The following is a 57,671-nucleotide window of genomic DNA, read 5'->3' on the forward strand; positions in this document are numbered from 1 at the left end:
AGTTCCAGCGGGTACTTCCGCTTCCCCATGATCGAGACCTTTCCCATGATCCGTGGACCATGATCCAAAGCCTCCGGAAAAACGGGGGAAGCTCACTCACATGGTGTTCCCACACACCGTCATAGCCACCATGCAGATGATGGCCGTGGGATGAGCCGTTTCCCGCCGGGCGTCACCTGCCGCTTTGCGGCCAGGCAGAAGCAAAGGAAGCACCCGCTGGAACGACTCCCACAGCCCCTCGTGCAGCAGTTGTTGAAGGAACGCATCCACGAGTGATCTGATGACCGACCGCCAAAGGTGGCCACGGTCTCAGAGTTGCGCTGGCCCTGAGAGCGAAATCTATAAATGAAATAACGTTTCTCGTCATTCTTAACCATGGTCGCGGAATATTGACCGGTCAAGAATCGGGAGGTCGAGGACATCGGCATACGCCTGTGATTGGAGATCGCGTGCGTAGAATCGTTTCACTGCTCACCGTCACCCTGATGGCTCTCATGACGTTGTCCCCCCTTATGCCCGCCGAGGCCACGCCTGCGGCTCCAGCGGCGCCGGTCGCGACGATCACCTGGACACCGTGCCCGCGAAACCCCTCCGCCGAGTGCGGCAAACTCGCCGTACCGGTGGACTGGAACGACCCTGGCGGGCCGACCATCGACCTGGCCGTGGCCAGGCTCAAGGCCACCGACCCTGCGGCCAGGATCGGCTCGCTGCTGCTGCATCCCGGCGGCCCAGGTTCCTCCGGGGTCAGCTACGCGATTTCCCTGAACAACTTCAGCCCGGAGCTCAAGCGCCGGTTCGACATCGTAGGGTTCGACCCCCGCGGCGTAGAGGACAGCGGGCGCATCGCATGCTCGGCCCAGCTGCTGTCCCAGTTCCCCGACCCGCTCATCAAAAGTCAGGCGGAGTTCGACGCCTGGCTCGACTACGGCAAGCGGTTGCGCGCCGACTGCCGCGCCCGGACAGGGCCGGTCTTCGACCATGTCGACAGCGTGAGCGCGGCCCGCGACATCGACGCGATCCGCGAAGCGCTCGGCGAGGAGAAGGTCACCTACTACGGCCTCTCCTACGGCACGCTGGTCGGCCAGATGTACGCGGAATTGTTTCCCCACCGGATCCGCGCCCTCGCCCTGGACAGCAACCTGGACCACAGCCTGAGCACCGGCCCCTACCTCTACAGCTGGGCCACGTTCGCCCAGGACAGTTTCGACGAGTTCGTCAAGTGGTGCGACGGGGAGACCCGATGCGCGCTGCACGGCACGAACGTGCGCGCGTTCTGGGCTCGCCTGCTGGAGCGTGCCGACCGCGGCGAGATCCGCGCCCCCGGCACCCCTGCCAGGTCGCTCACCAGACAGGACGTGATCCGCTACGTCTTCCGGGCGGGCTACGTACCCACGTGGTACGAACTGGCCGAACTGCTCGTCGCCCTGGATGCGGGCGCCCAGGAGCCGCCCGCCTCCGCAGGCTGGCTGCTGAGTGAGACGGCGGACTCGCGGCAGGCTCCTGCGGCCGCCGAGCTGGAGGTGTCCTACCCCCTCCAGATCTTCTGTGAGGATTTTCGCTGGCCGATCCGCGACTACCGCGAGTACACCAAACACCTCCGCCGCGCCAAGGCCATCGCACCGGACATGGGGATCGTCCCGACCAGCCTGACGCTCACCGCCCTGTGCCTGAGTGAACCGGATCCGATCCCGAACCCGCAGCATCGCCTGCGGGTGAAGGGCGGCCCGCCGCTGCTGATCGTCAACGGGCTGCACGACCCGGCCACCGGCTACGCCTGGGCGCTCAACGTCGCCGCCCAGATCGGAAAGAAGGCGCGGCTGCTCACCTATGAAGGGTGGGGGCACGGCGCCTATGGCCGTGGCGACTGTGTCACGGCCGCCGTCGACGCCTACCTGATCTCGCTGAGGCTGCCCGCGCGAGGAACCCGGTGCCCGGCTGTACCGGTGGCGCCGCCCGATGCGGCTGACCGGCCCGCGCCGTTCGCCCCACTGCCGGACTGGCTGGCACCCCGTCACTGACCCATCGAACCGGTGACATCACCGGAACCTGAGGCGAGCCGGGGGTTGCTGTGATGGCTCACAGCTGCTTTCCCCGGCCCGCCAGACCTGGCGCGTGTGCCTCCACGCACCGGGCGCTTCATGTACTTTGCCTACCAGTCAGTCGATTGAGGCGGGCTGCCGTTTTCGCAGGCCGGAAGGCCGCTTTGCCGTCACCGTAACGGTAGCGCTCCAGGGTAAAGGCGACGCCTTGACGAGCGCTCCTCCAGTCTCTGTCGCGGAAACAACACGTGAGCCCGGTCATTCCGAGGCGGACTTTGCCCGCGTATTTCCCGTCTGATCAACCGTGCCTCAGTGCGGACATCGATCACGCTGGAGATCTCCTTGACACTCCATCCCGGAAGCAGGCCGTTCACCCGCATGGCATCCGGTTCAAGCGGAGAATCAGCTCGGCCAGGTCCTGATTGGGGGCCCTGCCTCTGCTCGCGCCGATGCGTGCGCCATCCGGACCGGCTGACCGTCTTCGCCTGATGGCAGCAACCGAAAAGCCGGAGAAAGGCTGCGGTGTTTGGTGCTTGATGGTCGTTGCACCGGACACCGCAGACCTCGCGGTTGTCGATCACGCGGCAGCCGCACTGGCCTGCCGCCGTGTGAGGCGTGCGTTCTAAAAGTGGAAGGTGTCGGGATATGACGAGCATCGGAATGAAAAGTCCCGTTAGCGGAGCATGGTTGAACGGCTTACCGTGACTTTTCGCTCATAGCCTCTCGTCAGCCTGTTTCCGCACGTGGAAGCTTCGGAACAGAGCGTCGGCGACCGTGACATACGGCGGAGGCCATGGGGCTTGCCGGATTTTCCAGGGTCAGGCGCTGGGTGCCGGACGAGACAGGGCGGCCCGCAACTCCTGCAGGTCGGGGATGTGGTTGTACAGCGTCCCCACGCTGACACCCAGCAGCTTGGCGATCGAGATGACCGACCGCTGCGGGTCGGGCAGCAGATCACGGGCTGCTTTCAACAACTCGGCGCCGACGACGGTGGGGCGGCCACCGGTGCGACCGCGGGCTCGGGCAGCGGCCAGACCCTCGTGAGTGCCGACTCTGCTCGCGTGCCGCCGTCCTCATCGGCTGTCTCGCTGGTGCTGGAGTCGGTTTCCGGAGCCTGTTGCTGCTCTCCGCCGGCCTCGTCCCCGTGCGCACTGGGCGGTTCCACGTCGGTGTTGTCTCGCTGGAGCAGTCCAGAACCGTCTTCTTGCCGAACGGCGCGTAGTACAGGTCCAGGTCAGACAGCAAGATGGTTACCGTCTCCGGCCTGATCACGGCCGCGGTTTCTCGCGGGATGTCGTCAGTGGCAGGTCTCTTGATAGGCCGGTTCCGGGATGTGTTGTTGCCACTCGGTCGGGGACAGGCCGCCGTCCCGGCGGCAGATCATGGCGGTGGCGGTGTCGGGATCGACGGTGATCTCACGTAGGGTCCCGTCGGCGGATGAGACGAGGAGAGCTGCCCGGTTGAATGCCACGGCCGGTACGGACCGGGTGTTGAAGCTGATCGGTGCGGCGATCCGCTGATATCCCCGCCGGTCACACGATCTGGATGACGTGCTTTCCGCGGACGCCGCCGGCCTCCAGGGCGCGATGCGCGGCGGCGATGGAAGCGAGGGGGTGAACAGTGTCCACGACCGGATGGATATCGCCGTTCTGTGCGTACCGGGTCAGTTCGGCGAACAACTCGTGCCGTGGGTTGCCGCTGAAGAAACGCACCCGTCGGGAGCCGTGGACGGTGGAGCCGAGCAGATAGGAGACGCTTGTGAGGAGGTTCTCGACATCGAAGGCGATGGCTACCATGCGTCCCCCCGGAGCCAGCAGCCGACGGTAGGCGGGGTGCTGAGTGCCGACGGTGTCCATGACGACGTCGAACACGCCCAGTCCGGACGGATGGGTCGTCGTGTGGTCGAGGACCTCATCTGCGCCCAGGCCGCGAACGAAGTCGAGGTTCTTCGGGCTCGCGAGGGCGGTGACGTGAGCGCCGAAGAGCTTGCCGATCTGGACCGCGACGCTGCCGACACCGCCACTGCCCCCGCGCACCAGGAGACGCTCGCCGGGCCTGAGACGCGCCTTGTCACGCAGAGCGGTGATCGAGGTCGTTCCGCCCCCCAGCAAGGAGACAGCCTGCACCGCACTGAGATTGCCCGGGGCAGGAGCCATCTGCCGGGGGCGGACGGCCACGTACTCCGCCGCGCTGCCGAAGGTCGTCCGCCCCAGAAACCCCCACACCCGCTCCCCCTCCCGGATACCGGGCACCGAGGAGCCGACCTCGACGATCTCACCGACGAAGTCGATCCCGGCGCGCTGCGGGAAGCGGCGCCCCGTCACCAGGCGCAGCTTCCCGGCCCGGCCTGCCAGTTCGCCGCCGTTGACGCTGGCCGCGTGGACGCGGACCAGCACCTCACCAGGCCGGACTTCCGGCACCGGAACCCTGCCCTCGTACAGCACCTCCGGAGGGCCGTACCTGTCGTAGAGGGCTGCGCGCATCTCATTCACGGCGTCGTCCTGTCTCTGTCTCGGGAGCCGTGAGCGGAAGGGATCTGTCCGCTCGCACGCCCACGCTAACGCCGTAAACGGGCGACACCTTCCACTTGAGTTAAACTGAGAGACATGCCTGCTCAGCCCTCTCGGAAACCAGGCCGACCACCTGCTTCCACCGATGATCCCCGGCCGCCCGCCGCCGGTGCAGGGCTGCGCGCCGACGCCCGGCACAATCGCAGGCGCATCCTCGAAGCCGCCCGCGAGGCATTCACGACCCAGGGAATCGACGTACCCCTCACCACGATCGCCCGCCGCGCCGGAGTCGGCGCCGCCACCCTCTACCGGCGCTTCCCCACCCGCGCCTCTCTCGTCACCGAAGCCTTCGCCGAACAGTTCGCCCGCTGCGCCGCCGTCCTCGACGAGGCACTGGAAGACCCCGACCCCTGGCACGGGTTCTGCTCGTTCATTGAGAAGGTGTGCACCATGCAGGCCACCGACCGCGGCTTCACGGCCGCGTTCCTCTCCCGGTTCCCCGACGCCGTCGACTACGAACGCGCACGTGCCCGCGTCGAGAACGACCTCGCCCGGCTGGTGCGGCGCGCCAAAGACGTGGGGCGACTGCGAGAGGACTTCGACCGCACCGACATCACGCTCCTGCTCCTGGCCAACGGCGGCGTCGTCGGAGAGTCGCAGCAGGTCTCGCTGGCCGCGTCCCGGCGTCTGGTCGCCTACCTCCTGCACTCCTTCCGGGCCGACCAGACCGAACCCCTGCCCCCGCCTGCACCGCTGGGACTGCACCACATCCACCGGTCGCCGCTCCCGCCGCCCAGTGGCTCGGCTGGTTCTCAGAAATGAGTAATTCCGCGAGCCGCGATCACACCGGCGATCGGCGCCGCGGCGAAGCCGACCAGGGTGGGTTACGCCCGCTGCTCCACCGCCCAGCAGGAGCTCCAGAGCCAGCTCAACGCATTGGACGAGGCGGGCTGCGACCCGGTCTTCTCTGAGAAGATCAGCACCCGCGTCAAAGTGCGGCCGCAGTTCACCAAGGCGATGGGCCACGCCCGCACGATCAAGACGGCGGTGCCGTACCAGCGGGTGATCCTCACCGTGCACGAGTTGAAACGCCTCGGCTGCGGCGCCGCCGAACTGCTCACCATCGCCGAGCAGCTGCGCCATCACGACATCGAACTCGAAACCGGCCCGCTCCAGGGCCTCTACGACCCCTTCGGGCACGGCGTCGCGCTGTTCGCGTTTCGTCGGCATGGTCGAATCCGAACGTGAGCACATCCGCGAGAAGTCACTGGAGGGCCAGGACTCGGCGAGTGAACGCGGCCGCCGCGGCGGCCCAAGGTGTTCGACGACGACATGATCGCCTACGCGCGCGCACTGCGGGAACGCGGTGGGCGGTGCCCGAGATCGCGGCCAAGCCGGTCATCCCCACCGGCAAGAACAGCGGCATGGACCCGAGCGGTGGGCCGAGAAGCCCGAGCAGAGCACCAAAAGCTGCATAACGGGCGAAAGAACCGCCGCGCTGAATGTTGATCGTTAAAGTGGTCGCGGTGTTGAGGAGGCCGTATGCGGCGGCGTTGATCAATGCGAGCGTGTCAGCCGCAGGAGGTCGTCATGGTACTCGGCCGACAGGTCTCCACAGCGTGATACCGGAGACCATCCGTGCACGCGGGGCAGACCTGCTGGGAAGGGCGAGGGGGAGCGACGTGGCCGAAGAGCCCCGGGACGGCGAGGCGATCATTGGGAGAGAACGCGAACAGGGCCGGCTGGCGGGCCTGCTGACCCTGGACGGCGGGCCCCGGGCGGTGGTCGTGCTGGGGGCGGCGGGTGTCGGCAAGAGCGCGTTGCTGCGGGCGGTCGGTGGTGAGGCGGTGCGGGCCGGTCGGCGGGTGCTGTACGCGGCCGGGGACCGCAGTGAGAGCGATCTGCCGTTCGCGGGCCTGCACCAGGTGCTGCATCCGGTGCTGGATGCCGCCCGTGATCTCGGCGGCGGGACGGCGGCCGTGCTGGACGCCGTGTTCTCCCCCCTCGCGCGGCCGGAGCGGCCGCGGCGGTTCGCCGTGGCCATGGCGGTGCTGAACCTGCTGTCGGAGGTCGCCGCGCGCACGCCGCTGCTGGTGGTGGCGGATGACGCGCACTGGCTGGACCGGGCGTCGCTGACGGTGCTGGGTTTCGTGGCCCGCCGCCTTGCCGGTGAACCGATCGCCGTCGTGGGCGCGGCTCGCGGTGAGGTGCCGCCGCCCGGGTGGGAGCGCGGGCTGGAGGTGGTCGAGGTCGGGCCGCTGGTGCCGCAGGCGGCGCGGCGGTTGCTGGCCCGTCAGCCGGGCGCCCCTGGGGTGCATCTGCGCGAGCGCGTTCTGGCCGAGGCCGCGGGCAACCCACTGGCGATCATCGAGCTGGCCAAGGCAGCGGGCGAGGCCGCCGATCCGGCATCGTGGCCGATGCGGACACTGCCGGCGGGTGAGCGGCTCGGACGTTTGTACGCCTCCCAGCTGGCGGCGCTGCCGCGCGAGAGCATGCGCCTGCTGCTGCTGGCGGCGCTGGCCGGCAATGTGAACGTCCAGGTCCTCCTGGATGCCGGCAATGGGCTCGGCTTGGAGGCTCTGACGCCCGCCGAGCAGCAGGGCCTGATCCGGGTGGAGAGCACCGGGGACGGGGCCAGGATCGTCTTCCGGCATCCGCTGCTGCGCTCGGCGGTCGGCCAGGCCGCCTCGTTCGCTGACCGGCGGGCCGCTCACCTGGCGCTGGCCGCCGTCACCGCCGATCCCGACCGGCGCGTCTGGCACCGCGCGGCCGCGGCTGTCACCCCCGACGGGGAGCTGGCCGATGAGCTGCTGGCGACCGCTGAGCGGGCGCTTGCGCGCGGGGCCACGGTGGAGGCGCTGGCGGCCATGGAGCGCTCGGCGGGCAACACCCCCGATCCCGCGCTCAAGGCGCAGCGATTACTGATCGCCGCCCAGCACGCATGGCTGAACGATCTGATCGAGCACATGCTCAATCTGAGTGAGCAAGCGATCTGTCTCAGTGACGACCCGGCGGTGCGGGCGTCGGCGCTCTTGGTCAAGAGCTGCGCGCTGACGGATCAAGGACGGCAGAGCGCAGCCCTGGACATATTGATCCCGCTGGCCGATCAGCTGGCAGGTGGTCGTTCGGTGAGCGAGCGATGGGCGCTGATCACGGCGGCCAGTGCGCTGCTGTCATCGGGCACGGCCGAGCACCGCCGGCGGGTGCTGCGCCTGACCGCCGTCCTGCCCACGCCGACGGACCCCGCCGACGTGCAGGAGGTCTGGGCGCGGATCCTGCCCGATCCGCTCACTCAGCAAGACCTCGCCGAGGCGGTCATCGCGCACACCGTCCGGCACTTCGACCGGGACCTGATGCGGCGGATGATGGCCGGGACGCTCGCGCTGTTCACCGACCGGACCGACCAGGCGCTGCGCCTGCTCGCCGAACCTCCCGCCCCAGCGGGCGGCGGTGCGCCGCGCCGCCTCGGCATCGTCATCTTCTACCACACCTGCGCGTGCCTGGACGCGGGCCTGTGGGATCAGGCGCGAGAAGCCGCCGACCTGGCGGCCGAGCTGGCCACGGAACTGGATCCAGGGCTGAACCTCGCACTGAGCCGCGTCCTGCTGGGCACCCTCGCCGCCCTGCGCGGACAGGCGGCGGCCCGGCCCCTGCTGGCCGCCGCGCTGGAGGCGGGCTACGCAGAGGTCGGGGTGTTGAGCGTGCGGGCGCACCGTGCACTGGCCATGGTGGAGGCGGACGCCGGCGATCCGGCCGCCGCCTATGAGCACCTGCGCCAGGTGTTCGACGCCGACGGCGAGCCGGTCCACTTCCTGCTGTCGCCGTACGCGGTGGCCGACCTGGCCGCCGCCGCGGTGCGCACCGGCCAGGACAGCCACCGCGAGCACGCCGCCAGGTCGGCCAAGACCGTGGCCGCCATCGTGGACAACGGCGGCACCCCCCGCCTGCGGATGCTGCTCCACCACGCGCGCGCCCTGCTCGCGGCGGAGCCGGCGGAGGCCGAGGAGCACTTCCGCAGCGCGCTGGAGGATCTGGCGTGCGGGCGGTGGCCGTTCGAGCGGGCCATGGTCTGCTTGGACTACGGGCGGTGGCTGCGCCGCCGACGCCGGCCCGTGCACGCCCGGCCGCATCTGATCGGCGCGTTGGAGGTCTTCGAACGGCTGTCCGCCGCGCGGTGGGCCGAGCGGGCCCGCGACGAGCTGCGGGCGGCCGGGGTGCAGCGCGCCGACCCCGCCCCCTCCACCCTGGCGGAGCTGAGCGGTCAGGAGATGCGCATCGCCCGGCTGGCCGCCCAGGGACTGAGCAACCGCCAGATCGCCGAGCACATGTTCCTGTCCCCGCGCACGATCGGCGCCCACCTGTATCGGATCTTCCCCAAGCTGGGCATCACCTCCCGCGCCCAGATCCGCGACGCGCTGGATGACCCCGGCACCGCAGGCGAGCCGACTTAATCGGCCGGATTAAGTCGACCGACAGAAGCACCCCCCTCGCGCAGGCTCCTACCGTGGCGGTACTCGCCCGCTCTTCGAGCGAGGACAACCACGAGCACCGCACGCAAAAGGTAGTAGACGTTTCCACTACCTGAGCCCGCGACAACAAAAGGGGAAATGCATGAAAAAAATCACCAAGCAGGTATTCCTGACGGCACTGACGTCCGTTCTGGCGACGTCCGTACTCGCCGTCACCGCACCGGCCGCACACGCGATCACTCCACTCGCCTGCGGCAACCGGACCGACCTGTTGAAGGTCACGTACCACACTTCGACCCATGGCAAGCGTGACCTATGTTTTGCGAACGCCGGAACTGCCACTTTCGGTGGCGACACCTGGCTTCACGAGATCAAGACGGGCAACAATCGCGTTCAGTGGTTCGGGGACGGCAAGTGGCAGCCCGCCTACATAATCGACAAGTGGACGACCTACAGCTTCCCGAACCACCCCGGCGGGGTGAGGATGGACAAAATTTGGATCGAGTAAGCCGTCGGCGATAGCGGGGGCGCCGATCTTGCAGGCCACCCCGGATAGCCGCGGCGACTGCAGAACGTCCCGGACACTTGGACGCTCTGCAGTCGCCGCAGGCGACGCTCCCGAGCGGTGGCGCGCCTGTGCTGAAGGCCACCTGCAGTCAGGTTGATGCATAGGACTGGCTACCGCTGGCCTCACGACCGGCCGACATCGGCCTTCGCAGCGTGCTGCGGGGGCGCTCCCTGTGCGGGTGCGGCCGGAATACGGCAGAAAGGTGCCGCGCCCGCCTGAAACCGCAGGTCAGGCGGCAGGGCTGACTGCGGGGTTTCGGCGGCGGTCCGCAGTACGACGGATGGGGCCGGAATGCTGAACAAACCGTCGTTAGTGCGTTGGCCTGCGGTGATGAGGTTGCGCTGACCAGACGGAGTTCAGGTTCTGTCCGGTCAGCCGCCCGGCGCGGTGTCTTTCTGCCGTATTCCGGCGGCTCCCCCTCCTGCGTAACGTGAGCCGTCAGGCTCGGAGGTCGAACGCGATTCCCGTGGCGTCCTCCGCCTGACGCCAGAACTCTTCTCCGAACTCCTCGTTCGCGCTGGGGGCCGTGGCCTCGATCCGGACCGCCGGGCCGGCGACGCGGCGTCGCGGGCCGTAGTAATCGCCGCCGGTGGCATTCGGATCGGTCGCGGCGCGCACCGCGGGCCACGCGCCGCGGTCCTTGCCCTGGGCGTAGAGCGCCGTGATGTAGTCGGAGGGGCGGCCTCTGTCGATGATGCCGGGCCGGCGAGGCGACTTCAGGTCGATCGCGATCCCCGGGTGCGCGAGCAGCGACTCGACCGTGCTGTCCGCGGCCGTCAGCCGGCGCTGCAGCTCGAACGCGAACGCGAGCACGGCGTGCTTGGAGTACCCGTAGGCGCGGAAGAAGCTGAACGTCCCGTGCTCGCTCTGCAGGTTCCCGGGATCGAGCTTGACCACCTGCGTCGCCTGACTGGTCTGGCTGATGACCCGGCCGTGCGGGGCGAGCGCCTGCAGCGCGAGCGCGGTCAGTGCGAACGGGCCGAACGCGTTCGCGCCGATGATGAGTTCCAGCCCGTCCTGGGTGACCTTCCGCTCGCGTCCCCCGGTGGTGATGCCCGCGTTGTTGATGAGCCCGTCGATCGGGCCGAGCTTCTGGATTGCTCCGGCCGCGTCCCGGATCGACGCCAAGGACGTGAGGTCCAGGCGCACGAAGTCGACCGTCGCGCCGGGCGCGTACTTGCGGATCGATGCCGCAGCGACCTCCGCCTTCTGTTCGGAGCGAGAGGCGAGGATGATCCTCGCGCCGGCTCCGGCGAGTTGCTCGCTGATGAAGTAGCCGATGCCGGCGTTTCCGCCGGTGACGACGAAGGTCTTTCCCGCTTGCGAGGGCAGGTTCTCCGGGTCCCAGTGGTCATTGGTCACGGGTGGTCCTCTCGGGTTGGGGTGTCTTGCGCTGAGCCGGGGCGCGGCGGTGCGGTCATCCGGTGCACCCCGAAGGCGCGGCGGACCAGGGAGTCGAACGCCCGGTCGGGAAGCAGCCATCTCAGGAACACCATGGGCGTGGCCCCGAGCCCGACGCGGTAGCGCGTGCGCGGACGTCTCGTCTGCGCGATTCGTGCGATCGCCAGGCCGACGACGTCGGGGTCGGACGCGGTGCGCGCGGTGGGCTCTGAACTGGCGGCCAGGTTCATCGCCACCTGGTCGGCCATGCCCTCGTACGGGGTCGAGCGGGCGGAGCTCCGCACATGATCGGCCGCGATGGTGCCCCACTGCGTGCGGATCGATCCGGGCTCGACGATGACGACGCGGATGCCGAACGGTGCCGTCTCCATGCGCAGCGCGTCGCTGAGGGCCTCGACCGCGTACTTGCTCGCGTGGTACCAGCCGCCCAGCGGCGAGACGAGCTTGCCGCCCATCGAGCTCACGTTGATGATCGTGCCGCCGCCCTGCTCCCGCATCAGCGGAAGCAGCAGTTGTGTGAGCCGGGCCAGGCCGAAGAGATTGACCTCGAACTGGTTGCGGGCCTCGTCGAGCGGCGTGCACTCGATCGCGCCATACGATCCGTAGCCGGCGTTGTTGACGAGGACGTCGAGGCGGCCAGACCTCTCGGCAATCGTCTTTACCGCGGCCGAGACGGACGCCTCGTCGGTCACATCGAGGCTCAGGACCTCGATGCCCGTCTCCTTGAGTGACGACATGCGATCCACGCGGCGTGCGGCGGCGTAGACCACGAAGCCCGCATCCTTCAGCCGCCGGGCGGCTGCTGCCCCGATGCCGGAGGAGGCCCCGGTCACGAGTGCGACTCTCTGCATGACGTCATCCCTTGTCCAAAATGTCACTGCGTGCCAAAGCTAACAGCTAGCGCCAAATGTGTGCAACCAGTACGCTGGACTCATGACCGATCGCAGCCCTGGCCTCCGAGAGCGCACACGCAACGCCGTGCAGTGGGAGATCGCAGAGTCCGCCGGCTCCCTCTTCGCCGAGCAGGGCTACGACGAGACGACGATCGACGACGTCGCGGCCGCCATCGGCATGTCGAAGCGGAGCGTGTTCCGCTACTTCGAGACCAAGGAGGATCTCGTCCTCGGCAAGTTCGACGCGCTCGCTGGCGCAATGCTGGCCGGACTGCGAGCCCGTCCTGCCGGCGAGTCGACCTGGGAGTCGCTGCGGGCGATGCTCGCCTTCCTGGTGCCGCACATCGATTCGCAGGGGAGGGACGCCGTGACCGCGCCGCTGCAGCGGCTGATCTTCGAGACGCCCGTGCTCCTCGCGGGCTACCTGAAGCGTCAGCACCAGGTGCAGAAGTCTGTCGTGTCGATTCTTCGAGAGCGTGCCGTGGAGGCCGGCCGGCCCTTTGCGGTGGACGATCCCGCGCCCTGCGTGCTGACGGCCGCCGCGTTCGGGTGCCTGATGGTTGCGCAGCAGGCGTGGCTGGAGAATGACGCAGATTCGTTCGCGGAGGTCCTGGACCGAGCACTGTCCGTACTCGACTGATCCCATCGACCTGCTGTACTGGCGCGCCAGCCCGGGCCAGTCAGATGAGGTCGGCCTGCACGAACGCGAACTTGTCGCCGGCGAAGGTGATGTCGAAGATCCCGCCGGTCCGGCCTCCGGGGAAGCTGCCGGTGAAGTCGACGACGACGTGGAAACCGCCCTCCTGCGGGGTGATGCTGACGAGCCGGGTCGTGGTGTCGTAGCCGATGAAGTAGGCGTCGAAGTACTTCTTGATGCCCGCATGGCGTCGGAACTGGCTGCCCATGGAGGGGTCGTCGAGGACGGCGTCCTCGGTGAAGAACGCGAGGTAGCTGTCGGCGCCATCGCGCCGCGTCCGTACTGGCCCTCCGCTCCCGAACGTGGCCCCAGCCCAAAGACATCCCAGGGCTTTGGGTGTCAAGCGGCGGCTTCGTTGCGATGTGGCCAGGCGGTGGTCTCGTCGTAGAGGGTGCCGGTTTTGAGGCACCCGTGCAGGATGCCAACGAGCCGGTTGGCGACCTGGCGCAGTGCTGCTCGGTGCCCCACCTCGCGGGCGCGGAGCCGGTCGTAGCAGGCGCGCGCACCGGGTGAGACGGTCAAGGCGGTGAAGGCTTGGGAATCGAGGGCGTCGATGAGCCGGTCATTGTGCACATAGCGGGCGAGCATCACCTTCTTCTTACCGGATGCCCGGGTGATCGGGCTGGTGCCGGCGTAGTTCTTGCGTGATTTGGCGCTGACGTAGCGGCCTTCGGCGTCGCCGAACTCTGCGAGCACCCGAGCGCCGAGACCAGTCCCAGCCCCGGTTGTGACAGGAGGACCTCAGCGTCCGGGTGCTGACCAAAATGCTCCTCTCACCTGCGCTTATGCAGAGGTCTCAGGCTGATAGGCCAGACCTGAGCCCTGTTGTCCATGCAGGCCAGAGGCATATCCGTTGGACTTCCGGCCGAAACCACGGGGACCCCGGTCTGCGGTGTCGGGCAGGAGGTAGTACTCCTCCAGCAGGGCGCGTGCGGCGTCGTTGTCGCTGACGGCGCAGTCCCAGATCACCTGCTCGCCGTCGCTGGTGACGTGGAAGGCGAAGAACGCCTTTTCGCGGGCGGCAGTGGCGGCTTCTACCCGTGACCGCGGTGGACGCAGAAGAGCTGGTCTTCGGTGCCGTCGGGGTCGCGGTAGGAGACGATGGCGGGGCCTTGGGCGCTCATGTGGCCGGGCAGCCGGGTGTCGGGGCTCCAGCTGGTGCCGCCGAAGCGGGTCCACCACAGGTTCTGGTCGTTGCCGCCACCGCGGTGCACGCAGTACAGGAAGTTGTTGTAAACGGCCAGGGCGGGGCCCTCCGCGCTCCTGTGGCTGGGCAGCTGGGTGCCGGGGCTCCAGTGGTTGCCGTCGAAGCGGGTCCACCACAGGCTGTCGTCGTTGCCGCCACCGCGGTGCATGCAGTACAAGGAGCCGTTGTAGACGGCCAGGGCGGGGTTGGAGCGGGTGCCGTGGGCAGGGAAGGCGGTGTCGCGGCTCCAGCTGGCGCCGTCGAAGCGGGTCCACCACATCCAATCGCTATTGGAGTCCCTGTAAACGCAGTACAGCATGCCGTTGAAGGTCGCCAGGGCCGGGCCTCGGCTGGTCAAGCCGTTCATAGGGGTGTCGGGGCTCCAGCGGTTGCCGTCGAAGCGGGTCCACCACAGGCGCCTGTCGTTGCCGCCACCGCGGTGCACGCAGTACAGGAAGTTGTTGTAAACGGCCAGGGCAGGGCCGTCGGCGCTGCGATGGGCGGGGAAGGCGATATTGTCGCTCCAGCCCTCATTGCTGCCGGGGTCGTAGACGGTCCACCAGAGCGATTCGTCCCGGTCCCCGCGGTGCACGGCGTACAGGTTGCCGCGGAACTCCGCCAGCGCCGGATTGGACCTGGACAGGTGGCCGGGGAACCTCTCGTTCTCGCTCCAGTTGTGGAAGGTGTTCATGGCCGTCCACCACAGCGAGGTGTCCTGCCTGGGGGCCAGAGAGATGGGGAGGAGCATCCCCGGGGCGAACCAGGGCGACACCAGCCGACAACCGTGGTCCCTGCCGACTCGCTGGATGATAAGAGAACGGATCTGGAAGGAGAGCTCGATCAACCGGCCGAGCGCCCTGGGCCGGATGGCCCTGGCCACGATCTCCCCTACCAGCTCCGAGATCTCGGCGGCGGCTTGGGCGGCTGCGGCGTTGAGGACGATCTCAAAGCCCCACCATCTCGCGTTGGCGTACACCTGCATGCCGTTGGCGTTCAGCTGCGTCTCGAGCTGGCGAGCCCTGTCCTGGTCGGCTTGGGGGAGCTGGCTGGCCTGCTCCTCGAATTCCTTGCGGGCCTTGTCCAGATACTCCCGGGAGATCCGCTGCGCCTCCTCGTGGGAGACGGAGTACGGAATGGCCTGCCAAGCGGCGAGGGCGTCGGCCTCGGCTCTGGCTTGGTCCTGGCTGGTGCTTTCATCGGGCATGCGATCACGTCCCATTCCGTAGGAGGATCCGCCGTGAAGATCGTCAGCGGCCTTGAGTATCCGGCCGTGCCCCACTACCGGCAAGGGCGTGCGGGTGGCCGGATGCGGCCACGGGCACAACGGACCGTCTCGGGCCGGTTGGATACGTGGTCGCAGGCCACTGGGCCTCCGCCGTCCGGTCCGACGTCGGCAGCGGCTCCTAGACGCAGCGGCTTGTCTGTGTCGTGACGGGGCCGGGTGGTGGTCCTGAGCATCCGGCCGAATTGGTGCGGAAACCAGGGCCGATGCGCTGAACTGCGGCTATGCCGTTCCAAGGACCGGACAGAACCATGCTTCTGTCCGGTCAGCCCTCTGCCGTATCCGCCCGATATTTCCCGAGTACTACGGCAACCCGCCTATGTCAGGAGCAAGATAGTGATCAGACGTCTGTTCGCCTGTCCGGCCAGGTCGGCCCGCCGCACCTGATCGCCGAGACCATCCTGGCCGATTTGCGCGAGCAGCAGCGTCCGTCCGCGCTTGAGCGCAGTGTCCTGGCCCGGCAGTTGCTGGTGCTGTCACGCCGGTTGAACGCGGCGATCGGCGCTGTCGGCCGGCTCACCGCCCGTACCGATCCGTCCCCGATCCCGCCGGCGCAGCAGCAGACGACGCTGCGGGCCCTGGAGGAGGCCGCCGCCCGGGTGCGGCAGGTCCTGGCCGAGCTGGAGGTGCGGTGAACAACAAGGCCGGCAAACGTGGCAAGGACATCGCCGGGCTGGTGGCCTACCTGTTCGGGCCGGGGCGCGCCAACGAACACCGCGACCAGCGGGTGATCGCGGCCGATGAGATGCTGGAGGTCGCCGACGGCGCCCGCATGGAATGGGTCCGCGACCGGGCCCGGATCCGCGAGCTCGGCTACGCGCTGGACGACCACCGGGTGCTGGCCCGCGTCGCCCCGGACAGGGGGTGGGTGTGGCATTGTGCGATCGCGTTGCCGCCCGGCGAGGTCCTGGCGGATGAGCAGTGGGCGATCGTCGCCCGCACCGCCGTGGACCGGCTCGGCTTCACCGAAGACGAGCAGACCGGCCGGGCGCCGTGCCGGTGGATCGCGGTACACCACGGCCCCTCGGGGCCCGCACAGGGCGGTAACGACCACATCCACCTGGCGGTCAACCTCGTGCGCGAGGACTCCAGCGTCGCCGCGCCAGGCCGGGACTGGCGGGTCATGTCGAAGCTCTGCGCCGACATGGAGCGCGCCTTCGGCCTGCACGTGGTGGCGGGCCGTCCCGGCCGGGGCCGCCCCGGCTACAGCCGCGCCCAGATCGAACGCGCCCGCCGCACCGGGACCGACGTCGAGCGGCTCCGGGAACACCTGGAGCAAGCTGTGCGCGCCGCCGCGGCGGCCGCGGTGAGCGAGGCGGCCTTCGTCCAGGCGCTCACGCAGGCGGGGGTGTGGGTGCGGCCCCGCTACGCCGACGCCGCCCACACTCACGTCAGCGGCTACGCCGTGGCGCTGGCTCCCGCAGGCGGGGCGAAGACGGACGCGGTGTGGTTCGGCGGCGGCACCCTCGCCGCCGACCTGACGCTGCCGAAACTGCGCCGCCACACCCTGGCCCGCCACGGCGAGGCGGGCACCACTGCGGCCGACGCGCCGGTCCAGTGGGCACACCCCGCTCCGGCCACGCTCATCCCGGCGGGCTGAGGCGGCTCGGCTGCGCAGCCCCGGCGCCGAACCCGTCAAGCCCTCCCCCGCAGCGCGTACGGCGGCCGCACGGCCCGCCCAGCCACACCGCCGAGGCCGGGGCCGGTAAGCGACTTTTCGGAGTTTCCGGAGTGCCTTACGCGCACGCGCGAAGAGCTTCGGCGGGGAGGGTTTCGAGCGAGTTTTGAGCGTTTCGGGGCCGCCTTACGTGCGCGTGCGCGCGAGGCCGGGAGTCGGCAACGGTCCTTGACCGCGGTCCTGCTGACGCGGGGAACTCCTCAAGGATGCGGCGCTCCCCGGCCGGTGCACAAGCATCGAGCACGACAGTCTGCTCGACACCACGCCACGCCGGTCGACGTCGGCCAGGAGCACGCCGCGATGCGCGGCACGGCGGTGTTTTCGGGAGTTTCGGGACGCACGTTCTTCCCGGCCTTCGGAGAGGGTGCGGACCAGTGAGGCCCACCCACCTCCCCGATGGCCGGAAGCGATCTCAGGCGAGGTTGAGCGAATGCCTGGAGGTGTCCTGCGTCGCCACGGCGGCCGCGGGGACCAGGAAGCGGGACACGCTGTGCAGCTTTTCGCAGGTCTCCTCGAGTTCACGTTCGGGGGTGGACTGATGGACCACGCCGGCGCCCGCGCGCAGCCAGGTACGGCCTTCGCGGCGGAAGACGCTGCGCAGGACGAGGGCCGCGTCGATGGTGCCGTCGGCGTCGGCCGTCAGGACGGCGCCGCTGTACAGGCCGCGGGCCTCGTTCTCGGTGCGGCGGATCAGGTCACAGGCGGGGGCCTTGGGGACGCCGGAGGCGGTCACCGCGGGGAACAGGGCGGCGAGCCCGTGCCAGCCCGTACGGCCGGGCTCCAGACGTCCGGACACCTGGGAGGCCAGGTGCTGGACGCTGCCACGTTCCTTGATCGACATGAAGTCGTCGACCCGGACGTTCTCGGGCGCGCAGACGTGTGCCAGTTCCTCGACGGCCAGCCGTACGGAGATGGCGTGTTCGTAGACCTCCTTGGCGTCGCGGTAGAGCTCCTGGCGGCGGGCGCGGTCCAGGTCGTAGCGGCCGTCCAGGGCGCGGGTGCCGGCCAGTGGCTGGGTCAGCACGACACCGTCGGCGTCGACCCTGGCGACGATCTCGGGGCTGAATCCGGCGACCTCCCAGCCGCCGAGGCGCAACAGGAAGGACCGGGCGGGCTGGTTGCCGCGGCGACCGGCGAGGTAGGTGGCGGGCAGGTCGATCTCCTCGGGCACGGGCACCACCCGTGACAGGATGACCTTGTCGAGCCTGCGCCGCCCGATCTCGGTCACGGCGGTGGCGACGGCCCGCTGGTAGGCCAGGGCGCCGTAGGTGCTCACGTCCAGCGCCACGCGGTCGTGCCGGACCTGCTCGGCCTCCTGGCCGAGCAGGCGTTCCATCAGGTCCAGATCGGCCGGATCCAGGGCACGCAGAAGAGCCTTGCCCGGCCGCAGCCTGATCTCACGGGCCGGGACGAACAACTGGGCCAGAGGACCGTCCCCGGCGGGGCCGGCGGGCAGGTCGTGCAGGTGATAGGCGAGTTCGAACGCGGCCCAGCCGTACACGCGCCAGTCACGTACCGGAATCCGCCGCAGAGCCTCGGCCAGCGACTCCAGTGGGGGTCCCGCGGTCGTCGAGGCGGGGATCGCCCCCTGGCCGCTGACGGTGGTGCCCGCCGCTTCGACGCTGAGCGTGAAGTGATCGCCGTCGGCCCAGGCCACCTCTCCACGGCCTTCGTACACCAGATGAGCGCCAGGGGAGTTTCGGGCCAGACGGGTGGCGGTGGCGATGGGATCGGCGGTGAATGCGAGCTCTCGCTCCTGGTAGACGAGCTCGGGCATCTGCTTCCTCTCAAAGAGTTGATCTTGCAGTTTAGGTTAGGCAAACCTAATATAAATAAGGCTTACCTAAACTAGGAGAAGGGGTCGCGATGCAGGGCACGACCTGGAAGGCCGAAACGTACGTCACGGAAAATTCCGGTCAATACCAATCGGCGATGGAGGCGCTCGCGCTGGCGGCCGCCCACCTGCACGCCGGTGGGCGATTCGCCGACGTGGGATGTGGCGCCGGTGAAATCGCCGCCGCGATGGCCGAGCGCGAATTCGAGGTCACGGCGAACGACGCGTCGCCGTCCATGGTCGAGGCCACCAGGGCGCGCTGCGCCGGCCTGAAGGTGAGCGCCGAGGTTCAGGACGCGCACCGGCTCGACCTGCCGAGGGAACACTTCGACGTGGTCCACTCCTCGTGGATGCTGCACTGGCTGACCGACCCCGAGCACGCCGTCCGGACCATGGCCCGCGCGCTGCGGCCAGGCGGGCAGCTCATCCTGCAGTGGAGCTTCGGTCAGCCCGCCGCCGAAGGATTCCCGATGCGGGAGATCCTGGAGGGCGTGATCGCGCGCCCGGCCTGGCGTGAGCGGCTGGCGGCGACGCCGCTGGCGATGTTCCAGCACCCCGCCGATGTCGTGTGCGCGCTGCTGCGCGCCGAGGGCCTGGAGATCGAGCTGACCCAGCCGGACGTGGACGTGCCGGGCCCCAAGGATCCCCGGTCGCTGCGCCGGGTGACCAGGACGACCGCGTTCTCGGCACAGGCCGACGTCCTGGGTGAGGACGCGGACGCGTTCATCGACGAGGCGTTGCTGGCGCTGTTCGAGGCCGGGCAGATGAACGTGCACAACACCCGGGTGATCGCCCGCCGACCCGGCGGCGCGCCCGTGCCCGCCGCGCGCACACGCGCCTTCCCGCTGTCGGCCGGGCAGTTGCGGGTCGAGCAGGTCGAGGATCTGACGCCGCTGATGCGCCGCTTCGTCTTCACCGTGGAGAACCCCGACGAACTGCCGGTGGAGGAGCCCGGCGAGATCATCACCCTGATCTGGCCCGCGCCGGGCGCCACGGAGGCGGTCCTCCCCGAGATCGGCCGCTGGCGTTTCCCCGCCCACGCGGGCCGTCAGGTGACCCGCAACTACACCGTGCGCGCCTACGACCCGGACCGGCGCCTGGTCACGATCGACTTCTTCCTGCACGGCGACCACGGTCCGGCCTCCCGCTGGGCATCGGCCGCCGTCGCCGGGGACCGGATCGGGTACGGCGGCACCCGGGTGCACTGGGTGAGCGACCCGGCCGCCGAATGGACGTTGCTGGCCGGTGACGAGACCGCGCTGCCCGCCATCGACGCGATCGCCGAGACCAGACCCGCCGGGCATCCGGTGTTCGTCGTGGTCGAGGTCCGGGACGAGGCCGAGCGACCCGCCCTGGCCGCTCCCGGAGCACAGATCACCTGGCTGTATCGGGGTGACAACCCTCCCGGAGCGTCCCGCGCGATCGAGGCCGCGATCCGCGACCTGGACCTGCCGGCGGGCCGCGGGCAGATCTGGGCGGCGGGAGAGTCTCTGAGCATCCAGTCGTTGCGCCGCCACCTGCTGGAGGAGCGCGGTCTGAGCCGTGACCAGGTCAGTGCCCTGGGCTACTGGAACCACCCTCGTTCGGCCGCCGGACGGAGCTGACCGGGACGTGCCTGCCCGCCCGCCGACGGGTGGGCGGACAGGCACACCGGACATATCCGTGCGTGTCTCAGTACACATCTCAACGGACACGGCGCCCCCAGCGGAGCAGGGTCGCCAGGTAGAGGCCGCCGACCGCGGCGGTGACCACCCCGACGGGGAGGCGGCCTCCGGGAAACAACCACTGGGCGAGGGTGTCGGCGGCCAGGAGCAGCGCCGCCCCGCACAGCGCCGGTGACCACAGCGCGGTGGGTCCTCCTCCGCTCATCCGGGCCGCGATCTGCGGTGCGGCCAGTGCGACGAAGGGAACGGGCCCGGCGGCGGCGACCGCTCCCGCGGTCAGCCCGACACCGATGAGCATCGCCAGCAGGCGCGTCAGGTCGGGACGGACTCCCAGCGCTCTGGCGCTGTCCTCTCCCAGCTCCAGCGTTCGCAGCCGGGACAGCAGCGGGACCAGAGCGGGAAGCAGCACGACGGTCAGCACGGCGACCGGCAGGACCTGCTCCCAGGTCCTGCCGTTCAGCGAGCCGACCAGCCACTCCGCGGCGGCGCGCACGTCGGTCTGCTCGGCCCTGGACAGCAGGTAGGAGGTGACCGCGGTCAGCATCGCGGCCAGGCCGATGCCGACGATCACCATGCGCTGCCCGTGCAGCCCCGACCGGTAGGCCAGCAGGAACACCGCGGCCCCGGTGACCAGGCCGCCCGCTACGGCGCCGCCCGCCACCGCCGCGGCGCCCGCGTCGAACACCAGGATCTGCAGGACCGCTCCCGCGGAGGCCCCCGCGGTGAAGCCGATCACGTCGGGGCTGGCCAGCGGGTTGCGGCCGACACTCTGGAACACCATCCCGGCCGCGCCGAGGGCCAGACCCGCCAGTACGGCCACCAGCACCCGCGGCAGCCGTACCGACCAGACCAGATAGCCGGTCGCCTGCTCGCCGGTGCCGGTGAGGGCGGCCCAGACCTCGGCGGGGCTCAGCGCCATGGCGCCGACCAGGACGCCGGTCAGGGCCAGCACCGCCACCGCGACCGTCAGGAACAGGCCCGTCGCCAGCGCCCGCGGCCGGGCCCGCGCCGACAGGCCCCCCGGCAGCCTCACCGTCCGGCCGGGCGGACGCAGCTCGGAAACCGACGAGGTCACGTGACCACCACCCGGGGCCTGCGGGCCACCGCGATCAGGACGGGCGCGCCGAGGAAGGCGCACACGACCGCGACCTGGATCTCGGCGGGCCGGTCCACCAGCCGGCCCACGATGTCGGCGGCCAGCAACAGGGTCGGGGCCAGCAGCGCCGACGCGGGCAGCACCCACCTCTGGTCGGGACCGAAAAGGGCGCGTGCCAGATGCGGCACGGCCAGCCCGAGGAAGGCGATCGGCCCCGCGGCCGCGGTCGCGGCGCCGCACAGGACGGTCACCGCGACGACGGTGGCGAGCCTGGCCCTGGCCAGGTTGACGCCGAGCGCGGCGCCCGTCCCCTCACCGAGCGCGATCACGTTGAGGGCTCGGCCGAGCGGGAACGCCAGTGCGAGCCCGGCCAGGATCGGCCACGCGACGGCCGAGACCACGCCGGACTCCCGTCCCGCGAGCGCGCCGACCGCCCAGAACCGGAACCGGTCCAGCGTGATCGGATCCAGCAGGATCGCCCCCTGCACCAGGGCCAGCAGGGCGGCCGAGACCGCCGCCCCGGCCAGCACCATCCGGATCGGGGTGGGACCGCCACGGGTGGTGGCCCCGATCGCGTACACCGCGACGGAGGCCAGGGCGGCTCCGGCGAAGGCGAACCAGAGCTGCCCGCCCGCGGTGTCCACCCCGAGGGTGAGAAAGGCGACCACCATCGCCAGCGCGGCCCCGGCGTTGACGCCGAGCAGGCCGGGGTCGGCCAGCGGGTTACGGGTGAGCGCCTGCATCAGCGCCCCTGCCGTGCCAAGAGCCGCCCCGGCCAGGATGCCGAGCAGTGTGCGCGGCAGCCGCAGGTCGTGCACGACGGCGGCGGCGTCCGATCCGTCGGGATGCAGCAACAGAGACCACACCTGGCCGAAGGGGATGAAGCGGGTGCCCACGCCGATGCTCAGCGAGGCGACCAGCAGCAGTGCCCCGGCCGCGCCCACCAGGATCAGTGGGCGGGCCCGGGCGTTCACGCCGGTGGCCACGGCAGGGCGCGGATGCGCTGGGCGCCGAGGAAACGCACCACGTGCGCGACCACCTCGGCCTCCTTCTCGATCAGGTAGAAATGGCCGCCGGGGAAGACCGACAGGCCGGTGAAGCGACGGGTTATCTCACGCCACCGGTCGGCGTCGCCTTCGAACACCTCACGGTCGCTGTCGCCGAAGAGCACGGTCACCGGGACGTCCAGCACCGGCTTAAGGTCGGGCAGGTAGTTCCCGATCAGCGTGAAGTCGGTCCGGAAGGCGGGCAGGACCAGGTCGCGGAAGTCGGGGTCGGCCAGCATCTCCGGCGGGGTGCCCCCCAGTTCGTGCAGATGCTCGATGATCCGTTCATCGTCGAATCCAGCCACGGCCGACGGCAGGTCGCGCTGACGGCGCGGGCTCTGGCGGCCCGACAGGGCCAGTCCCAGAGGGCTCCGCCCGCGCCTCTCCAGCCTCCGGGTCACCTCGAAGGCGACGGAGGCGCCCATGCTGTGACCGAACAGGACGGTTGGGACGTCCATGTGGGGGGCCAGGACCTGGGTCACGGCGTCGGCCAGGACGGACATGTCCTCGATCGGCGCCTCCTCGAACCGGCGCTCCCTGCCCGGGTAGGCCAGGCCGAGGACCTCCAGGTCGGCGGGCACGCGCGTGCTCCAGCCCCGGAAGAAGTTGGCCGAGGCCCCGGCGGGGCCGAAGCAGACGATCCGCCCCGCCGGATTCGGATGGGCCTGCCAGCCGCGGATCCACATCGGGTCCAGATCAGCCATGTCCAGCCTCCGCCCCTTCCGTGCCCGGCTCGCCGTCAAGCTCGCTGTCGAGCTCGTCGTCGGTCATGGCCTCGATCTCCAGGTAGAGTTCGGCGACCTGGGCGGTGCGGTCGTCGCCGATCTGGTCGGCCAGCCTCGACACCGTCGGATGCCGCAGGATGTCGTGGACCGAGACCGCGTCGGTGTCCAGCGCGTCCCGCAGTCTGCCGACGATCACGGTGGCCAGCACCGAGTCGCCACCGAGCAGGAAGTAGTCGTCGTCCGCGCCGACCTTCTCCAGCCCGAGCGCCCTGGACCAGACGAGGGCGATCACCTGTTCCAGCGCGGTGACCGGCTCGGCCCGTCCCGGCGTCTGTGCCTGGGCGGTGACCAGCGCGGTCAGCGCGCGGCGGTCGACCTTGCCGTTGCCGGTCAGCGGCAGGGCGTCGACGACGACCACCAGGTCCGGGACCATGTGCGCGGGCAGCCGTTCGGCCACGTGCGCCGTGATCTCCTCCTCGGTGAGGCCTCCGGCCGCGGCCACCACGGCGTGCAGTCGCGGCGCGCCGTTCCTGACGACCAGGGCGGTGGCCTGGCGCACGGCGGGATGGGAGGTCAGGGCAGCCTCGACCTCGCCGAGCTCGATCCGGAAACCGCGGATCTTCACCTGGTGGTCGGCGCGGCCGAGGAACTCGATCGTGCCGTCCTGCCAGTACCTGGCCCGGTCGCCGGTGCGGTACCAGCGCGCGCCGTCCAGGAAGACGAACCGGTCGGCGGTGCGCTCGGGGTCGCCCCGGTAGCCCTCCGCCACGCCCGCGCCACCGATCCACAGTTCGCCGGGCACCCAGTCGGGGCAGTCCCGGCCCTGGGCGTCGGCCACCCGGCAGCGCACGTTCCGCAGCGGCGCGCCGTAGGGGACGCTGGTCCAGCCCGCGGGGGTACGGCCGGCGACGACCTCCTGGAAGGTGGAGTGGATCGCGGTCTCGGTGGTGCCGCCCAGACCGGCGAAGCGGCAGCCCGGAACCTGGGCGGCGAGTCTGGTCGGCAGGTCGACGCCGACCCAGTCACCGCCGAGCAGGACCGCGCGGAGGGTCGGGCCGAGCGGGTCGCGTTCGGCGGCCGTCAGCAGCATGTCGAGCAGGCTCGGCACGCAGTTGAGCACGCTCACCCGATGCGCGTGCACCTGGCGCACCCACGACTCGGCGTCCCGGCGTGCCTCCTCCTCGATGGTGACCACGGCGCCGCCGGTCGACAGCGGCGCGAAGATGTCGAAGACCGACAGGTCGAAGTCGAGCGCCGACAGAGCGAGCGTCCGGTCGTCCGGGCCGAGGGCGAACCTGTCGGTGAGGTCGGCGACGGTGTTGGCGGCGGCCAGGTGGGAGACCTCCACGCCCTTCGGCTCGCCGGTCGATCCCGAGGTGAACAGCACGTAGGCGACGGCCTCGGGGGCGGTCGCGGCCGGTTCGGCCAGCGGCTCGGGCCAGTTCAGCGCGTCCTGGTAGGCCAGGCTCTGGCCGAGCACCACGTCGGCCCCGGCCCTGGCGATGATCCGTTCGGCTCTGGCCTGTGGCTGTTCGACGCCGATCGGCACGTAGTGGCCTCCGGCGGCGAGCACACCGAGGACGGCCACCACCTGTTCCGGGCCCTTGGGCAGGCGGATCGCGACCGGGTCGCCGTCGCGCACGCCGTGCGCGCGCAGCGCCCCCGCCACCCGCAGGGCCCCTTCCGCCAGCTCGCCGTAGGTGGTCGTGCTTCCGGAGCCGAGGAGGGCGGGGGCCTGGGGGGTGCGGGCGGCCTGGGCGAAGAAGAGGCCGTGCAGCGGGAGAGCCGGCAGGGGGCCGTCGGTGTCGTTGGCCTCGGCTCTGACCTTCAGAGTGGCGGCGGGCAGTAGCGGCCCGACGGGCTCGTCCCACGCCTCGGGGCCGCCGATCCTGGCCAGCAGGGTGCGGAAGGCGGCGAACATGTCCTCGGGCAGGCCGTCGGGGAACGCCCCGGCGCGGACGTCCCAGTTGGCGAGCAGGCCGCCGTGGAACTCGGTGATCTGTGCGTCGAGCAGTACCTGCGGTCCCTGGGAGACGATCCACACCGGCTCTCCCAGGCAGGACTCGACCTCGGGGCCGAACAGCTCGCCCAGGTCCAGGGCGCTGGTGAACACCACGGGGGCCAGCACCGGTGCGCCCTGCTCGCGGGCCAGGTCGCGCAGGACGTCCAGGCCGGCGTAGGAGGAGTGCGCCGCGGCCTCGTGCATGCGTTCCTGGATCCGGGCGGCCCGCTGCGCGAAGGTGCGCCGCTCGGTCAGGTCCACCTCCAGCATGATCGAGCCGGTGAAGTCGCCGACCAGGTTGTCCACATCCGGGTGCAGCGGGCGGCGGTCGAACAGCGGCACGTTGAGCAGGAACCGGGGTTCGCCGCTCCAGGCTCCGACGACCTCGGCGAACACGGTCGCCACGGCGACGGCGGGGGTGAGACCGCGGGCACGCGCCGCGGTGGTGAGGCGGTCGCGTTCGTCCGGGGAGAGCCAGTGGTGCAGCCGGGTGACCCGGTCGGGCTCCTCGGGGTCGGTGCGCAGGGGCAGGGCGGGGGCGCCGGGCAGGTCCGGCACCCGCTCGCGCCACCAGGCGACGTCGCGCTCGGCCGGGTGCCGGGCGGCGCGGACCGCCTGGTAGCCGGCGAAGGTGCAGCCGATCTCGGGAAGCCGCGCGGCAGGGTCCCGGTACAGGGCGACCAGGTCGGACAGCAGCACCCGGTAGCTGCGGGCGTCGGCGGCGAGCATGTCGACGTCCACGTGCACCCGGGTACCGCCGCCGGGCAGCAGGGTGACCCTGATGTCGAACATGCGGCCCGCGGCCACGTCGAGGAGCTGGTGGGAGAGCCGGTCGCGCAGCTCCGCCAGGCGGTTCTCCGCCTCCTGCGGCGTGGCCTCGCGCAGGTCCAGGACCTCGATTTCCGCACCTCTGGTCCATGCCTCGATCACCTGCCGGCCGTCGTCGGTGACGCGGGCGCGCAGCATCGGATGCCGCTCGGCCAGCGCGGCGACCGCGGTGCCGAGCCTGGCCGGGTCGACGCCGTGGCCGTCGAACTCGGTGTAGAGGTGGGCGGCGACCGAGCCGAGTTCGGCCGATCCACCCCGGCCGACCCAGTAGGCGTGCTGCATCGAGGCCAGCGGGAACGGGCCGTCCACGTCCACGAGCGCCGGAGCCGGTTCGGCCTCGGGTACGGCCTCGGCCTCGGGCTCGGGTGAGGGAGCGATCAGGCGTGCCCACTCGGCCAAGGTGGGGGTGCGGGCCAGGTCGCCGAATCCGACGGCGACGCCGGCCCGTCGGCAACGGTCGGCGATCCGCATGAACCGGATCGAGTCCAGGCCGAGGGCGATCAGATCGTCGTGGTCGCCCGGCGGGGTGGTGCCCGCACCGAGCTGCTCGGTGGCCAACTGCCGGAGGTCGTCGATCGTCAGCATGAAGTGAAGGTGTCCTTTGCTTCCTTGACGGTGCGGACGGTAGGGGACGGCTGTGCTCTAGGAGGAGGCCAGGGCGACGGCGAGCGCCGCCGGGGTCTTGTTCGTGAACAGATCACGGACACCGAGTTCGGCGCCCCGCTCGCGGGCGGCCCGCACGAGCCGGACGGCCGCCAGGCTGTCACCGCCCAGTTCGAAGAAGTCGTCCTCGGCCCCGACCGACTCCAGGCCGAGAACCTCGGCGAAGGCGGCGCACAGCGCCTCCTCCGCCGGAGTCCGCGGTGCTCGCCCGGCCCTGGCCTCGGGCGCGGGGGCGGGTAGCGCGGCCCTGTTCAGCTTGCCGTTGGGCAGCAGCGGCAGTGCCGACAGCGTCATGACGGCGGAGGGGACCATGTGGTCGGGCAGTTCGGCGGCGACCGCGCGCCGGACCGCCGTGGGGTCCACGGTGCCGTGGGCGTCGACCACGTAGCCGATGAGCCGTCGCAGTCCTGGGCGTTCCTCCCGGACGGTCACCACCACCGGGCGCTCACCGGCCGCGCGGCGCAGTGCCGCCTCCACCTCGGCGGGCTCCACCCGGAAACCGCGGATTTTGACCTGGTCGTCGGCGCGGCCGAGGAACTCCAGCTCGCCGTCGTCCCGCCAGCGCATCAGGTCGCCCGTCCGGTAGAGGCGCTCGCCCGCCGGCCCCGTGACGAAACGTTCGGCGGTCAGGTCGGGGCGGCCCAGGTAGCCCTCGGCCAGCCCGTCGCCGCCCACGTACAGCTCGCCGGGAACTCCGGGGGGCACGGGCAGGCCGGCGCCGTCCAGGAGCGCCACCGTCGCGCCGTACACCGGGCGGCCGACCGCCGGGCCGCGCCCGGGCAGCACCCGGGCGATCAGCGAGTCCACGGTGGCCTCGGTCGGGCCGTACAGGTTGAAGGCCGCCGTCCCGGGCAGTTCGGCCAGCCGCTGCCACAGCGCGGGCGAGACCGCCTCTCCGCCGAAGCCGAGGACCGCGGGCAGCCGCCCTCCGTGCTCGGTCTCCAGCCAGCGCAGCGTCTCCTCCAGCAGCGAGGGGGTGAGCTCGATGAAGTCCAGCCTCCGCTTGTCGACGGCGGCGGCGAGGGTGCGCGGGTCGGCGTAGGTGTCGTAGGGCAGGACGTGCAGCTCGTGCCCGTCCAGCAGCCACAGCTGCGGCTGCCAGGAGGCGTCGAAGGAGAAGGACCAGGCGTGCCCGACTCGCAGCCGATCCCGCCTGGTGCGCTCGCGGGCGGTCTTGAACAGGTCCTCGCGGTGGCTGTGGAACAGGTTGACCAGGCCCCGGTGCGGGACGACGACGCCCTTGGGCCGCCCGGTCGAGCCCGAGGTGTAGATCACGTACGCCGGGTGGCCGGGGTCGATCGGCACGGCGAGGTCGTGTCCCGGCAGGCCGGACAGGCGGGCCGCCGTCTCCGGGGCGTCCAGGTCGATCAGGCGCGTCCCGTCCGGCGGCGCGGGCACGTCGGCCCCGCCCGCGGTCAGCAGGATCGCCGGACGGGCGTCGGCCAGGACGTAGGCCAGGTGGTCCGCCGGGTATCCGGTGTCCAGCGGGACGTAGGCGGCGCCGGACTTGAGCACCGCCAGGATCGCCACCATCGTGTCCGGCGAGCGGGGAAGCGCCAGCGCGACCCGCCCGCCCGGCGCCGCCCCCTCCGCGGCCAGCAGCCTGGCCAGCCGGTTGGCCCGTTCGTTGAGCTGCTCGAAGGACAGGCTGCCGCCCTCGACGGCCAGCGCCGGATGATCGGCCGAGACCGCCGCCTGCCGTTCGAACAGGTCGGTCGCGGTGACCGCGGGCACCGGCCGGGGGTGTGGTCTGCGCGCCCACTCGCCCAGGACCAGCGGGCGCTCCTCGGCGAGCAGCAGGTCCAGCTCGGTCACCGGCACCTCGGGGTCGGCCACGGCCTGCGCCAGGATCTGCTCCAGCCTGCGCATCAGCTTGACCACGGTGGCCTCGTCGAACAGCGCGCTGCGATAGGTCGCCTCGATGGACAGGCGGGTGCCGAGCAGGAACGCCTCGAAGGACAGGTCGAGCTGGGCGGTGCCGTTGTGGAAGGTCTCCCAGGTCACCTCGAGCCCGGGGAGTTCGGGGCCGGTCATGCCCTGGGTGAGGAAGACGATCGTGACGTCGAACAGCGGCCCGCGGTCCAGCCTCCGCTCCACGCCGAGCTCGTCCAGCAGCAGGTCGAAGGGGACGTCCTGGTTGGCGTACGCCTCGGCGCACACCTCTCTGACCCGCCCGAGCAGTTCCCGGAAACAGGGGCGGCCGCTCAGGTCGACGCGCAACGCCAGCGTGTTGCCCAGGTTGCCGATCAACCGGGTCAGCTCGGCGTGGTCGCGGTTGAGGGTGGGCGTGCCGATCGCGACCTCTTCGGACTGGGCGTAGCGGCCCAGCAGTGCGGCCAGTCCCGCCACCAGCGCCATGAACGGGGTCGCCCCGGCGCTCGCGGACAGCGCGGTGAGTCCGCCGGTGAGGTCGGCGGGCAGGTGGTGGGTGTGGCGGCCGCCCTCGCCGCTGACCGTGGCGGTGCGCTCGCGGTCGGTGGGCAGGTCGATCCTGGCGGGCGGCGGGGTGAGCCTGGCACGCCAGGCCTCGATCTGGCTCCGGTCGGGGTCACGCTGCCACCGGTCGCGGTGCCAGGCCGCGAAGTCGGCGTACTGCACCGATAACTCGGGCCGCGTCTCCGGCCTGCCCTCCGCGAGGTCGCGGTAGGCGGCGCTCAGCTCCGCCGACAGCACCCCGAACGTCATCCCGTCCCAGGCGATGTGCTGTACCACCATGACCAGCACGTGCCGCTCGTCGGCCAGCCGTACCAGCACCAGGCGCAGCGGGCTGCCGCCGGCCAGGTCGAACGGGTCGCGTCCCGCCTGGCGTGCCAGCGCGGCCAGCGCCGGTTCTCGCTCGGCTTCCGGAAGACCGCTCAGGTCCCGCTCGTGCCACTCGGGGGCGAGCCGGTCCAGCACGAGCTGGTACGGCGCGCCGTCCTGATCGGTCCGGTAGACGGTGCGCAGCACCTCCTGCCGGTCGGCGACCCTGCCGAAGGCCTCCCGCAGCAGGGCCGGGTCGAGTGGTCCGGCCAGCCTCAGCATGATGCACACGTTGAACGCCGCGCCGCTCGGGTCGACCTGGTGGATGAACCACATCCGCTGCTGGGCGTAGGACAGCGGGACCGGCTCCCCCGCGGGGCGGCGCGGAATCCTGGCCCGTTCGGCGGGAGCGGCCAGGCCACGCTGATCGAGCCTGCGGCGTAGTAACTCGCGGAGCCGTTCCTCCCGCGTCAGGGTGTTCCCGGCCGTCACGCCATCGCCTTTTCGATCTTCGGAAGGATCTGGTCGATCGCCCAGGACGTGTTCAGCACGCCGGGGGCGATCAGCGGGAAGGCCAGCGAGCCGTCGACCGTGACGTACCGGCCTTCCTTGACCGCCGGGATCTTCGAGAAGACCGCGTTGCCCTCGAAGGTCTTCTGCGCGTCGGGAGAGGGGAAGAAGACGATGACCAGGTCGGCGTCGATGAGGTCCAGGCGCTCGGCGCTCACCTCACGCTTGGCGCCCAGCTCCCGTACCTTGGGCGACAGTTCGAAGCCGAAGGAGGAGAACATCCGGGCCGAGGCCTCGTTCGGATCGGTCACGGTGGGGATCTGCGCCAAGGTGGCTCCCTGGGTGAAGGTGAACGTCTTGCCCTGCCAACCGGGGTGGTCGGCACGGATCTTGGCGAACCTGTCCTCGACCTCCTTGATCGCGGCGGCCGCCTTGTCCTCGGCGCCCAGCGCTCTGCCGATCAGGGTGGTCTGCTGCTGCCAGGTGTCCTGGAAGGGCGCCTCGCCCTCGTAGCTGATCACCGGGGCGATGGGGGACAGCTTGGCGAAGTCGTCGGGAATGCCCCGGTGCATCCCGGCCAGGATCAGGTCGGGCTTGAGCGCGAGGATCTGTTCGACGTCGACGGTGTTGGCCTCGAGCAGGGTGGGTGTCCTCCCCTGCAGCTTGGCGGCCACCCAGGGCTCGATCTCACCGGGGTGACCGGCCGCCTTGGGCATGCCGACCGGAACGACGCCGCACGCCAGGGCGGCATCGGCCGTCCCGGTGGGGAAGCCGACGGTGACGACCCGCTCGGGCCGCTTGGGGATGGTGATCTGGCCGAGTTTGGTGGCGATCGTGCGGGGGAATCCTCCCGCGTCGGCGACGGGCGCGGCCGACCCTGTCGCCGCGGCGGGGGTCGCGGCATCGGTGGCGGCTCCGCAGGCGGTCAGCAAGAGGCCCGCGCCAACGGCTGCCCCCGCCCCCAGAAACCTCCTCCGGTCCATCGGAGTGAGGGTGAAAGGACGCTGGGACATCTGGACCTCCGGTCGAACATGAGGTAGATCAATGTTTGGATAGGCTAGCCTAAATCATGTTTGGGTAGCCTAACCTAAATTAATCTCGTACATTCGCCTCATGCAATACCTCTCCGCCTGAATCGCCGCGCCGGAAACCCCGACTCCGCTGGAGTTCTGATGCCGTCAGCCGCCCCTGCTCCCCTGCCTTCCGGACTCACTCCCTGGCCGCCCGATTTAGCCGTTTGTTACCGCGAAAAGGGCATTTGGAATGGCCGCACCCTTGGAGCCCTGCTCACCGAGTGGGCCCGCGCCTACGGTGAGAGCACCGCGCTGGTGGCCGGCGAGGACCGTCTCACCTACCGGGACCTCGACCTGCGTGCCGACCGGATGGCCGCCGCGCTGGCCGGCCTGGGCATCCGCCCCGGCGACCGGGTCCTGGTCCAGCTGCCCAACACCGGCGCGTTCGTGATCCTGTTCTTCGCCCTGGTACGCCTGGGAGCGGTGCCGGTCCTCACCCTGCCCGCCCACCGGATCACCGAGATCGGCCATCTGGCCCGGCTGTCGGAGGCCGTCGCCTACGTCATCCCCGACGTACTGCAGAGCGACGGGTTCGACTACCGCGAGCTGGCCCGCGCGGTGCTGGAGCAGGCGCCGACGGTGCGGCACGTCCTGGTCGACGGCGACCCGGGACCGTACCTCGCGCTGGCCGGCCTGGACGCCGAACCGCGGGAACTGCCCGAGCCCGACGCGACCGACGTCGCGCTGCTCCTGGTCTCGGGCGGGACGACCGGAGTGCCCAAGCTCATCCCCCGGACCCACCAGGACTACGGCTACAACGCCAGGGCCAGTGCCGAGGTCTGCGGACTGGACGCCGACAGCGCCTACCTGGCCTGCCTGCCCGTGGCGCACAACTTCGCCCTGGCCTGCCCCGGCGTGCTGGGAACCCTCAGCGTCGGAGGCAAGGCCGTACTGGCGCCCTCACCCGCACCGCACGACGCGTTCCCGCTCATCGAGGCCGAAAAGATCACCATCACCGCGCTCGTGCCGCCGCTGATCCCGCTGTGGCTGGAGTCGGCCGAATGGGACCCCGCCGACCTGTCCAGCCTGCGCGTCCTGCAGGCCGGCGGATCCAAGCTGCCCGAGGAGGTCGCCCGGCGGATCCCCGACGGCCTGGGCTGCGCGGTCCAGCAGGTGTTCGGCATGGCCGAGGGGCTGCTCAACTACACCCGCCTCGACGACGACCCCGAGATCGTCGCGGTGTCCCAGGGGCGCCCGCTCTGCCCCGAGGACGAGATACGCGTCGTCGACGGCGACGGCGTCCCGGTCGCTCCCGGGCAGGTGGGCGAACTGCTGACCCGAGGCCCCTACACGCTGCGCGGCTACTACCGCGCGCCCGAGCACAACGCCACCGCCTTCACCGCCGACGGCTACTACATCTCCGGCGACCTGGTCCGGCAGCTGCCCTCGGGACACCTGGTCGTCGAAGGACGGGTGAAGGACACCATCGACCGGGGCGGGGAGAGCGTCTCGGCAGAGGAGATCGAGAACCACCTGCTCACGCACCCCTCGATCCGCCGGGCCGCCGCCGTCGGACTGCCCGACACAGGCCAGGGAGAGCAGCTGTGCGCCGTCGTGGTGCCCGACTCGGCTTCCCCCGAGCTCCGGGAGCTACGCCTCTTCCTGATGGAACGCGGGCTGGCAGCCTTCAAACTGCCGGACCGGCTGGAAGTCGTCGAGCACTTCCCCCTCACCGCGGTCGGAAAGATCGACAAACGTGCCCTTGCCCAGCTGATCAGTCAGCGATCCCCCGCGTGACCACCCACGAGAGGAATGGCGTGCCCACCTTCGACCCCGCCTCCCCCGACGCCCCCCTGGACCTGCTCGGGGTCGGGTTCGGACCCGCGAACCTGGCACTGGCGATCGCGCTGCGCGAGCACAACGACCATCCCGCGGCGCATCCGGTGACGGCCCTGTTCGCCGAGAGCCAGCAGTGTTTCGGCTGGCACCGCGGCATGCTGATCGAGGGCGCCACGATGCAGGTGTCCTTCCTGAAGGACCTGGCCACGATGCGCCGCCCCACCAGCGAGTACGGATTCCTCTCCTACCTGCACGAACGAGGCAGGCTGGCCGACTTCATCAACCACAAGACGATGTTCCCCACCCGGGTGGAGTTCCACGACTACCTGGAGTGGGCGGCGGCCCGCTTCGGCTCCCAGGTGCGCTACGGCACGCGCGTGGAGACGCTACGGCCGGTCCGGGCCGACGACGGCACGATCGTGGCCGTCGACGCGCTGACCTCCGACGGCACGCTCGTCGGCCGGGCCCGCAACGTGGTACTGGGCATGGGGCTGCGCCCGTACCTGCCGGAGGATGTCCGCACTGGCGAGCGGATCTGGCACACCAGCGAACTGCTCGGCCGCCTGCAGGCCCTGCCGTCTCTGCGTCACCGGCGTTTCGTCGTCGTCGGCGCCGGGCAGAGCGCGGCCGAGGCGGTCGAGCACCTGCACCGCTCCTACCCCGAGGCCGAGGTGCACGCCGTCTTCAGCCGGTACGGCTACAGCCACGCCGACGACAGCGCGTTCGCCAACCGCATCTTCGACCCCGGTGCCGTGGACGACTTCTACGACGCCCCCGAACACGTCAAGCAGCGACTGCTCGCCTACCACGGCAACACCAACTACTCCGTCGTCGACCTCGACCTCATCGAGGAGCTGTACCGGCGGGTCTACCAGGAGAAGGTCTCCGGCTCCGCCCGGCTGCACATCCTCAACACAAGCCACGTCACGGCCCACGAGGAGCTGCCCGACGGTGTGCGCGTGGAGGTCGACACGGCGGGATCTTCCACCCGGACGTCGCTGCCGTGCGACGCCCTCGTCTACGCGACGGGCTACCGGCCCGCGGACCCGACGGCCCTGCTGGGAGAGCTCGCCCCGCTGTGCGAGACCGACGAGCCGGGCAGGCTCAAGGTCGCGCGCGACTACCGGGTCCTCACCTCCGCCGAGCTGCGCTGCGGCATCTATCTGCAGGGCGGGACCGAGCACACGCACGGCATCTCCTCCTCGCTGCTGTCGAACAGCGCGATACGGGCCGGAGAGATCCTGGACTCGGTCATGCGCCACCGGCAGAGCGGCACCGCCGAACCGGCCCGCTCCCATCTGGCCACCCGTTAGAGACCCCCACCTGGCCCCGCTGGAAATCGTCCATGAGGCCCGCCTGCGCGCGCTCCGACGAGCCATCGCACAGGCGGGTATCTGAACCTTCCCATGCCGGGTCACCCAGGATCGGCTTCATCGCTCCCGGAGTGGGCGAAGGGCCGAGAGGGTCCGATGGAACCGGGCGAGCAACAGGGCGGCGGTGACGGCGAGACCGGCGAACAACCCCAGCCAGGTTCCCAGGGTGTCCAGTCCGGCCGGTACGGCCAGCAGCCAGGCGGCGGGCAGCCCCACGAGCCAGTAGCCGACCAGGGTGAGCCGGAAGCCGCCTTTGGTGTCGTCGAGGCCGCGGAGCAGCCCCACCCCGACGTTCTGCGCGCAGTCCACGAACTGCATGACGGCCGCCACCGTGAGCAGGCTCCTGGCGATTCCCATCGCCGTGTCGTCACCGGTGTCCAGGAACGGGCGCAGCACCAGGTCGGGCAGCGCCAGGTAGACCACGGCCACGACGCCCATCGCACCGGCGCCGCAGGCCAGGGCGGTGCGCGCGATCCGGCGCGCGGACGGCGTGTCGCCGAGGGCGGCCTCTCTGCTGACGCCGATGGACGCCGCGTGCGACAGGCCGACCGAGATCTGGAAGACGATGTAGACGAGCTGGTTGACGGCGGTGTGCGCGGCCAGCGCGGCGGTGCCGAAGGTGCCGACGAGCAGGGCGACGACGGAGAAGAAGCCCGCCTCGGAGCCGTAGGTGGCGGCGATGGGCACGCCCAGCCCGGTGAGCCTGCGCAGCGTGGCGGGACGGGCCCGCCAGACACGCAGGTCGAGCATCGGGGCGAGTTCGGGGTCTCGCCGCGCGGAGCCGTACAGGGCCAGGAAGGTCAGCAGGTAGACGACGCTGGTCGCCAGGCCGATGCCGGCCAGGCCGAGCACGCCCATCAGGGCGAGGTTGAGGGCGGCGTTGACCGCGATCGAGGCGAGCGTGATGCGCAGCAGCGCCTGCGGGCGGCGCATCCCGACGGTGAACTGCCGGACGACCTGGAACCACAGGCAGGGAACGAGCCCGGGCGCGAGCGTCCACAGTACGGGGCGCATCTTTTCGATCACGGCGGGGTCCTGCCCCAGAAGCGCGACGCCCTCGCCCACCGCGACCATGAGCGCGGCCCCCGCGACCCCGGCGACGGTGGCCAGCGCGAGCGCGGCCCGTAAGAGGTCGCCGACGTCCTCCCGGCGGGCGTGTGCGGCGGCCACCTGGTTGCCGACCGCGGTCACCAGACCTACGCCCATGGTGCGGAACTGGTTGAAGATCACCATGGCCAGGCCGCCGGCCGCCAGCGCCTCGACGCCGAGTAACCCGAGCATCACGGTGTCCGTGGTCGTCAGGGCCACCTGGGCGAGCTGGGTGAGAACCAGCGGTACGGCGAGCGTGGTGAGCTCGCGGGTGGTTCCCACCTTGCGCGCACACTCCTTTTAGGGTAGGCAAACCTAAGTAAATTTAGCACCATGAATGGGGACAAAGTGGACCTTAGTCGACGTCAGCTTCTCGCGTCGGCCGGGGGCATCAGCCTCGCGGCGCTGCTCACGGCCTGCGGTGGCACTGGCGACGGTGACTCCGGCGCCACGCCCACGTCCGCGGCGACGGCGGCTCAGGGCGAGCCGGTCAGCGGCGGCACGCTCCGGATCGGCGCGCTCGGCCGGGCGAACGCGATCACCCGCGACCCGCACGGCACCCAGGCGAACGAGAGCGACTACCTGATCATCAGTCTGATCTACGACACGCTGACCGCCCCCGGCGCCTCCCAGAACACCGCGCCCCGGCTGGCCGCGAGCTGGAAGGCCGACGACGACGTCAAGACGTGGCGCTTCACGCTGGCCCAGGGCGCGACGTTCCACGACGGCACGCCGGTCACCGCGCAGGACGTCGTCTGGTCGCTGCGCCGGCTGCGGGAGACTCCGAGCGGCGAAGCCCGCCTGCCCGGCATCAAGGCCGCCGACATCACGGCGGACGGCGACACCGTGGTGCTGACCTCCGACTACGCCAACGCCGACCTCCCGCTGCTGCTACGCCTGACCACATTCGTGATGAAGAAGGACACTCAGGACGTGGCCGGCGCGCCGGGCAGCGGGCCGTTCAAGCTGGACTGGTACCGCGACGGCAACGCCCGCCTGGTGCGCAACGACGCCTGGCACGGCGGGAAACCCTACCTCGACGCGATCGAAGTGAAGATCTTCGAAAGCCCGCAGGCCATGGCCAACGCCCTGCTCAGCGGCCAGATCGACGTGGCCTCCAACGTGGGAGCCGTCGCCGCCAGAACGGCGGCCACCCGCTCGGACATCCAGGTGCTGCGCCGGCCCGACGACATGGCGATGCCCATCGTCATGCGCACCGCCGAGGGCAGCCCGTTCGCCGATCCCCGGGTACGCGAGGCGCTGCGGCTGGCCGTCGACCGCGAGGCCATGGTCGCCCAGGTGCTCAGCGGCTACGGCAGGGTCGCCAACGACGTGCTCGGCACCGGCGATCCCGCCTACGCCAAGGACCTGCCACAGCGCACCCGCGACCTGGCCCGGGCCAAGCAGTTGCTGCAGGAGGCCGGATTCGACCTGTCGAAGACGTACCGGCTGCGCACCACCGAGGACATCGCCGGCCTGGCCGAGTCCGCGACGCTGTTCGCCACCCAGGTACGCGAGGCGGGTGTGCAGGTCGAGGTCGTCAAGGAGGACTCTGGAACGTTCTGGGACAAGACCTGGCGTAAGGGTGATCTCTACACCACCTACTGGGGCACCAACGACTCGGTGATCTTCTTCACCAGCAAGCTCATGGTGACCGGCGCCGGGCAGAACGAGACCGCGTGGAGCGACGCCGAGTTCGACCGGACGTACAAGCAGGCCGTGGGCACCCTGGACGAGGCCGCGAGGGCGCGGGCACTGCACCGGCTCCAGGAGATCCAGCACGAACGCTCCGGCTACCTGCTGTGGGGCATGGCCGACGGCATCGACCTGGCCGTCCCCGCCGTGCGGGACCTGCCCAAGCTGCCCGGGTACGGACGAGTGCAGCTTGAGCGGGTATGGCTGGCGCGCTGACGGCGCCGCGATCCGGCGGCCTCGCCCGCCGGATCGCCCTGCCGGCCGCCCTGCTGGCCCAGCGGATCGCCCTGCTCGCCGTACTGCTGGCGCTGGTCTTCGCCGTCGTCGAGGCGCTTCCCGGCGACGCCGCGGACGCCACCGCCGAGCGCGGCGAGAACGCCGCGGACGTCGAAAGGCGACGCGTGCTGCTCGGCCTGGACCAGCCGGTCACGATACGGTTCCTGCACTGGATGGCCGGGCTGCCGACCGGCGACCTGGGAGTCTCCGCGCGCGGGGAACCGGTGTGGCGGCTGCTGGCCGGGCCGTTGCCCAACACACTGCTGCTGGGCGGGCTGGCACTGACGGTCACCGTCGCCGTCTCGCTCGGACTGGGCTGCTGGGCGGCGCTGCGGCCCGGATCCGTGCCCGACCGGGTGATCTCCGCCTCGGCGACCGCGGTGCTCGCGCTGCCGGAGTTCGTGATCGCGGTGGCGCTGGTGCTGGTCCTCGCCCTGTGGGCGGATGTGCTGCCCGCGACCACGCTGGCCGGCCAGGACGGCGCTCCGGCGTCGTGGAGCATGCTGGTCCTCCCCGTGCTGGCGCTGGCGATCCCGCAGATCGGGTGGAACGCACGGATCGTCCGCGGCGCCCTGGCCGACGAGTCCAGGGCGCCCCACGTCGCCGCGGCCGAACTCGACGGCCTGGAGCCGCGCCGGATTCTCACCCATCACCTGCTGCCGGGCGCGCTGCCCGCCATCGCCGCGGGCGTGGCCACCTCCACCGGCATGCTGCTCGGCGGCGCCGTCGCGGTGGAGACGATCTTCAACTATCCGGGAGTGGGGACACTGCTCGCGGGCGCGGTGGCCGACCGGGACACCCCGGTCATCGCGGGAGTGGTCGCGCTGACCGGGGCGGCCATCACGTGTGTGCTGCTTGCCGCCGACGCGATCCGGGCCTGGGCCACGGGGATCCGCCGGTGAAGCGACTCCTGCCTTCCCTCCTGTCGGCCCTGCTGCTGCCACTGCTCGCCGTCGTGGGCCCGCTGCTGGCACCGCACCCGATGGATCAGCCGATCACGATCCCGTACGGTCCCGCCGGGACGAACGGCGCGCTGCTCGGCGGCGACCAGCTCGGCCGGGACGTGCTGAGCAGGCTTCTGCACGGCGGGCGCGATCTGGTGATCTCCTCTCTGGCGGTGGCGGTGCTGGTGACCGCGATCGCGACCGTCCTCGGTGTGGCGGGAGCTCTGCGGCCTGGATTCGGCCGGTTCGTCGAGCGGGTGGCGGATGTGTTCATGCTGCTACCGGCCGTCCTGGGCATCCTGCTGGTCACGCTCTCCTGGCCACAGGGCGGCCGGCTGGCACTCGTGACGGCGGCGGTGGCACTCGGCGCACCGTACGCGGTGCGTTTCATGACCGCCGCGGCCGCGCCCGTCGTGACCACCGGCTACGTCGAGGCGGCGGTCGCCGGCGGCGAGCGCACCTTGCATCTCGTCTTCCGGGAGGTGCTGCCCAACCTGCGCTCCACGGTGCTAGCCCTCTTCGGCCTGCGCTTCGTCGCGGCCGTCTACGTGGTGGCCACCGCGGCGTTCCTGCAGATCGGCCCTCAGCCTCCGGCGGCCGACTGGGCGCTGATGATCCGCGAGAACAGTGCGGGGATCGTTCTCAACCCGTGGGCCGTGCTGGCCCCCGGCATCGCGATCGGCCTGCTGGCCATGAGTGTCAACCAGGCGGCGGGTTCCCTCGCCCCCAGAGCGGAGCGCACATGACCGCCCACGCCGTCGTCAACGAACTGACCGTCGCCGCGCCGGACGGCCGCGAGCTGTTGTCCGGCGCCTGCCTCACCGCCCGCGCCGGACAGGTCCTGGCCCTGGTGGGCCCGTCGGGCTCGGGCAAGACCACCCTGCTCCGGGCCATGATCGGCGATCTTCCACCAGGCACGGTCCGCCGCGGCGGCACCGTCGAGGTGCTGGGCGTGGACGTCCTCGGGTGCGGGGCGGCACGGCTGCGCGCGCTGCGCCGCACCCGCGTCGCCTTCGTCGGCCAGGATCCGGGCTCCGCGCTCAACCCCTGGATGCGCGTGGACAGGCTGATCACCGAGACAGGCTCCCGGGGACAGGCGGCCGAGCTGCTCGAAGAGGTACGCCTGACGGATGTGCCCGGGCTGCTCAGGCGCAGGGCGGGCGAGCTTTCCGGCGGACAGCAGCGTCGCGTGGCGCTGGCCAGGGCGCTCGCCCGCCGCCCCGGCCTGCTCCTGCTGGACGAGCCCACCGCCGGGCTCGACCCCTCCCTGCGCGACGAGATCGGCGGCCTTCTACGCCATCTGGCCGCTGCGCGGAAGGTCGCGGTGGTTCTGTCCTGTCACGACGGTGAGCTGGTCGGGCAGCTGGCTGACGAGGTGCTGGAACTGCCCGGCGGCGCACCTCCGCGGCCGACGCGCGACGCGCCGTTCGTCGTGCCCGCCGTACGGGCGCGGGAGGCGGGCCTGCGGGTCCGCGGGCTGGACGCCGAGGTCGGCGTGCGGCGGGCACGGATCCTTCGCGGTGTAGACCTCGACGTGCCACCGGGCACAGCCGTAGCCGTGCTGGGACCGTCCGGCTCCGGCAAGACCACACTGCTGCGCGCGCTGGCGGGTCTGCACCCGTTCTCGGCCGGTACTGTCACACTGGACGGCGCCGTCCTCCACCCGGACGTGCGCAGACGTGGACGCGACCAGCGCCGCAGGGTGCAGTTCGTGCCGCAGAACCCGATGGGCGCGCTCAACCCCTCAAGGACCGTGTTCGCCGCGCTGGCCCGGCCGCTGCGCCTGCACCGCCGCTGCTCCCGTGCCGACCTGCCCGGCCGGGTGACCGGCCTGCTGGAGCAGGTGGGACTGACGGCGGAGCACGCGCCCCGGTACCCGCGCGAGCTGTCGGGCGGCCAGCGACAGCGGGTCTCCATCGCCCGTGCCCTGGCCGCCGAGCCCGACGTACTGGTCTGCGATGAGATCACCTCGGCCCTGGACGGTGATACCGCACAGGCGGTGATGGAGTTGCTGGCCCGGCTGCGGCGGGATCGTGGAGTGGCCGTGGTGTTCGCCTCCCACGACCTACCCCTGGTCGAAAGGTACGCCGACAGGATGGTGACAATCGCCCCGGGAGGCGAATGAGCCGAATGCTACTGGCTACCGGGCAGGACCTCGCGGGCGAGCTCGGCGAGAGCGGCGCGGTCCTCGGCCAGAGCCTGGCGGCCGGTGTCGGTGGCGCGGTAGACCCGGCGCACCCGCCCGCCGACGGTGCGCTGCTCGGAGAGCAGTAGTTCTTCGGCTTCCAGGCGGTGCAGAGTCGGGTACAGCGTGCCGGGGCTGATGGCGTACCCGTGGCGTTTAAGCTCCTCGATCATCCACGCGCCGTGAATCTCCTGCTCGGCGGCGTGGTGCAGGATGTACAGCCGCACAGCGCCGCGCAGGAACTCGCGCACCTCTGCCCCCTCTTCTGCGGCCGTGCGGTCGCATCGGCGCACCCGATGTGTGACGGAACCGATATCGGCATCCGATGCTATCGCCCCTGGTGGTACCCGCGGCTCGCGGCCTCGGCGCCACCGCCGCGGAGTCGCCGGTGCCCGGCCGTACAGAAACCGCAATGTTCATCCGCCGGCCAGGTGGTGTTGTATCGGCTTCCGATATCGTCTTCCGACACATCAGGAACGGCCGGGGTGCCAGGAGAACAAGGACATGGCTCGCCCGCTGAGGGGGTGCGGCTCCTCATCGCCATCGAGACGGCGCCGCCCGGGACACGCCCTGTTTCTGCGCCGGGCGGGCGATCCGCGCCCACCTCGAGATTTCGCCATCACTCCAGCCATATCCCACCAGGACGGCCCGTGAGGGCCCTGCCCATTCAACATCGGTATCGTTGGCCGATATCGGGAACCGAACTTGCTGGAGGTCGTCGATGACCGGCACACCGGCTCCCGCCGGGCAGGGGCGGCTGCAGCGCCGTCTGGGAATGGCGGACGCGGTGGTGATCGGGCTGGGCTCGATGATCGGCGCCGGTGTCTTCGCCGCGTTCGCGCCGGCGGCGGCCGCGGCAGGGGCGGGACTGCTGCTCGGACTGGCGGTTGCGGCGGTGGTCGCCTACTGCAACGCGACCTCCTCGGCTCGGCTGGCCGCCCGCTATCCCGCCTCGGGCGGCACCTATGTCTACGGACGGGAGCGCCTGGGGGACTTCTGGGGCTACCTGGCCGGGTGGGGGTTCGTGGTCGGCAAGACCGCCTCGTGCGCGGCGATGGCGCTGACCGTCGGCTCCTATGTGTGGCCGCAGCAGGCGCACGCGATCGCGGTGGCGGCCGTGGTGGCGCTGACCGCGCTCAACTACACCGGGATGCACAAGACGATCTGGCTGACCAGGGGGATCGTCACAGTGGTGATGGCCGTACTCGCCGCGGTCGTCGTCGCCTGCCTCACCTCCGGCGATGCGGATCCCGCACGGCTGGATGTGACCTCCGACGCCACCGCCGCCGGGGTGCTGCAGGCGGCGGGACTGCTGTTCTTCGCCTTCGCCGGGTACGCCCGCATCGCCACGCTGGGAGAGGAGGTCCGCGACCCCGCCCGCACCATCCCGCGTGCGATCCCGCTCGCGCTCGGCCTCACCCTGGTGGTGTACGCGGCGGTCGCGGTCGCGGTCCTGGCTGTGCTGGGCGCCTCCGGTCTCGCCGCGGCCACCGCGCCGCTGGCCGACGCCGTGCGCGCCGCCGGGCTGCCCGCGCTGGCACCGCTGGTGCGCGCCGGTGCCGCGGTCGCCGCGCTCGGCTCGCTGCTGGCGCTGATCCTGGGCGTCTCCCGCACCACGCTGGCCATGGCCCGCGACCGGCACCTGCCGCACGCCCTGGCCGCCGTCCACCCCCGCTTCAACGTCCCGCACCGCGCCGAGCTGGTCGTCGGCGTGGTCGTGGCGATCCTGGCCGGCACCGCGGATCTGCGCGGCGCGATAGGTTTCTCCTCCTTCGGCGTACTGGTCTACTACGCCATCGCCAACGCCGCCGCCTGGACCCTCACCCCGGCCGAGGGCCGCCCCGCGCGGGTGGTGCCCGTCATCGGCCTGGCCGGGTGTCTGACCCTCGCCTTCGCCCTGCCGGTCTTTTCGGTCGTCACCGGCACCGCGGTGCTCGCCGCGGGCGCCGTCGCCTACGGCCTGCGCAGGGCTTTCACGGCCCGCCTCACATGACACGACGGCGCGCGGCCTATCGTGGAAACGATTGACGCCTCCACCTCGCTGATGTTCCAGCCCCTCGGCGGTGGACGGGCAGCGATCAACGGAGACTTCGCCATGACCGCCGACCAGGTCAACCCCGTCATCCACGCGCTGCGGTCCCACGGCCTGACCATCGTCGAACTGCACGACCACATGCTGTACGAACAGCTCCGCCTGTTCTACCTGCACTCCTGGAAGACCGGGGAGGCCACTGCCTTGGCCCGCGCGCTACGCGCCGGCCTCCGGCGGCGGGCAGTGCCGATCTCCTCGCGGGCGGCGCTCACGACGGGGCCGAGGTGGCCGATCCGGTAGGTCCGGGGTCCGTCGTGGGTAGGCCGGTCAGGGCGGCCAGCCGGTCGACGCGCTCGGCGAGCAGGGCCAGGACCTCTTCGAAGATCTCGTCGGTGTCGACGGGGCCGGGGTCGGGGATCGACCAGTGCACCTGCCGCAGCCCGGGGGCGAGTTCCTCGTAGGCGTTGTCGCAGACGGCGACGACCAGGTCGTGAGGGGTGAGCACGTCGCGGACGTCGGCGGTGCCACGCCGCTCCAGGCTCAGCCCGTGACGACGGGCGGTGCTGAGCACGCGGGGGTTGAGGCCGGGACCGGGACGGGTGCCCGCGGAGGTGACCGGGACGGCGCTGCGCGATGTCCACAGCGCTGCGGCCAGCGGGGAGCGGGCGGCGTTGCGGGTGCACACGAACACCACCCGCGGCGCCGTGACGACCCGGCGCCGGCTCAGGGCCTCCAGTGCCGAGGGGATCAGCCGGATGTAGACGCGGCGGCGGTCGGCGTGGGAACGCCCGCGGGTGATGAGACCCACCTGTGCCAGCACACGCAGGTGGTGGGCCAGCAGGTTGGACGGCAGGTCCAGAGCGTGGCCCAGCTCCCCCGGCGACAGGTCGCCGACGGCCAGGGCGTCGACGATCGCCAGCCTGGCCGGGTCGGCGAGGGCCTGGTGCAGGGCGACGCGCTCCGGCGCCACATTTCCCTCAATGTCCATTGAGTCAATGCTGGCTGAGGTGTTTCCATGAGTCAACGCCACACGTGATCACCGCGCCCCCTTCCACCCCCCTCGCTTCGCCCGCCGCCCCCTCATGAGGCCGCCAAACCCGAAACCCCCTACGGCGCTCGCGACACGGCGGCCTCGGCCACCGGCGACCGGCGGCAGCCCCATATGCCCCGGCGACATGAACGACGGAAAGGATTCTTATTTCCCTTATTCGCGAAAGATGAGGCCGAAAACAAGGCTCCCGCCTATTTTGCCGTACCGCAAAGCCGTCGGCGCAGGCGATTCAGCGAACATTCGACTCCGCCCGGCGACATATTGATACATCGGCGAGAGTCGCAGCTCAGAGGCGCCTCAAGTATGTCCTTATTTGAAATACCCGGCGCGCCGTCAAAAAATATGCCCCCTTTCCCTCTTTCCTTGTTCATCACTTAAGCCTATTTTTCGGATATCACCCCCACTGCCCAAGATTGGGGCGTCCGTGATGAGCCAAACCATCTCCTCCCACGACCGGAAATCCCTGCGCGGAACCATCGCCGAGGCCTCGGTCACCACCAAGCTCTACTGGCTGCTGCGCATCGGAGTGGGCATCGAGTTCATCGGGCACGGCTGGGCGGGTCTGAGCCGCTCACGGGCCTGGCTGCCCTACTACGACTTGTTCGGCATCTCCCCCGACGTCGCCCTGGACTACCTGATGTACGTCACCGGCGCCGTCGACATCACCGTCGGGCTGCTCGTCCTGTTCTGGCCCGCCCGCATCCTGCTGCTGCACACCACCGTGTGGGGCGTCTTCACCGCCCTGCTGCGCCCCACCGTCGGCGAGGGCTGGTGGGAGTTCCTCGAGCGCGGCGGCAACTACGGCATGCCGCTAGCGCTGCTGATCATGGCGGGCTGGGGCGGCTGGTCACTGCGCCGCTGGCTGCAGCGCGTCGACGAGCCCGCCGCCATCTCCGACCGCACCCTGGTGGCCGTCCACTGGGCCATGCGCGGCGGCCTGGCCCTGCTGCTGATCGGCCACGGCGGCTTCGGCGCCTTCGAGCACAAGCGCTACTGGTATGACTTCTTCGCCTTCTTCGGCCTCGGCAAGACCACCGTGGACTCGGCCAATCTGATGGTTCTGGTCGGCGGTTTCGAGATCCTGCTCGGCCTGGCGATCCTGGTCAAACCGTGGCGGCCGCTGCTGCTGTTCGTCCTGGTCTGGAAACTCGGCACCGAACTGCTGCGCCCGCTGGTCGGCCAGGACTGGTTCCAGTTCGTCGAGCGTGACGGCGACTACGTGCTGCCGATCGCGCTGTACGTCAGCGCCGCCGCCTACGCCCTGGCGCGCAGCCGCGCCCGCGCCGAACCGCTGTCCCCGCCGGCCGCGACGGCTCCCGGCGCCCCCGCCTGACCTACGCCCTCGCCGCTCCCCCGACCTGTACCCCCGCCCCATGCCCTCACCGCTCCCCTGACCCGCACCCCTGCCCTGCGCCCTCGCCGCTCCCCTGACCGCTCTCCCGCCGCACCGATCACCGAAGCGTCGGTGCCGGCTCCCCGCCCCCGGGCATGCGTGCTTCCCTCTGGCTCGGCGGGCCCGCCGGGCCGGTCGCCTCGTCCTCTACGACCGGCCCGGCAACCTCCCCTCCTGTCGAAAGGTCACCTCACCCATGTCGCCTGACCGTCCCGGTCCCCGCCAGAGCATCGTCCGACGCCTTCTGCCACCCGTTCTGGCCTGCGCCGCACTGGTCACTGTCGGTGTACCGGCCGCTGCGGTCGCCGCGCCCACCGCACCGGCGGCCCTGCTGTCCGGCACGGCGGCCGACGGCCAGGCCGAAACCCACCCCGGATCACCGCACCCCGTGGTGCTGGCCACCATCGACGTCGGCCTCAACCCCCGCGCGGTCGCCTTCACCCCCGGCTGGCGCCTGGCATACGTCGCCAACGCCGGATCCAACACCGTCTCGGTCATCGACGTGCGCCGCCGTACCGTGATCGACACCATCCCGGTCGGCGCCTTCCCCTACGGCGTCGGCTTCGTCCGCCACGGCGCCTTCGCCTACATCGCCAACCGCGACTCCGATGAGGTGTCCGTCATCGACACCGCGCGCCGCGCGGTCGTCAAGACCATCCCCGTCGGCGACGCCCCCCGCTGGGTGGCGGTCGCCCCCGACGGCCGCTTCGCCTACGTCAGCAGCACCGGCTCCGGAGCGGTCACCGTCCTCGACACCGCCACCCACACCGTCACCGCCACCATCCCGGTCGGCCTGTCCCCCCGGGGCATCGCCTTCACCTCCGACGGCCGCTTCGCCTACGTCGCCAACTCCGACTCCGACACCGTCTCGGTCGTCGACACCGCCACCCACACCGTCACCGCCACCATCGCCGTCGGCGACGAACCCCGCGGCGTTTTGGTCACCCCGGACGGCCGCACCGTCTACGTCAGCAACACCATCGGCGGCACCGTCTCGGTCATCGACGCCCGCCGCAACGCCGTCACCGCGACCATCACCGTCGGCGCCAACCCGCGCGGCCTGGCCCTGTACTCCGGCAACCGCATCGCCTACGTCGCCAACTCCGGCTCCGACACCGTCAGCGTCTTCGACACCCGCACCAACACCGTCCTGGGCGAGGTCGCCGTCGGCGACGACCCCCGCTGGACCGCCTCCGGCCCCGGCGGCTCCTTCCTGTACGTCACCAACACCGGCTCCCACAGCGTCTCGGTGCTCACCCTCACCCGGTGACCCCACCCGGCACTGGGCACCCCACCTGACGGGTGTCCAGTGCCGACCGACATCAGAACCGTGAATGAGCTGCCCCGCGACGCGACCGGCGAGATCCCCAAGGCGTCCCTGCACGAACGGGCCCACACCTCATGACCGCGCTCATGAGGCGCCTCGCGTCACCCTCCGGCCCAGAGTGCAGGGTGATCCGCAGAAGGATGTGAATCCGAGGGTGAGCAGTTCCCCCACCGACACATCGGGCGCATCGGTGATTTGGATGACATTGTCCAGCAACGGATCGCTGATCCCTGCCGACCTTGAAGAGGCAACGATGATCACTTCGGGCGATCGACCCCGATGTGAGCGAGCACGGCGGTGTAGTCGCGGTCACCGAGACCCTTGTCCGACGCGTCGGACAACCATGTGCGCATCGCCTCAGCCAGCCGCAGGTCGATCCCGTACGCCTGCGCCGCCAACGCGACGAGTCCAGCGTCCTTGAGTGCCATGTCGAGGGCGAATCTCGGGGTGTACTCACCGTCGGCGATCGCGGGTCGCCTACGCCGTGCCTGCGCGGCCAACGGCGTGTGGTCCATGACCTCGAACGCCGCGTCGTCGGACAGACCCAGCGAGCGAGCCAGGACAAGACATTCACCGAGGACTCCGATGACGCCGAACAACGCACTGTTGGCGACCAGTTTTGCCGCAGTACCCGTGCCGATGCCGCCGACCCGGTGTACCGTACCCAACGCCCGCAGTACCGGTTCGCAGTCGGCGACGACATCGTCCTCACCACTCACCAGCAGTACGAGTTCGCCTGCGGTGGCCTCGGCGACGCTGCCCAGCACCGGGGCGTCGAGCATCAGCGTCCCGGCGGGCAACGACCGGCTCAGCCACCGTGTCGTCTCAGCGTCCACGGTGGACATCTGGATGACGGTGGTGCCCGCTCCGACGCCCGCGTACATCCCGTCCGGCCCTGATGTCACCGCGCGCAGCGCCTCGCCGTCGGAGACCATCGTGATCACGACGTCGGCGCCGCGCGCCGCGTCCGCGGGGGATGACGCCAGGCGCGCGCCGGGAATCTCGACGGTCGAACTCCGTGACCAGACCACGATGTCATGACCGGTACGGGCGAGCCGTTCGGCGATGCGGCTGCCCATCGCGCCGAGCCCGATCACAGCAGCGTTCATCATGACTCCATTCTGGCAGCGCCGGCTCTGGCACCGGCCGTGAGCGTGTCGAGCACTTCCCGGCGTGCGGTGGGGTCGAGCATGTCCACGTTCACCCGCCACAGCAGGCACTGCGTCACCAACACCCGCAACCGCTCCTTCATGGCCGCGTAGATCTCGGTGTAGCGGTCGAAGTCACCGCCGCAGAACGCCAGCAGGTCGTCTTTGAGCCCATAGGCGCTGACCGCGAACGCGAACTGCTCAAGGAAGTCATAGCAGCGTTCCGGGTCGATCGGGTGGATGCCGGCGGGGCGGTCGGGCCGGTAGTCGACGACACACAGGTTGCGCACCGTCGCCTCGTCGACGCTGTGCGCGAAGAGCGTTGTGGGATTGGCCTGGAACTCGCCCTGCTCCAAGTGCGGAGCCAACCCACCTGCCCGGATCAGCTCACCGAAACTGGCGTCATCGCGCACCCGGATCGCGGACGGGATGCCCGACGCGCGATGACCGTCGAGGATGACATGGGTATTGGTCAGGAACGACATGCCCGCCTGACACGCCGAGGCGAGGAAAACCGTCTTACCCGCGCCGCCGCGGCCGAACAGTAGCGTCGCGGAGCCGGACGGGTCGGCGAATCCGGCTGCCTTGAGGTGCAGCGTCGACGTGTCGGCGGAGAAGATCGTCAGAATGTGTTTGACGAAGTAGGTCCAGACCGTGCGCTCCAGCTGCCGCCCGGCGGCGAAGAACTCGCGGCCACGGGTGATCAGGTGCGCGGGCGGCCCGAAGTACGAGGTGAGGTAGAAGCCTGTGCGGAAGCGCGCGGCCCTGAAGGTGTCGTCGGCCAATGGGGCCAGTATCGCCTCCGCGCGCGGATCGCTGTCGAGGTCGACGCATGTGAGCCGGTAGTCGCTTCCGGTGCCCTCCGGCGCGAAGCGGGTGAAGGCGGAGTAGGCGGCGAAGTCGGCGATGTTGGTGGCGATCTCCAGTCGCAGCACGTTGAGGTCGACGATCCGCGGCCGCAGCTCGACACCCGCGCGGGCAACGGCCGCAGCGATCTCGGGCCCGGTCACGCGCCCGGCTCCGGCACACCGTGGACGGCATGATCCTGGTCGCGGCAGCCGGGCGAATCGGTGACCCGGCGCCTCTTCTCACCGATCAGCGCGTCCTCCCGCCGGATCGGCGTCGCCGCCGTGGCGGGCGGCCCCCACGCCTCCCACAGCGGGAACTCACGCTCAGTCTCGGAGGCCATCAGACGATTCCTTCCCGCACCAGTACGTCCAGGACCTGGTCGAACCGCGCGTCCGGCATTGTCTTGGCGGCCCGGTCGGCGGTGTTCTCCTGCGCGGCACCCCGGCTCTGTACAAGCCTGCCCGCCGCGGCGCTCCAGGTGAAGTAGTCGTCCTTCACGGAAGGTCCGCGAAGCAGCAGCGACACCGACACGCGGTCGGCGCTCAGCGAGTGGACCAGGGAATGCTCCAGGAAGTACTGGGTTCCCGGAGTCTCCTGGCGCACGAACCGGCTCAGGGGAGCGTGACCCGCGCGGGCCTGCTCGGCGACAGTCTCCTCGGAGCCGTACAGCGAGTGCAGGTATCCCCCGGTGAGAATTCGGGAGACGAAGCTCCAGCGGTGGTTGTGCGGCCGGTCGAAGAAGCCGGGATGGAACACGTGCAACCGCAGCCGCAGCGAACGGTCCTCGCTCTGCCACAGCACGAGCTTGTCCATCTGCTCGTAGCTCTCGCAGTCGCCGCCCGCGCCGCGCCGGGCGATGACCTCCCGGATGCGCGTGGCGAGCAGGTCGCCGCCGCCCTCCAGAGCGTCGAAGATCCCGCCGGAGATTCTGTACGCCGCCCCGGCATCGGTCCAGTCGATCTTCAACGCGGCCCGCAGGACGTCGTCGATCGCGCCATGGGCCGTTCTGTCACTCACCCTTTTTCCTCTCTACGGTTGTCGGCGTCGGGTCGGCGACGGCGGCCAGCGCCGCGGCCAGCACGTCCGTCTGCCGGACGGCGTCGATCCGGTGCCAGGAGTGCGCGTCGGCAAGCCGCTCGTAAACCTCGCGCACACGGCCCTGGTAGGTGATGAACGCCCGGTTCCGCTCGTCGAAACCCTGCCACTCGCCGAGTTCGGTGGTCCGGAACTCGCTCCGGCGCCCGGCGCAGATCTCGGGCGCGACGTCGAGCCACACGACGCGGTCAGGCTGGACGATCCCGTCGAAGACGCGCTCGGCGTCGGGCAGTCCGACGGTGAGCGCGAACCGGGCCGTGAACTTGAACAGCCACGAGTCGGCCACCAGCACGGCGCCGTCGGCGACGGCGGGCCGGATGACCAGCCCGTCGACGGCGTGGAACCACGCGGCGAGCAGGTGCGTCCAGTGGTCGAACCCCAGCTCCGAGGTACGCGCGCCCTTGGGGTAGCCCCAGATCAGCTCGCACAGGTCCGACATGTGGCGGGCAGGGTATCCGTCGAGCATCCCGATCACCGTCGCGCGGTCGAGCAGGCGGGCGGGCCGGCCGTCGCGGGCCAGGCTCTCCACGAGCCGGGACGCCAGGGTCGACTTGCCCGAAGCGTCGATGCCTTCGACGGAGACGAACCTGCCCGCTACCAAGGAAGTCCTCGCACGAAGGCCACCGCGTCGTCGTCGAGCTTCGCCGCGGCCTCGACCGCGGCGGCGTTGGTGCGCACCTGATCGCCGGACATCGCTCCGGCGATCACACTGAGGACCGCGGGCTCGGCCATGTGCAGCCCGAAGGCCAGCACCAGGACGTCGTGGGAGTGCTCGGCGCCGAACTCTGCCAGCTTCTCCACCAGGTCCAACGCCGCCGGGGTGAAGAACCGGAACAGCTTGTCCGGCTTCATCCGCGCCACCCGGGTGCCCGAGGGGACTCGCTGATCCTTGCGGTACTTACCGGTGAGCACGCCGCTGGCCAGCGGGAAGTATGGGATGAACCCCATGCCGTTGTCGCGGCAGTACGGCAGGACGTCGTTCTCGGCGTCACGGACCAGCAGGCTGTACTCGTTCTGGACGGTGCGGAAACCCTCGAATCCCAGCCCGTCGGCCGCGTCCGTCGCCTCGGTGAGCTGGTCCAGGGAGAAGTTGCTGCACCCGGCCCACCGGACCTTGCCCTGCTCGACGAGGGTCCGCAGCGCGCCCAGGGTCTCCGCGATCGGGACCGTCGGGTCCGGCTCGTGGATTTGGTAGAGGTCGATGTAGTCGGTCCTGAGCGCCCGGAGGCTCGCCTCGGCGGAAGCGATGACGTTGCGCGGGTGGCCGCCCCGCTCGTGCGGCTCGCGCGGCTCCTTGGTGGCGTGCCCGAACTTCGTGGCGATGATCGCCTCGTCGCGACGGCCGCCGAGGCCGCGGGCGAGCAGCGACTCCGCGGTGCCGTTGCCGTAGACGTCGGCGACGTCGAAGAAGTTGACGCCCATGTCGAGCGCGGTGCGCACGACGTCGGCGGCGGCGTCGGCGTCGCAGCGCTTGCCGAAGTTGCTGCAACCGATCCCGAGCCGCGAGATCTTGGAGTCGTCGAACTCCACATGGACAGTCATCGGTCGTCCTCTCAGTGAATGATCGTTGAGACTGCGCGGTCGTCCGACATGACGGGTGACGGCGTGGCGGCTGATGTCGTGTCGAAAACCGGCTCGTACGTGTAATAGCGCTGCAGCAGCGCCGCGACACGGTTGAGCATGACGCGTTTGCCCTGCAGCGCCCGCCTGGTCCGGTGGTTGGTCAGGTTGAAGACGGTTCGGTGCTCGCGTTCGCCTTGGCGGAGCAAGTAGTCGGTGGCGAAATGCAGTGCGGAGAACGCGGCGCGGTGTGATCCGGGGTCCGCCGTGAGGGCGCGCGCCATCTGCGCGATCTCGTTGTCGATCGACGTGGTGTTGAACGCCTCGGCGTAGCGGCGCTGTTCGATGTCCTCCTCCAGCACCGTGCCGACCGACATGTGGACACCCGAATCCAGCTCCGGATACCGGACCAGCAAACCGTTGACAGGCGCCTGCGCGGTGCTCAGCCACGGCTCGGGGTGGCCGTAGTTGAGGTAGCTCGATGGCAGGAAGACTTTGTGGTAGATGTCTTCGGGCGCGGTGAGCGTGCCCAGTTTTCCCGCGTAGACGACCTCGGCCGCCCCCGCGCGCTGGCAGGCCACCGCGAGTCTGCCGGAGATGCAGCCCCAGAAGCTGTATCGCACTCCCAGCGCCCGCACTCGCTGTCCGCCGGGCAGCGCGACCGTGACCGTCCCGTAGAAGTCGTTACCGGCCTTGTCCAGCACCGTCGCCCCGTCGTCGACCATGCGCTGCACCAGTTCGCGGACGTACCCCATCAGTACACGGTCACCGGGCTCGATCAGCTTGCCGAGCCCGGTCCAGTCCGCGATGGAATCCTCGGCGTCCGGGTAGCGGACCACCCGCCGCAGTACGCACGACGGGTGCCCCTGCGACCGCAGGTAGTGCGCGACGAGACTGGCGTAGTGCAGCAAATAGTCCGTGCCGGGCGGCACGGCCATCACGATCCGCCGGCCGCCGTCGTCGGGCCTGCGGAAAACCTGCGGGCGCACCACGTTGTAGTGCTTGTCCGTGCCGAACCTGTGCCCTCGGTTGAGGAGTTTCCCGTCGGGCATCACCACGGGCATGTGCCCAGGCATGATCGCGTGGATCTCGATGCTGCCCCCGATGCGCGCGAGGTTGTCGAGCAACCTGCCGGGAACTCGTTGCGCGGCGTACGAATCGACCGCGGATCCCATCGTGTGCATGGCGTGGGTGGTCGTGGGCAGGTCCTCTCGTGACACCTCGACCGCGTGAGCGTACCTGGCCGCGATGTCGTCGCGGATGTTCATGACGTTGTCCCCCAATCCGATCGGGACAGCCCCGAAGAACCATCGGTTAACGGCAAAAATGGTGGGTTACTACTGGTCCACGTCTTCCGGTGCGACGTTCATGCGCCGTGCTCGGCGAACGGCCAGCCACGTGCCCGACAGCGCGGCGCCGACCAGCAGCACCGCGTATCCGATCCATCCCGCGGAACCTTGGGAGACCAGTACCGCCGCGCCCGCGGGCCCCGCGATCGCCACCATCGCCCAGCTCAGATCGAACGCCGCGAGGTACTCGTTCTTGCGTTCGGCCGGGGCAAGGCGGTAGGAGATCGTCCACCAGGACGGCGACTCGAGCAGCTCTCCGAAGGTCAAGGCCAGCGCGACAAACAGCAGCGACACCACCGCGACCGGCGAGGACACCATCGGGGTCAGCGCGAGGATCGCGGCCATCGCGGCGAAGGCCGCTGCGCTGCGCCCTATCGACCGGGTGGCCTGCCGTAGGGTGTCGATGCCCTTGGACACGCGGTACTGCAGCAGGATCACCAGCACCGTGTTCACGACCACGACGACGGCGGTCATCGGCCGCGGAATGTTCCCGTGCGCGAGCACCCACAGCGGCAAGGCCACGTCGAGGACGATGAGACTGCTGCCGAACACCGCCGCCGAGATGATCAGTCCCAGATACTCCCAGTCCCGCAGCACCGAGAAGTCGACACGGTCCGGGATCTCCGGCGGTCGCCTGGGCCGGACCCGGCTCACGCACCACGCGCTGACGACGAAGGACACCGCGTTGGCCAGCAGCGCGGCGGTGAGCACGGCCGGGCTGCCGACGGCGAGCAGTATCGAGCCGGCCGAACCCGCCAGCATGTAGCCGATGTTGCGCAGTGCACGAATCGCGCCGAGCGCGCCCGCCCGCTCCGACTCGCCGAGTACGGCGACGGTCAGGCTCTGGTTGAGCCCGTTGCCGCCGGCCCTGGCCAGACCGGCGACAGCGGCGCCGATCAGGAGTCCGGTGAAGCCGTACGAAAGTCCTAGAAGAACACAGGCCCCCGCCTGCACGAGCTTCGCGCCGATCGTGAACGTCCGCACGGTAACCCGGGAGGCGAGCGCCCCGTTCGGCACAGCCGCGAGGAGTTCGCAGAAGCCCGCCACCGACAGCACCAGCGCGAGATCGCCCATGCTCACACCCGCGACGGTGATCGCGTAGAACGGCAGGCAGATCGCCGTGAGTCCGACACCCGAGGCGTCGACCAGCGCGTTGATCGCGAGCAGGCGGGCAGGCCCGCCATCGCGTAGCACATCCCACCAACCGACCGCCCCCAGCGCACGACGAAACAACGTAACCATGTGGATTCCTTAGGAATGTGTACGAACCGGGCGGGCGCCCCCCGTGACCGCGAAGAGCGCCCGGGCGGGCTGCTTCTCAGTCCTTGCTGATGAAGCCGCGGTCGCGCAGTTCGGTCAGGAAGTCGACGAGCACCGTGTGCGCGTAGCCGGCGTCGAGTTCGTACCGTCCCGCCAGCTGGGCGGTGATGTCGGCGACGGAGTGCTCGCCGCCGACCATGGACCAGATGAACGCGCCCGCCTCATTGACCTGATATCCATCGTGGTAGGTCTCGATAAGGATCCCGGTCTCCGACCGGCGGGTGAAGGTGCCGATGGTGCGCCGCGGGCGCCAGTTGTCGTCGATCACAGTCCCTTGGCCTCCACCGCGAGCAGCAGACGCTGTGTGGTGCGCGCGGTGCGCTCAGCCCAGCCGGCCGTGTCCTCGTGCGCGCCGCGCATGGTCAGCATGGCCCAGGCCTCGTCGACCGTGATCTCGGGCAGCGGGAAGGCGAGCAGCCTGCGGTAGAGCCACTTGCGGTTGATCGAGTAGTCGCCGGATGCCGCCAGCACCGCCTCGACGGCGCCGGTGAACGCCTCGTGCGCCGCGAGCAACGCGGTCTCGTGGTCGCCCGAGATCAGCAGACCCGCGACGTCCTCGAGGAAGGTCTCCGCGATCAGCTTGCGGTTCTCCGCCAGCCACAGGCCGTAACCCGACTCGTCGATCGCCGCGCGTCGCGACCGCCACCACGACTCGCCCTGCAGCGGGGAGCCGGAGGCGAGCCGGTAGAGCATGTCCTGCTCGGCCTTGTCCAGCTCGGGGGTTTCCTGGCTCGGGGTGCCGCAGTCGAATCGGGCGATGACCTCGTCGATCTGCTCGGCGCGCCACACCTCGATGTCGGCGCGGAAGGCGCCGAACTCACCGAGCACGATGCGGATCACCGGGTCTTCCGTGGAGACGTGCCGGACGAACGACTCCAGCTCGTCGCCCACGACGACGGGCTCCTCCGTGACGACGTAGAGGTCGAGGTCGCTGTTCGCGTGGCCCCAGCCCTGCACAACCGACCCCGCGGCGTACACCGACAGCGCGTTCGCGAAAACCGGGTACTTGCCCGCGATCTCGTTGAAGGTCGGCAGAGGGAGACCGCTGGTCCTGCCCGCCGCGAGCCGTACACGGCCGTCCTCGGACGCCTCGCTCCCGCTACCGTACTTCAGCTCCAGGGATGGTGTCTCAAATTTCATGTCTGCCTTTCTGAGTTCCCCATCTCAGCGCTGCTCACTGAGAGTAAAGTCCGAATTGTTCAAGTTGGCGTAGTTTGCGATAGTCGCGATCCACTTCCCGTGAATCTTCCGACGCGAGATAGACAAAGCCGGGAGAGCTGATCAAGTCGACCGTCCGGAACATTTCCGCACCGACGACCGGGTTCGCCGCGACGGCGACACAGCTGGGCAGTTCCGCTATCCGGGATATCCAGTCGGTCGAGTGAACGATCGTCGCGGTGGAGTTGATCAGTGCGACGTTGCGCACCGTAGCCGCCCAGCGAACCTTCCGATCGTCGAAGGCGGCCAGGGAGGCACGGTCGAGGAGGGTGTCGGCCAGCAGCGCGGTCTGCGACACACCGGAGAACTTCTCCACCACGTCGGGCATGGTCACGCCGCCGAGCCGGGCGCCCGTCTCGATCAACACCGGCCCGCGTTCGGTAAGCATGATCTCGGTGTGGGCGGCCGAGGACCGGATGCCGAGCGCATCGAGCACGGCGAAGACGAACCTGCGGATCCCCTCCGCCTCCGCCGATCCGACGTCGACGGGCTCCTCGTAGTCGTAGACCGGCGTGCCGGTCGGCCCGGCCCGCTTGATGTAGCGCCACATCTCCGCCACTCGGTGCACGCCTTCGTGCGACACCGTGTTGGCGTACACCTCGGTGCCCCGCACCCGTTCCTGCACGAGCACCTGGGTGTTGCTCTTGCCGTACAGGTTCTGACCGCCCAGGACCCTCTCGCAGGCGAGGCGGACCTGTTCGGCGCCCGCGCAGAACCACACGTTGTCGGTACCTGCGCTGTCGATCGGCTTGACCACGGCCTCGTCGAACGGCGAGGCCGTGTACCAGGCCACCGCCTGCGCCACGGTGTCGAAGACCTGCCCGCGGGGTGTGGCCAGCCCCGCCGCGGCCACCGCCTGCGCCATGAGCGACTTGTCCCGACGCGCCGTGACGAGGTGCGGCGAGTTGCTCGGGGTGCCGAGGCGGTGGTTGAGCGTGTCCGCGAGGATCACTCCCGACTCGGTGCCCGCGACCACCTGGTCGACGCCGATCCCAGCAAGCCCGCCGATCAGCGTCTCCAGGTCGGCCACGTAGCCGAGATCGGCACGATAGTCGCCGGGCCGGAATGCGCGTCGAAAGTAGTCGGGAACGTGGTCGGCGCTCTGCACATGCACAAGATGCGCCGCACGCTCGTACAGTGTCCGCCCCAGGACACTTCCCGTGGAGTATCCATCGACTATCGCGACCTTGGTCAATTATCCCCCAGTACTAAATACGCAGCTTTGATTGAGGCGGATTCGCGTGACGCCTGACATGCCGTGCGGAGGTGTCGAGATATTTCTCCGGGCACGGAGCGGCCGTCCGAAGAGAGTCGCAACCAGATGATGAGCAGGAAAACAATGGATCAAGGCGACGCCCGTAAGGACGACTTGGTAAATCCGGTGAAATCGGATGCGACGACGGCGACCCTAATTGACGAAACACGGAAACACAATGACGTCGACGGCGCCTTTTCGCCGAACCGATTCCAACGGGAATACTTCTCTGTCCTGGACGGTTTCATTTAACCGGACAGACCGCCTCGTCCGGAAATTGGTGTAAATCCCGCTGGAAGAGTTCGCTCCATATCGACTTTCAGCCGTCGAAAGCCTGTATCGCCTCAAAGCCGACCCTGAAGAATCCGAGAGGGCGTTCTCCCCGGTCGGCTATGTGTTTCGGCGATATTTGCCAATTACGCCATGTGGCCTTCTCCGGCGCCCGTCGTGGTCCCCCGATGGCGCGATGATCTCTCCGCCCCCTTGCAGTCCTTTACTCACAGAAGGTCACCCCCTTCGACCGACCGCTCCCGTCAACCCGGCGGCGTCGCAGTAGCATCAGGCGGCATGTCTTCCCGAATACCGATCCCCGTGGCCAGGACGATCAGCACGAGGGCAACGACCAAATCGGATAACCATAAGCGCTTATACGAAATGCTCTGAGCCGGCCCCCTCGAAATCGTGCTGAACATACGGTCAGGCGCACGCCGGGAACTCACCCCTGTCCGGCGACACCCAATAACCTTGCCCCCAATAGTGACCGACGATGGTCAGGGAGTCATTGCCGTTTTCCGCCCAGTTGTTGCCGGTTTCTGCCACGCCCCGTGGTGGGTGTGGTGGTGGTAGTCAACTGGGGAGGTGTCATAGGTGGCGCGGAAAAGGCCGCTGAAGTGCGCATTGTTGGTGAATCCCCAGCGGGCGGCGACGGCGTGGATCGGGCGGGAGGCCAGGGCGGGGTCGGCCGGGGTATAGGTGGCGGCGTGCCGGGTCAGGCCGGTCAGGTGACCGGGCTGCTGGGGCGGCGGCCCTTCGCCGCGGTGTTCGGCCGGCCGCTGCGCCGAACACCCCGCCCTGACCGAGGCCCTGCACGGTGCGACCGTGCTGGTCGGGCCGATGAACCGGCAGGAGTTGCGGGAGGCGATCGTCAAACCGGCCACCGCCGCCGGTCTGATCATGGAACGCGCCGTGACGATGCGGGTCGTCGAGGATACGGGTGCGCTCCAGCGGGATCGTGCACGAGGTCGCGATGACCCGATGGTCCGCCGGGACGAGCGGATGCCCGGCCCGGCGTGCATGGTGGGCGTCAGCGGCCGGGACCCCGGCGCGACCCACCGGACCGCAGGCCGGTCATCTCCGGCCGGTCTCCTTGACTGACTTGAGTACGGCGTCGGCGATCGAACGTGGGTCGACGCCGAAGTGCTCGCGTACGGACTCCCGGGTGCCGGAGAGGCCGAACCCGTCGGTGCCGAGGGAGGTCCACGGCCGGTCGATCCACGGGCTGATCTGATCCGGTACGGCGCGCATCCAGTCGCTGACCGCGATCACCGGGCCCTCGGTCCCGGCCAGGGCCTGCCGGAGGTAGGGCACTCCGGTGGAGGTCATCGCGTCGCGGCGCAGTTCGCTCCACGAGGTGACCGACCAGACGTCGACTCCCACGCCGTGCTCCTCCTGGAGCAGCCGCTGCGCGGCCAGTGCCCAGTGGATCGCGGTGCCGCTGGCGAGCAGATGGGCCTGGCCACCGCCGGAGGAGTAGCGGTAGATGCCCTTGAGGATGCCCTCGCGCACGCCCTCGGGCATCGCGGGCTGGGGAAGCGGCTCGTTGTAGAG

Annotated in this window: 49 protein-coding genes and 1 pseudogene (1 of these 50 running past the window's edge); 20 read left to right on the forward strand and 30 right to left on the reverse strand. The window is 70.2% G+C overall.

From position 1 onward, the window contains the following. Positions 1–449 precede the first annotated feature (449 nt). Positions 450–2,018, forward strand: coding sequence for an alpha/beta hydrolase (locus AB0N02_RS29170; protein WP_363952927.1), 1,569 nt, complete (start codon positions 450–452; stop codon positions 2,016–2,018). 839 nt (positions 2,019–2,857) lie between these two features. On the opposite strand, the gene AB0N02_RS29175 is transcribed toward AB0N02_RS29170, so the two are convergent. Both AB0N02_RS29175 and AB0N02_RS29180 read right to left on the reverse strand, forming a co-directional pair. Then, positions 2,858–3,013 carry a Hin recombinase gene (locus AB0N02_RS29175; protein ID WP_363952929.1) on the reverse strand — a complete coding sequence of 52 codons (156 nt, stop codon included), beginning with the start codon at positions 3,011–3,013 and terminating at the stop codon, positions 2,858–2,860. Between the two features lie 558 nt (positions 3,014–3,571). Continuing rightward, entirely contained in the window at positions 3,572–4,522 is a 951-nt protein-coding gene (locus AB0N02_RS29180) for an NAD(P)-dependent alcohol dehydrogenase (protein WP_363953257.1), read from the reverse strand. Positions 4,523–4,645: 123 nt separating this feature from the next. Between AB0N02_RS29180 and AB0N02_RS29185 the strand changes: the two genes are divergently transcribed. From AB0N02_RS29185 to AB0N02_RS29200, 4 genes are all read left to right on the forward strand, one after another. Further along, complete coding sequence (locus AB0N02_RS29185) at positions 4,646–5,371, forward strand: TetR/AcrR family transcriptional regulator (protein WP_363952931.1); 726 nt, start codon at positions 4,646–4,648, stop codon at positions 5,369–5,371. Positions 5,372–5,428: 57 nt separating this feature from the next. After that, the gene (locus AB0N02_RS29190; protein WP_363952933.1) at positions 5,429–5,797 is read left to right on the forward strand and encodes a recombinase family protein; all 369 of its coding nucleotides are present in this window, start codon (positions 5,429–5,431) and stop codon (positions 5,795–5,797) included. Positions 5,798–6,231: 434 nt separating this feature from the next. Beyond that, positions 6,232–9,000: an AAA family ATPase gene (locus tag AB0N02_RS29195; RefSeq protein WP_363952935.1), complete on the forward strand. Its 2,769-nt coding sequence runs from the start codon at positions 6,232–6,234 to the stop codon at positions 8,998–9,000. A 160-nt stretch (positions 9,001–9,160) separates the two neighbouring features. Next, entirely contained in the window at positions 9,161–9,526 is a 366-nt protein-coding gene (locus tag AB0N02_RS29200) for a beta/gamma crystallin domain-containing protein (protein ID WP_363952937.1), read from the forward strand. Between the two features lie 498 nt (positions 9,527–10,024). Here the strand turns inward: AB0N02_RS29200 and AB0N02_RS29205 are convergent, their stop codons facing one another. After that, entirely contained in the window at positions 10,025–10,948 is a 924-nt protein-coding gene (locus AB0N02_RS29205; RefSeq protein WP_363952939.1) for an SDR family NAD(P)-dependent oxidoreductase, read from the reverse strand. Beyond that, positions 10,945–11,838, reverse strand: a complete 894-nt coding sequence (locus AB0N02_RS29210; RefSeq protein ID WP_363952941.1) for an oxidoreductase — start codon at positions 11,836–11,838, stop codon at positions 10,945–10,947. The genes AB0N02_RS29205 and AB0N02_RS29210 overlap by 4 nt, the downstream gene beginning before the upstream one ends. An 82-nt stretch (positions 11,839–11,920) precedes the next feature. Between AB0N02_RS29210 and AB0N02_RS29215 the strand changes: the two genes are divergently transcribed. Further along, entirely contained in the window at positions 11,921–12,520 is a 600-nt protein-coding gene (locus AB0N02_RS29215) for a TetR/AcrR family transcriptional regulator (RefSeq protein ID WP_363952943.1), read from the forward strand. 40 nt (positions 12,521–12,560) lie between these two features. On the opposite strand, the gene AB0N02_RS29220 is transcribed toward AB0N02_RS29215, so the two are convergent. From AB0N02_RS29220 to AB0N02_RS29230, 3 genes and pseudogenes are all read right to left on the reverse strand, one after another. Further along, on the reverse strand, positions 12,561–12,920 hold the full coding sequence (locus AB0N02_RS29220; RefSeq protein ID WP_363952945.1) for a nuclear transport factor 2 family protein: 360 nt from the start codon (positions 12,918–12,920) through the stop codon (positions 12,561–12,563). Further along, positions 12,917–13,344, reverse strand: a pseudogene (locus tag AB0N02_RS29225) (transposase); the annotation flags it as partial. The pseudogene AB0N02_RS29225 and the gene AB0N02_RS29220, both read right to left, overlap by 4 nt. 267 nt (positions 13,345–13,611) lie before the next feature. Then, positions 13,612–14,967, reverse strand: coding sequence for a hypothetical protein (locus tag AB0N02_RS29230; protein WP_363952947.1), 1,356 nt, complete (start codon positions 14,965–14,967; stop codon positions 13,612–13,614). Positions 14,968–15,455: 488 nt separating this feature from the next. Between AB0N02_RS29230 and AB0N02_RS29235 the strand changes: the two genes are divergently transcribed. Beyond that, positions 15,456–15,680, forward strand: coding sequence for a hypothetical protein (locus tag AB0N02_RS29235; RefSeq protein ID WP_363952949.1), 225 nt, complete (start codon positions 15,456–15,458; stop codon positions 15,678–15,680). Further along, complete coding sequence (locus AB0N02_RS29240; protein ID WP_363952951.1) at positions 15,677–16,645, forward strand: hypothetical protein; 969 nt, start codon at positions 15,677–15,679, stop codon at positions 16,643–16,645. Before AB0N02_RS29235 ends, AB0N02_RS29240 begins: the two co-directional genes overlap by 4 nt. A gap of 490 nt (positions 16,646–17,135) precedes the next feature. On the opposite strand, the gene AB0N02_RS29245 is transcribed toward AB0N02_RS29240, so the two are convergent. Further along, the gene (locus AB0N02_RS29245) at positions 17,136–18,500 is read right to left on the reverse strand and encodes a salicylate synthase (RefSeq protein ID WP_363952953.1); all 1,365 of its coding nucleotides are present in this window, start codon (positions 18,498–18,500) and stop codon (positions 17,136–17,138) included. Between the two features lie 89 nt (positions 18,501–18,589). Here AB0N02_RS29245 and AB0N02_RS29250 point away from each other — a divergent pair, with 89 nt between their 5' ends. Then, on the forward strand, positions 18,590–20,161 hold the full coding sequence (locus AB0N02_RS29250) for an SIP domain-containing protein (protein WP_363952955.1): 1,572 nt from the start codon (positions 18,590–18,592) through the stop codon (positions 20,159–20,161). 79 nt (positions 20,162–20,240) lie between these two features. Here the strand turns inward: AB0N02_RS29250 and AB0N02_RS29255 are convergent, their stop codons facing one another. The 6 genes from AB0N02_RS29255 to AB0N02_RS29280 are packed head-to-tail and all read right to left on the reverse strand — an operon-like array spanning position 20,241 to position 30,846. Continuing rightward, a complete protein-coding gene (locus AB0N02_RS29255) occupies positions 20,241–21,296 on the reverse strand; it encodes an iron chelate uptake ABC transporter family permease subunit (RefSeq protein WP_363952957.1) in 1,056 nt (351 codons plus the stop codon). Continuing rightward, a complete protein-coding gene (locus AB0N02_RS29260; protein ID WP_363952959.1) occupies positions 21,293–22,303 on the reverse strand; it encodes an iron chelate uptake ABC transporter family permease subunit in 1,011 nt (336 codons plus the stop codon). Before AB0N02_RS29260 ends, AB0N02_RS29255 begins: the two co-directional genes overlap by 4 nt. Beyond that, on the reverse strand, positions 22,288–23,067 hold the full coding sequence (locus tag AB0N02_RS29265; protein WP_363952961.1) for an alpha/beta fold hydrolase: 780 nt from the start codon (positions 23,065–23,067) through the stop codon (positions 22,288–22,290). Before AB0N02_RS29265 ends, AB0N02_RS29260 begins: the two co-directional genes overlap by 16 nt. After that, the gene (locus tag AB0N02_RS29270) at positions 23,060–26,503 is read right to left on the reverse strand and encodes an amino acid adenylation domain-containing protein (protein WP_363952963.1); all 3,444 of its coding nucleotides are present in this window, start codon (positions 26,501–26,503) and stop codon (positions 23,060–23,062) included. The genes AB0N02_RS29265 and AB0N02_RS29270 overlap by 8 nt, the downstream gene beginning before the upstream one ends. 57 nt (positions 26,504–26,560) lie before the next feature. Continuing rightward, positions 26,561–29,815: an amino acid adenylation domain-containing protein gene (locus tag AB0N02_RS29275; protein WP_363952965.1), complete on the reverse strand. Its 3,255-nt coding sequence runs from the start codon at positions 29,813–29,815 to the stop codon at positions 26,561–26,563. Further along, positions 29,812–30,846 carry an iron-siderophore ABC transporter substrate-binding protein gene (locus tag AB0N02_RS29280; protein ID WP_363952966.1) on the reverse strand — a complete coding sequence of 345 codons (1,035 nt, stop codon included), beginning with the start codon at positions 30,844–30,846 and terminating at the stop codon, positions 29,812–29,814. The genes AB0N02_RS29275 and AB0N02_RS29280 overlap by 4 nt, the downstream gene beginning before the upstream one ends. A 159-nt stretch (positions 30,847–31,005) precedes the next feature. Here AB0N02_RS29280 and AB0N02_RS29285 point away from each other — a divergent pair, with 159 nt between their 5' ends. After that, a complete protein-coding gene (locus tag AB0N02_RS29285; RefSeq protein WP_363952967.1) occupies positions 31,006–32,643 on the forward strand; it encodes an AMP-binding protein in 1,638 nt (545 codons plus the stop codon). Between the two features lie 20 nt (positions 32,644–32,663). Next, a complete protein-coding gene (locus AB0N02_RS29290; protein WP_363952968.1) occupies positions 32,664–33,998 on the forward strand; it encodes a lysine N(6)-hydroxylase/L-ornithine N(5)-oxygenase family protein in 1,335 nt (444 codons plus the stop codon). A 117-nt stretch (positions 33,999–34,115) separates the two neighbouring features. Here the strand turns inward: AB0N02_RS29290 and AB0N02_RS29295 are convergent, their stop codons facing one another. Further along, positions 34,116–35,429, reverse strand: coding sequence for an MATE family efflux transporter (locus AB0N02_RS29295; protein ID WP_363952970.1), 1,314 nt, complete (start codon positions 35,427–35,429; stop codon positions 34,116–34,118). 51 nt (positions 35,430–35,480) lie between these two features. On the opposite strand from AB0N02_RS29295, the gene AB0N02_RS29300 reads away from it, so the two are divergent. Genes AB0N02_RS29300 through AB0N02_RS29315 form a run of 4 tightly spaced genes read left to right on the forward strand, consistent with a single transcriptional unit; the run spans position 35,481 to position 40,187 of the window. Further along, positions 35,481–37,058, forward strand: coding sequence for an ABC transporter substrate-binding protein (locus AB0N02_RS29300; protein WP_363952972.1), 1,578 nt, complete (start codon positions 35,481–35,483; stop codon positions 37,056–37,058). Further along, a complete protein-coding gene (locus tag AB0N02_RS29305; RefSeq protein ID WP_363952973.1) occupies positions 37,043–38,020 on the forward strand; it encodes an ABC transporter permease in 978 nt (325 codons plus the stop codon). The genes AB0N02_RS29300 and AB0N02_RS29305 overlap by 16 nt, the downstream gene beginning before the upstream one ends. After that, positions 38,017–38,808, forward strand: coding sequence for an ABC transporter permease (locus AB0N02_RS29310; RefSeq protein ID WP_363952975.1), 792 nt, complete (start codon positions 38,017–38,019; stop codon positions 38,806–38,808). The genes AB0N02_RS29305 and AB0N02_RS29310 overlap by 4 nt, the downstream gene beginning before the upstream one ends. After that, complete coding sequence (locus AB0N02_RS29315) at positions 38,805–40,187, forward strand: ATP-binding cassette domain-containing protein (protein ID WP_363952976.1); 1,383 nt, start codon at positions 38,805–38,807, stop codon at positions 40,185–40,187. Before AB0N02_RS29310 ends, AB0N02_RS29315 begins: the two co-directional genes overlap by 4 nt. Before the next feature lie 8 nt (positions 40,188–40,195). Here the strand turns inward: AB0N02_RS29315 and AB0N02_RS29320 are convergent, their stop codons facing one another. Continuing rightward, positions 40,196–40,498: a PadR family transcriptional regulator gene (locus AB0N02_RS29320; RefSeq protein ID WP_363952978.1), complete on the reverse strand. Its 303-nt coding sequence runs from the start codon at positions 40,496–40,498 to the stop codon at positions 40,196–40,198. A gap of 470 nt (positions 40,499–40,968) precedes the next feature. Between AB0N02_RS29320 and AB0N02_RS29325 the strand changes: the two genes are divergently transcribed. Beyond that, positions 40,969–42,240: an APC family permease gene (locus AB0N02_RS29325; RefSeq protein ID WP_363952980.1), complete on the forward strand. Its 1,272-nt coding sequence runs from the start codon at positions 40,969–40,971 to the stop codon at positions 42,238–42,240. A gap of 21 nt (positions 42,241–42,261) precedes the next feature. After that, positions 42,262–42,579, forward strand: a complete 318-nt coding sequence (locus AB0N02_RS29330; protein ID WP_363952982.1) for a DUF1259 domain-containing protein — start codon at positions 42,262–42,264, stop codon at positions 42,577–42,579. On the opposite strand, the gene AB0N02_RS29335 is transcribed toward AB0N02_RS29330, so the two are convergent. Beyond that, entirely contained in the window at positions 42,548–43,267 is a 720-nt protein-coding gene (locus AB0N02_RS29335) for a helix-turn-helix domain-containing protein (protein WP_363952984.1), read from the reverse strand. The two genes, AB0N02_RS29330 and AB0N02_RS29335, sit on opposite strands and share 32 nt — an antisense overlap. 490 nt (positions 43,268–43,757) lie before the next feature. Between AB0N02_RS29335 and AB0N02_RS29340 the strand changes: the two genes are divergently transcribed. Both AB0N02_RS29340 and AB0N02_RS29345 read left to right on the forward strand, forming a co-directional pair. Beyond that, complete coding sequence (locus AB0N02_RS29340; protein ID WP_363952986.1) at positions 43,758–44,663, forward strand: hypothetical protein; 906 nt, start codon at positions 43,758–43,760, stop codon at positions 44,661–44,663. A gap of 256 nt (positions 44,664–44,919) precedes the next feature. After that, positions 44,920–45,993, forward strand: a complete 1,074-nt coding sequence (locus AB0N02_RS29345) for a beta-propeller fold lactonase family protein (protein ID WP_363952988.1) — start codon at positions 44,920–44,922, stop codon at positions 45,991–45,993. Positions 45,994–46,307: 314 nt separating this feature from the next. Here AB0N02_RS29345 and AB0N02_RS29350 read toward each other — a convergent pair whose 3' ends face one another. The 12 genes from AB0N02_RS29350 to AB0N02_RS29405 form a co-directional block, all read right to left on the reverse strand. Next, positions 46,308–47,162, reverse strand: coding sequence for an NAD(P)-dependent oxidoreductase (locus AB0N02_RS29350; RefSeq protein WP_363952990.1), 855 nt, complete (start codon positions 47,160–47,162; stop codon positions 46,308–46,310). Further along, positions 47,159–48,208, reverse strand: coding sequence for a FomB family phosphonate monophosphate kinase (locus AB0N02_RS29355; RefSeq protein ID WP_363952992.1), 1,050 nt, complete (start codon positions 48,206–48,208; stop codon positions 47,159–47,161). The genes AB0N02_RS29350 and AB0N02_RS29355 overlap by 4 nt, the downstream gene beginning before the upstream one ends. Next, positions 48,205–48,387 carry a hypothetical protein gene (locus AB0N02_RS29360; RefSeq protein ID WP_363952994.1) on the reverse strand — a complete coding sequence of 61 codons (183 nt, stop codon included), beginning with the start codon at positions 48,385–48,387 and terminating at the stop codon, positions 48,205–48,207. The genes AB0N02_RS29355 and AB0N02_RS29360 overlap by 4 nt, the downstream gene beginning before the upstream one ends. Next, on the reverse strand, positions 48,387–49,064 hold the full coding sequence (locus AB0N02_RS29365) for a hypothetical protein (RefSeq protein WP_363952996.1): 678 nt from the start codon (positions 49,062–49,064) through the stop codon (positions 48,387–48,389). Before AB0N02_RS29365 ends, AB0N02_RS29360 begins: the two co-directional genes overlap by 1 nt. Then, the gene (locus tag AB0N02_RS29370; protein ID WP_363952998.1) at positions 49,057–49,743 is read right to left on the reverse strand and encodes a hypothetical protein; all 687 of its coding nucleotides are present in this window, start codon (positions 49,741–49,743) and stop codon (positions 49,057–49,059) included. The genes AB0N02_RS29365 and AB0N02_RS29370 overlap by 8 nt, the downstream gene beginning before the upstream one ends. Then, complete coding sequence (locus AB0N02_RS29375; RefSeq protein ID WP_363953000.1) at positions 49,737–50,684, reverse strand: aldo/keto reductase; 948 nt, start codon at positions 50,682–50,684, stop codon at positions 49,737–49,739. Before AB0N02_RS29375 ends, AB0N02_RS29370 begins: the two co-directional genes overlap by 7 nt. Positions 50,685–50,695: 11 nt before the next feature. Beyond that, on the reverse strand, positions 50,696–51,970 hold the full coding sequence (locus AB0N02_RS29380) for a hypothetical protein (protein ID WP_363953002.1): 1,275 nt from the start codon (positions 51,968–51,970) through the stop codon (positions 50,696–50,698). A gap of 69 nt (positions 51,971–52,039) precedes the next feature. Next, positions 52,040–53,293: an MFS transporter gene (locus AB0N02_RS29385; RefSeq protein WP_363953004.1), complete on the reverse strand. Its 1,254-nt coding sequence runs from the start codon at positions 53,291–53,293 to the stop codon at positions 52,040–52,042. A gap of 76 nt (positions 53,294–53,369) precedes the next feature. After that, positions 53,370–53,639 (reverse strand): PqqD family protein, encoded by a 270-nt coding sequence (locus tag AB0N02_RS29390; protein ID WP_363953006.1) that lies wholly within the window; start codon positions 53,637–53,639, stop codon positions 53,370–53,372. Further along, positions 53,636–54,511 carry a hypothetical protein gene (locus AB0N02_RS29395; RefSeq protein WP_363953008.1) on the reverse strand — a complete coding sequence of 292 codons (876 nt, stop codon included), beginning with the start codon at positions 54,509–54,511 and terminating at the stop codon, positions 53,636–53,638. Before AB0N02_RS29395 ends, AB0N02_RS29390 begins: the two co-directional genes overlap by 4 nt. A 34-nt stretch (positions 54,512–54,545) precedes the next feature. Continuing rightward, entirely contained in the window at positions 54,546–55,784 is a 1,239-nt protein-coding gene (locus tag AB0N02_RS29400; protein ID WP_363953010.1) for an ATP-grasp domain-containing protein, read from the reverse strand. 830 nt (positions 55,785–56,614) lie between these two features. Further along, complete coding sequence (locus AB0N02_RS29405; protein ID WP_363953263.1) at positions 56,615–57,019, reverse strand: hypothetical protein; 405 nt, start codon at positions 57,017–57,019, stop codon at positions 56,615–56,617. On the opposite strand from AB0N02_RS29405, the gene AB0N02_RS29410 reads away from it, so the two are divergent. Beyond that, positions 56,943–57,218 carry a hypothetical protein gene (locus tag AB0N02_RS29410; protein ID WP_363953012.1) on the forward strand — a complete coding sequence of 92 codons (276 nt, stop codon included), beginning with the start codon at positions 56,943–56,945 and terminating at the stop codon, positions 57,216–57,218. The two genes, AB0N02_RS29405 and AB0N02_RS29410, sit on opposite strands and share 77 nt — an antisense overlap. Here AB0N02_RS29410 and aceE read toward each other — a convergent pair. Continuing rightward, on the reverse strand, positions 57,192–57,671 hold the end of the coding sequence (gene aceE / locus AB0N02_RS29415) for a pyruvate dehydrogenase (acetyl-transferring), homodimeric type (RefSeq protein WP_363953014.1). Its footprint extends 1,980 nt past the window's final position; 480 of the gene's 2,460 nt are visible here — the last part of the coding sequence; its start codon lies beyond the right edge, outside the window; its stop codon occupies positions 57,192–57,194. The two genes, AB0N02_RS29410 and aceE, sit on opposite strands and share 27 nt — an antisense overlap.

The sequence above is a fragment of the Streptosporangium sp. NPDC051022 genome (genome assembly GCF_040683035.1).
In the GTDB taxonomy this organism is placed as follows: domain Bacteria; phylum Actinomycetota; class Actinomycetes; order Streptosporangiales; family Streptosporangiaceae; genus Streptosporangium.

Bases quoted from the DNA above. Each gene is read 5' to 3' on its own strand.
- AB0N02_RS29360 (WP_363952994.1), bottom strand. From the start codon at position 48,387: ATGGCCTCCGAGACTGAGCGTGAGTTCCCGCTGTGGGAGGCGTGGGGG.
- AB0N02_RS29385 (WP_363953004.1), bottom strand. From the start codon at position 53,293: ATGGTTACGTTGTTTCGTCGTGCGCTGGGGGCGGTCGGTTGGTGGGAT.
- AB0N02_RS29300 (WP_363952972.1), top strand. From the start codon at position 35,481: ATGAATGGGGACAAAGTGGACCTTAGTCGACGTCAGCTTCTCGCGTCG.
- AB0N02_RS29325 (WP_363952980.1), top strand. From the start codon at position 40,969: ATGACCGGCACACCGGCTCCCGCCGGGCAGGGGCGGCTGCAGCGCCGT.
- AB0N02_RS29250 (WP_363952955.1), top strand. From the start codon at position 18,590: ATGCAGGGCACGACCTGGAAGGCCGAAACGTACGTCACGGAAAATTCC.
- AB0N02_RS29185 (WP_363952931.1), top strand. From the start codon at position 4,646: ATGCCTGCTCAGCCCTCTCGGAAACCAGGCCGACCACCTGCTTCCACC.
- AB0N02_RS29285 (WP_363952967.1), top strand. From the start codon at position 31,006: ATGCCGTCAGCCGCCCCTGCTCCCCTGCCTTCCGGACTCACTCCCTGG.
- AB0N02_RS29200 (WP_363952937.1), top strand. From the start codon at position 9,161: ATGAAAAAAATCACCAAGCAGGTATTCCTGACGGCACTGACGTCCGTT.
- AB0N02_RS29270 (WP_363952963.1), bottom strand. From the start codon at position 26,503: ATGCTGACGATCGACGACCTCCGGCAGTTGGCCACCGAGCAGCTCGGT.
- AB0N02_RS29180 (WP_363953257.1), bottom strand. From the start codon at position 4,522: ATGCGCGCAGCCCTCTACGACAGGTACGGCCCTCCGGAGGTGCTGTAC.
- AB0N02_RS29335 (WP_363952984.1), bottom strand. From the start codon at position 43,267: ATGGACATTGAGGGAAATGTGGCGCCGGAGCGCGTCGCCCTGCACCAG.
- AB0N02_RS29345 (WP_363952988.1), top strand. From the start codon at position 44,920: ATGTCGCCTGACCGTCCCGGTCCCCGCCAGAGCATCGTCCGACGCCTT.
- AB0N02_RS29305 (WP_363952973.1), top strand. From the start codon at position 37,043: ATGGCTGGCGCGCTGACGGCGCCGCGATCCGGCGGCCTCGCCCGCCGG.
- AB0N02_RS29210 (WP_363952941.1), bottom strand. From the start codon at position 11,838: ATGCAGAGAGTCGCACTCGTGACCGGGGCCTCCTCCGGCATCGGGGCA.
- AB0N02_RS29405 (WP_363953263.1), bottom strand. From the start codon at position 57,019: ATGATCAGACCGGCGGCGGTGGCCGGTTTGACGATCGCCTCCCGCAAC.
- AB0N02_RS29215 (WP_363952943.1), top strand. From the start codon at position 11,921: ATGACCGATCGCAGCCCTGGCCTCCGAGAGCGCACACGCAACGCCGTG.
- AB0N02_RS29280 (WP_363952966.1), bottom strand. From the start codon at position 30,846: ATGTCCCAGCGTCCTTTCACCCTCACTCCGATGGACCGGAGGAGGTTT.
- AB0N02_RS29395 (WP_363953008.1), bottom strand. From the start codon at position 54,511: ATGAAATTTGAGACACCATCCCTGGAGCTGAAGTACGGTAGCGGGAGC.
- AB0N02_RS29265 (WP_363952961.1), bottom strand. From the start codon at position 23,067: ATGGCTGATCTGGACCCGATGTGGATCCGCGGCTGGCAGGCCCATCCG.
- AB0N02_RS29380 (WP_363953002.1), bottom strand. From the start codon at position 51,970: ATGAACATCCGCGACGACATCGCGGCCAGGTACGCTCACGCGGTCGAG.
- AB0N02_RS29340 (WP_363952986.1), top strand. From the start codon at position 43,758: ATGAGCCAAACCATCTCCTCCCACGACCGGAAATCCCTGCGCGGAACC.
- AB0N02_RS29245 (WP_363952953.1), bottom strand. From the start codon at position 18,500: ATGCCCGAGCTCGTCTACCAGGAGCGAGAGCTCGCATTCACCGCCGAT.
- AB0N02_RS29230 (WP_363952947.1), bottom strand. From the start codon at position 14,967: ATGCCCGATGAAAGCACCAGCCAGGACCAAGCCAGAGCCGAGGCCGAC.
- AB0N02_RS29350 (WP_363952990.1), bottom strand. From the start codon at position 47,162: ATGATGAACGCTGCTGTGATCGGGCTCGGCGCGATGGGCAGCCGCATC.
- AB0N02_RS29315 (WP_363952976.1), top strand. From the start codon at position 38,805: ATGACCGCCCACGCCGTCGTCAACGAACTGACCGTCGCCGCGCCGGAC.
- AB0N02_RS29375 (WP_363953000.1), bottom strand. From the start codon at position 50,684: ATGACTGTCCATGTGGAGTTCGACGACTCCAAGATCTCGCGGCTCGGG.